General features: G+C 69.4%; 51 protein-coding genes (1 of these 51 only partly in view). 43 read left to right on the top strand and 8 right to left on the bottom strand.

Annotated elements, in window-relative coordinates; genetic code table 11:
* The first annotated feature begins 7 nt into the window (after window positions 1-7).
* The gene (locus RM1_RS08850) at window positions 8-1,966 is read left to right on the top strand and encodes a mycofactocin system FadH/OYE family oxidoreductase 1 (RefSeq protein ID WP_072750954.1); all 1,959 of its coding nucleotides are present in this window, start codon (window positions 8-10) and stop codon (window positions 1,964-1,966) included.
* Entirely contained in the window at window positions 1,963-3,915 is a 1,953-nt protein-coding gene (locus tag RM1_RS08845) for a mycofactocin system FadH/OYE family oxidoreductase 2 (protein ID WP_072750953.1), read from the top strand. Before RM1_RS08850 ends, RM1_RS08845 begins: the two co-directional genes overlap by 4 nt.
* A gap of 6 nt (window positions 3,916-3,921) precedes the next feature.
* On the opposite strand, the gene RM1_RS08840 is transcribed toward RM1_RS08845, so the two are convergent.
* Window positions 3,922-4,491 (bottom strand): histidine phosphatase family protein, encoded by a 570-nt coding sequence (locus RM1_RS08840; protein WP_072750952.1) that lies wholly within the window; start codon window positions 4,489-4,491, stop codon window positions 3,922-3,924.
* Between the two features lie 23 nt (window positions 4,492-4,514).
* A complete protein-coding gene (locus RM1_RS08835) occupies window positions 4,515-5,120 on the bottom strand; it encodes a hypothetical protein (protein ID WP_143069396.1) in 606 nt (201 codons plus the stop codon).
* Window positions 5,121-5,198: 78 nt separating this feature from the next.
* On the opposite strand from RM1_RS08835, the gene RM1_RS08830 reads away from it, so the two are divergent.
* The 12 genes from RM1_RS08830 (at window position 5,199) to RM1_RS08775 (ending at window position 18,758) form a co-directional block, all read left to right on the top strand.
* A complete protein-coding gene (locus RM1_RS08830; protein ID WP_072750950.1) occupies window positions 5,199-5,801 on the top strand; it encodes a CGNR zinc finger domain-containing protein in 603 nt (200 codons plus the stop codon).
* The gene (locus tag RM1_RS08825; RefSeq protein WP_072750949.1) at window positions 5,798-6,217 is read left to right on the top strand and encodes an SRPBCC family protein; all 420 of its coding nucleotides are present in this window, start codon (window positions 5,798-5,800) and stop codon (window positions 6,215-6,217) included. The genes RM1_RS08830 and RM1_RS08825 overlap by 4 nt, the downstream gene beginning before the upstream one ends.
* Window positions 6,218-6,300: 83 nt before the next feature.
* Window positions 6,301-6,987 (top strand): mycofactocin biosynthesis peptidyl-dipeptidase MftE, encoded by a 687-nt coding sequence (gene mftE / locus RM1_RS08820; RefSeq protein ID WP_072750948.1) that lies wholly within the window; start codon window positions 6,301-6,303, stop codon window positions 6,985-6,987.
* 25 nt (window positions 6,988-7,012) lie between these two features.
* Complete coding sequence (gene mftF, locus RM1_RS08815) at window positions 7,013-8,410, top strand: mycofactocin biosynthesis glycosyltransferase MftF (RefSeq protein WP_072750947.1); 1,398 nt, start codon at window positions 7,013-7,015, stop codon at window positions 8,408-8,410.
* 3 nt (window positions 8,411-8,413) lie between these two features.
* Window positions 8,414-9,907 carry a mycofactocin dehydrogenase MftG gene (gene mftG, locus RM1_RS08810; RefSeq protein ID WP_072750946.1) on the top strand — a complete coding sequence of 498 codons (1,494 nt, stop codon included), beginning with the start codon at window positions 8,414-8,416 and terminating at the stop codon, window positions 9,905-9,907.
* A 114-nt stretch (window positions 9,908-10,021) separates the two neighbouring features.
* Window positions 10,022-11,260 (top strand): sigma-54-dependent transcriptional regulator family protein, encoded by a 1,239-nt coding sequence (locus tag RM1_RS08805; RefSeq protein WP_231496424.1) that lies wholly within the window; start codon window positions 10,022-10,024, stop codon window positions 11,258-11,260.
* Window positions 11,261-11,377: 117 nt separating this feature from the next.
* Complete coding sequence (gene adh / locus RM1_RS08800; RefSeq protein ID WP_072750945.1) at window positions 11,378-12,901, top strand: aldehyde dehydrogenase; 1,524 nt, start codon at window positions 11,378-11,380, stop codon at window positions 12,899-12,901.
* 166 nt (window positions 12,902-13,067) lie between these two features.
* Window positions 13,068-13,598, top strand: a complete 531-nt coding sequence (locus tag RM1_RS08795) for a DUF779 domain-containing protein (protein ID WP_245816170.1) — start codon at window positions 13,068-13,070, stop codon at window positions 13,596-13,598.
* A 120-nt stretch (window positions 13,599-13,718) separates the two neighbouring features.
* Window positions 13,719-15,152 carry an ethanolamine permease gene (gene eat / locus RM1_RS08790; RefSeq protein WP_072750944.1) on the top strand — a complete coding sequence of 478 codons (1,434 nt, stop codon included), beginning with the start codon at window positions 13,719-13,721 and terminating at the stop codon, window positions 15,150-15,152.
* Window positions 15,149-16,561 (top strand): ethanolamine ammonia-lyase subunit EutB, encoded by a 1,413-nt coding sequence (locus RM1_RS08785; protein ID WP_072750943.1) that lies wholly within the window; start codon window positions 15,149-15,151, stop codon window positions 16,559-16,561. Before eat ends, RM1_RS08785 begins: the two co-directional genes overlap by 4 nt.
* Entirely contained in the window at window positions 16,558-17,355 is a 798-nt protein-coding gene (eutC, locus tag RM1_RS08780; protein ID WP_072750942.1) for an ethanolamine ammonia-lyase subunit EutC, read from the top strand. The genes RM1_RS08785 and eutC overlap by 4 nt, the downstream gene beginning before the upstream one ends.
* Before the next feature lie 107 nt (window positions 17,356-17,462).
* Entirely contained in the window at window positions 17,463-18,758 is a 1,296-nt protein-coding gene (locus RM1_RS08775; RefSeq protein WP_092667752.1) for a haloacid dehalogenase-like hydrolase, read from the top strand.
* 54 nt (window positions 18,759-18,812) lie between these two features.
* On the opposite strand, the gene RM1_RS08770 is transcribed toward RM1_RS08775, so the two are convergent.
* From RM1_RS08770 to RM1_RS08760, 3 genes are all read right to left on the bottom strand, one after another.
* Window positions 18,813-20,150, bottom strand: a complete 1,338-nt coding sequence (locus RM1_RS08770) for an MFS transporter (protein ID WP_072750940.1) — start codon at window positions 20,148-20,150, stop codon at window positions 18,813-18,815.
* A gap of 47 nt (window positions 20,151-20,197) precedes the next feature.
* Window positions 20,198-20,584, bottom strand: a complete 387-nt coding sequence (locus tag RM1_RS08765; RefSeq protein ID WP_072750939.1) for a carboxymuconolactone decarboxylase family protein — start codon at window positions 20,582-20,584, stop codon at window positions 20,198-20,200.
* 172 nt (window positions 20,585-20,756) lie between these two features.
* Window positions 20,757-21,761 (bottom strand): AraC family transcriptional regulator, encoded by a 1,005-nt coding sequence (locus RM1_RS08760; RefSeq protein WP_072750996.1) that lies wholly within the window; start codon window positions 21,759-21,761, stop codon window positions 20,757-20,759.
* Window positions 21,762-21,995: 234 nt separating this feature from the next.
* Between RM1_RS08760 and RM1_RS08755 the strand changes: the two genes are divergently transcribed.
* From RM1_RS08755 to RM1_RS08680, 16 genes are all read left to right on the top strand, one after another.
* Window positions 21,996-22,970 (top strand): quinone oxidoreductase family protein, encoded by a 975-nt coding sequence (locus RM1_RS08755; RefSeq protein ID WP_072750938.1) that lies wholly within the window; start codon window positions 21,996-21,998, stop codon window positions 22,968-22,970.
* An 89-nt stretch (window positions 22,971-23,059) separates the two neighbouring features.
* Window positions 23,060-23,908 carry a TauD/TfdA dioxygenase family protein gene (locus tag RM1_RS08750; RefSeq protein ID WP_092667753.1) on the top strand — a complete coding sequence of 283 codons (849 nt, stop codon included), beginning with the start codon at window positions 23,060-23,062 and terminating at the stop codon, window positions 23,906-23,908.
* Window positions 23,909-23,965: 57 nt separating this feature from the next.
* Complete coding sequence (locus tag RM1_RS08745; RefSeq protein ID WP_072750936.1) at window positions 23,966-25,021, top strand: beta-keto acid cleavage family enzyme; 1,056 nt, start codon at window positions 23,966-23,968, stop codon at window positions 25,019-25,021.
* A gap of 157 nt (window positions 25,022-25,178) precedes the next feature.
* Window positions 25,179-25,760, top strand: a complete 582-nt coding sequence (locus tag RM1_RS08740; protein WP_072750935.1) for an RBBP9/YdeN family alpha/beta hydrolase — start codon at window positions 25,179-25,181, stop codon at window positions 25,758-25,760.
* On the top strand, window positions 25,757-26,521 hold the full coding sequence (locus RM1_RS08735) for a CoA transferase subunit A (protein WP_072750934.1): 765 nt from the start codon (window positions 25,757-25,759) through the stop codon (window positions 26,519-26,521). The genes RM1_RS08740 and RM1_RS08735 overlap by 4 nt, the downstream gene beginning before the upstream one ends.
* Window positions 26,518-27,165: a 3-oxoacid CoA-transferase subunit B gene (locus tag RM1_RS08730; RefSeq protein ID WP_072750933.1), complete on the top strand. Its 648-nt coding sequence runs from the start codon at window positions 26,518-26,520 to the stop codon at window positions 27,163-27,165. Before RM1_RS08735 ends, RM1_RS08730 begins: the two co-directional genes overlap by 4 nt.
* Window positions 27,166-27,214: 49 nt before the next feature.
* Window positions 27,215-28,810 (top strand): long-chain-fatty-acid--CoA ligase, encoded by a 1,596-nt coding sequence (locus RM1_RS08725; protein ID WP_072750932.1) that lies wholly within the window; start codon window positions 27,215-27,217, stop codon window positions 28,808-28,810.
* Between the two features lie 62 nt (window positions 28,811-28,872).
* Entirely contained in the window at window positions 28,873-29,727 is an 855-nt protein-coding gene (locus RM1_RS08720; protein WP_245816159.1) for an alpha/beta fold hydrolase, read from the top strand.
* A gap of 98 nt (window positions 29,728-29,825) precedes the next feature.
* On the top strand, window positions 29,826-30,344 hold the full coding sequence (locus tag RM1_RS08715; RefSeq protein ID WP_072750930.1) for a winged helix DNA-binding protein: 519 nt from the start codon (window positions 29,826-29,828) through the stop codon (window positions 30,342-30,344).
* Between the two features lie 127 nt (window positions 30,345-30,471).
* A complete protein-coding gene (locus RM1_RS08710) occupies window positions 30,472-31,806 on the top strand; it encodes an MFS transporter (RefSeq protein WP_072750929.1) in 1,335 nt (444 codons plus the stop codon).
* Between the two features lie 158 nt (window positions 31,807-31,964).
* On the top strand, window positions 31,965-33,602 hold the full coding sequence (locus RM1_RS08705; protein WP_072750928.1) for an AMP-binding protein: 1,638 nt from the start codon (window positions 31,965-31,967) through the stop codon (window positions 33,600-33,602).
* Between the two features lie 9 nt (window positions 33,603-33,611).
* A complete protein-coding gene (locus tag RM1_RS08700) occupies window positions 33,612-35,279 on the top strand; it encodes a sigma-54-dependent Fis family transcriptional regulator (protein WP_072750927.1) in 1,668 nt (555 codons plus the stop codon).
* 87 nt (window positions 35,280-35,366) lie between these two features.
* The gene (locus RM1_RS08695) at window positions 35,367-36,869 is read left to right on the top strand and encodes an aldehyde dehydrogenase family protein (RefSeq protein WP_072750926.1); all 1,503 of its coding nucleotides are present in this window, start codon (window positions 35,367-35,369) and stop codon (window positions 36,867-36,869) included.
* 29 nt (window positions 36,870-36,898) lie between these two features.
* Window positions 36,899-38,008, top strand: coding sequence for an NDMA-dependent alcohol dehydrogenase (locus RM1_RS08690; protein ID WP_072750925.1), 1,110 nt, complete (start codon window positions 36,899-36,901; stop codon window positions 38,006-38,008).
* Window positions 38,009-38,198: 190 nt separating this feature from the next.
* Window positions 38,199-38,462, top strand: a complete 264-nt coding sequence (locus tag RM1_RS08685) for a GlsB/YeaQ/YmgE family stress response membrane protein (RefSeq protein ID WP_174562934.1) — start codon at window positions 38,199-38,201, stop codon at window positions 38,460-38,462.
* A gap of 52 nt (window positions 38,463-38,514) precedes the next feature.
* The gene (locus RM1_RS08680; protein ID WP_072750924.1) at window positions 38,515-39,168 is read left to right on the top strand and encodes a YoaK family protein; all 654 of its coding nucleotides are present in this window, start codon (window positions 38,515-38,517) and stop codon (window positions 39,166-39,168) included.
* Here RM1_RS08680 and RM1_RS08675 read toward each other — a convergent pair.
* Together RM1_RS08675 and RM1_RS08670 are read right to left on the bottom strand one after the other, a co-directional pair.
* A complete protein-coding gene (locus RM1_RS08675) occupies window positions 39,149-39,478 on the bottom strand; it encodes a YnfA family protein (RefSeq protein WP_027500562.1) in 330 nt (109 codons plus the stop codon). The genes RM1_RS08680 and RM1_RS08675 overlap by 20 nt on opposite strands.
* Before the next feature lie 14 nt (window positions 39,479-39,492).
* A complete protein-coding gene (locus RM1_RS08670) occupies window positions 39,493-40,092 on the bottom strand; it encodes an SACE_7040 family transcriptional regulator (protein WP_092667761.1) in 600 nt (199 codons plus the stop codon).
* A gap of 116 nt (window positions 40,093-40,208) precedes the next feature.
* On the opposite strand from RM1_RS08670, the gene RM1_RS08665 reads away from it, so the two are divergent.
* From RM1_RS08665 to RM1_RS08605, 13 genes are all read left to right on the top strand, one after another.
* The gene (locus RM1_RS08665; protein WP_072750922.1) at window positions 40,209-41,786 is read left to right on the top strand and encodes a carboxyl transferase domain-containing protein; all 1,578 of its coding nucleotides are present in this window, start codon (window positions 40,209-40,211) and stop codon (window positions 41,784-41,786) included.
* Window positions 41,787-41,791: 5 nt separating this feature from the next.
* Window positions 41,792-43,837 (top strand): acetyl/propionyl/methylcrotonyl-CoA carboxylase subunit alpha, encoded by a 2,046-nt coding sequence (locus RM1_RS08660; RefSeq protein WP_072750921.1) that lies wholly within the window; start codon window positions 41,792-41,794, stop codon window positions 43,835-43,837.
* A complete protein-coding gene (locus tag RM1_RS08655; RefSeq protein ID WP_072750920.1) occupies window positions 43,834-44,997 on the top strand; it encodes an acyl-CoA dehydrogenase family protein in 1,164 nt (387 codons plus the stop codon). Before RM1_RS08660 ends, RM1_RS08655 begins: the two co-directional genes overlap by 4 nt.
* Entirely contained in the window at window positions 44,994-45,479 is a 486-nt protein-coding gene (locus RM1_RS08650) for a MaoC family dehydratase (RefSeq protein WP_072750919.1), read from the top strand. Before RM1_RS08655 ends, RM1_RS08650 begins: the two co-directional genes overlap by 4 nt.
* Complete coding sequence (locus RM1_RS08645) at window positions 45,476-46,321, top strand: HpcH/HpaI aldolase/citrate lyase family protein (protein ID WP_072750918.1); 846 nt, start codon at window positions 45,476-45,478, stop codon at window positions 46,319-46,321. The genes RM1_RS08650 and RM1_RS08645 overlap by 4 nt, the downstream gene beginning before the upstream one ends.
* 59 nt (window positions 46,322-46,380) lie before the next feature.
* A complete protein-coding gene (locus tag RM1_RS08640) occupies window positions 46,381-47,577 on the top strand; it encodes an acetyl-CoA C-acetyltransferase (protein WP_072750917.1) in 1,197 nt (398 codons plus the stop codon).
* A 71-nt stretch (window positions 47,578-47,648) separates the two neighbouring features.
* Window positions 47,649-47,993, top strand: a complete 345-nt coding sequence (locus RM1_RS08635) for a carboxymuconolactone decarboxylase family protein (protein ID WP_072750995.1) — start codon at window positions 47,649-47,651, stop codon at window positions 47,991-47,993.
* Between the two features lie 17 nt (window positions 47,994-48,010).
* A complete protein-coding gene (locus tag RM1_RS08630; protein ID WP_072750916.1) occupies window positions 48,011-49,954 on the top strand; it encodes an acetoacetate--CoA ligase in 1,944 nt (647 codons plus the stop codon).
* Between the two features lie 46 nt (window positions 49,955-50,000).
* Entirely contained in the window at window positions 50,001-50,837 is an 837-nt protein-coding gene (locus RM1_RS08625) for an alpha/beta hydrolase (RefSeq protein ID WP_072750915.1), read from the top strand.
* 145 nt (window positions 50,838-50,982) lie between these two features.
* A complete protein-coding gene (locus tag RM1_RS08620; protein WP_072750914.1) occupies window positions 50,983-52,203 on the top strand; it encodes an ABC transporter substrate-binding protein in 1,221 nt (406 codons plus the stop codon).
* Between the two features lie 62 nt (window positions 52,204-52,265).
* Window positions 52,266-55,007, top strand: a complete 2,742-nt coding sequence (locus tag RM1_RS08615; protein ID WP_072750913.1) for a branched-chain amino acid ABC transporter permease/ATP-binding protein — start codon at window positions 52,266-52,268, stop codon at window positions 55,005-55,007.
* Window positions 55,004-55,741, top strand: coding sequence for an ABC transporter ATP-binding protein (locus RM1_RS08610; RefSeq protein WP_245816156.1), 738 nt, complete (start codon window positions 55,004-55,006; stop codon window positions 55,739-55,741). The genes RM1_RS08615 and RM1_RS08610 overlap by 4 nt, the downstream gene beginning before the upstream one ends.
* Before the next feature lie 87 nt (window positions 55,742-55,828).
* The gene (locus RM1_RS08605) at window positions 55,829-56,584 is read left to right on the top strand and encodes a FadR/GntR family transcriptional regulator (protein ID WP_092667760.1); all 756 of its coding nucleotides are present in this window, start codon (window positions 55,829-55,831) and stop codon (window positions 56,582-56,584) included.
* A gap of 45 nt (window positions 56,585-56,629) precedes the next feature.
* Here RM1_RS08605 and RM1_RS26365 read toward each other — a convergent pair whose 3' ends face one another.
* Window positions 56,630-57,671 carry the 3' portion of a DUF6777 domain-containing protein gene (locus tag RM1_RS26365; protein ID WP_072750912.1) on the bottom strand. It continues 26 nt past the right edge of the window, so the window shows 1,042 of its 1,068 coding nt (coding positions 27-1,068); its start codon lies beyond the right edge, outside the window; its stop codon occupies window positions 56,630-56,632.

Here is a 57,671-nt window from a genome sequence, read left to right as displayed (position 1 = left end):
GCAGGTCGTGACGCTGCGGCTGACCGAAGGACTCACCCTGGCCGGGCGTACCGCCCGGTCCAGGGTGCTGTTCGGACCCCACGAGACGAACCTGGGCAGCGACCGTTCCCTGTCCGGGCGCCACGTCGCGTACTACGAGCGACGCGCCCGCGGTGGCGCGGGCATCATCGTCACCGAGGTCGCCTCCGTACACGCCGACGACTGGCCGTACGAGCGGGCGCCGCTGGCCGCGGACTGCGGTCCTGGCTGGCGGGACGTCGCCGCCGCGTGCAGGCCGCACGGAACGCTGGTGCTGGCCGGACTCGGCCACACCGGGCTTCAGGGCTCGAGCGCGAACTCGCAGTCGGCACTGTGGGGGCCCTCGCGCGTCGCGGACGTCGTCACCCGTGAGCTGCCCATGGAGATGGAACGGGTCGAGATCGACTCGCTGATAGCGGGATTCCGGTCTGCCGCGGCCTCGGCCAGGGATGCCGGGATGGACGGGGTCGAACTCGACGCGGGCCCGCGGGCGCTGCTGCGGCAGTTCCACTCGGGGTTGACCAACCTGCGCGGCGACGGGTACGGCGTCGACCGGCTCCGGCTCACCCGCGAGGTGATCGAGGCCGTCCGCGGCGAGCTCGGTCCCGACCGGGTGCTGTCGCTGCGACTGAGTTGCGACGAGCTCGCGCCGTGGGCGGGGATCACCCCCGAGATCGCCGCGCGGCACGCCCGCGAGTTGGCGGATTCGATCGACCTGCTGGTCGTCGTCCGCGGCGGTCCGATGTCGGTGGAGGCGTACCGGCCGGACGCACACACGGCGCCGGTGTTCAACGTGAAACTGTGTGCGTCGATCCGCGCGGCGGTGGCGGGTGCGGTGCCGGTCGTGCTGCAGGGCAGCGTGATCGAGGCCGATCAGGCGGAGCGCGCGCTCGCGGACGGTGCCGCCGATGCGGTGGAGATGACCCGCGCGCAGATCGCCGAGCCGGACCTGGTGGTCAAGGCGCGGCGCGGCGGCGGGTCCCTGCGGCCGGCCGATGCCGCACCGCGGCCGTGCCTGCTCTGCAACCAGACCTGTCAGGTTCGCGACCCGCGCAATCCGATCATCACCTGCGTCGGGAATCCGTCGGCGGGACACGAGAGCATCGACCCCGACGAGGGGTTGCCTGCCGAGGACCCGGGTCACGTCCTGGTCGTCGGCGGCGGGCCCGCAGGATTGGAAGCCGCGCGGGTGCTGGCGATGCGCGGTCACCGGGTCACCCTCGCCGAGCGCGGTCCCCGGCTCGGCGGCATGCTGCGGGTGGCCGCGGTCGGCGGCGGCCGCGCCTCGCTCGCGACGCTGGTGGACTGGCTGGAGTCCGAATGTCGCCGGCTCGGCGTCCATGTCGAGGCCGGTCGGGCGATCACGGCCGAGGAGATCGATGCGGCGAGGTCCGCAGGCCGCGCGGTGATCCTGGCGACAGGAAGCGTGCCGAACCCGTGGCGAGGTGACCGCAACGCGAGCGTCGAGATCGTGAGCCCGCAGGAGGTGCTGGCAGGAAAGCCGTTGCGGGAGGGCCCGATCCTGGTGTTCGACCCGGTGGGGGATCAGGTCGCCGTCGCGGTCGCCGAATGGCTCGCCGCCGGTGGCCGCGAGGTGTCCATCGCGACACCGGACCAGGTCGTCGGCGTTCAGCTGGGCCGAACCGGCGACCTCTCCGCCGCCAATGCCCGGCTGCAGCGGGCAGGCGTCTCGCGCCACCTGAGCGTGACCGTTCGCTCGATCGACGCGTACGGCGTCCTGTTGGAGAACGTCTACACCGGCGAGCGGCGGGTGCACGCCGCGGCCACGCTGATCGACTGCACGCACCGGGTTCCGGACGAGATGCTGTTCCGGCAGCGGCCCGCGTCGGTCCGCGTCGGGGACTGCCTGGCGCCGCGAACCGCAGCCGAAGCGATCCGGGAGGGCCGGGCGGCGGCGGTGGCGGCCGTCCGGGACGTGCGGCCATGACCTACCGCCACCTGCTGACCCCGTTGGCACTGGGTCGGCTGACGCTGCGGAACCGGGTGGTGTTCTCGGCGCACCTGACCAACAGTGCCCGCGGCGGCCTGCCAACCGAACAGCACGTCGCGTACTACGAGGCGCGCGCCAGGGGCGGCGCGGGCCTGATCATCACCGAGGAACACAGCACGCACCCGTCGGACTGGCCGTACGAGAAGCTGATCCAGGGGTACCGCCCCGAGGTGGTCCCGCACTATCGGAAGATCACCGACGCCGTGCACGCCCACGGGGCGGTGATCTTGGCCCAGCTCAATCACAACGGCGGACAGGGCTCCGGGATGTACTCGCGGCGGCCGGTTCTCGCGCCGAGTCCGGTGGCCGATCCGCTGTTCCGCGAGGTGCCGAAGGCGGTCGACGCGGCCGAGATCGAGGAGCTCGTAGCGGGTTTCGCGGCCACCGCCGAGCACTGCAGGCGCGGCGGGTTCGACGGTGTCGAGATCCAGTGCTCACAGGCATCGATCGTGCGGGCGTTCCTCTCACCCGACGCCAACCGGCGCACGGATCGGTACGGGGGCGCGCTGGCGAATCGCGCCCGGTTCCTGCTCGAGATCGTGGCGTCGGTGCGCGCGGCGCTCGGGCCAGAGCCGGTGCTTGGCGTGCGGTTGACCGGCGAGGAGCTGATCGAGAACGGTATCCACCTCGACGAGGCGGTCGAGGTCGCCGCGATGGTGGAGGCCGGCGGACACGTCGACTACATCAACACCTCGATCGGCATGGCGACGCAGACCCTGCACCTGATCGAGGGTTCCATGGCGGTTCCGCGCGGGTATGCCCTGTTCATCCCGAACGCGATCCGCGGGCGGGTGACGCTGCCGGTGATCGGCGTCGGCCGGTTCACGGACCCGGAGCATGCGGATCTCGCGATCGAGGAGGGCCATTGCGACCTGATCGGGGTCGTGCGCGGACAGATCGCGGACCCCGATTTCGCCGCCAAGGCCGCGGCGGGCAGGCCCGGCGACATCAGGACCTGTCTGTCCTGCAATCAGGAGTGCATCGGCCGGGTCGGCCTGGGCCGCTGGCTCGGATGCGTCGAGAATCCCATGGCCGGACGGGAATCGGTTCTGTTGCCGATGCCGCGACGGCTCGGTCTGCGGGTCTGCGTCGTCGGCGGCGGACCGGCCGGGCTGCAGGCCGCGGCCACGGCGGCGCAGCGTGGTCACCGGGTGACGCTGTTCGAGAGGGACGCGCGCATCGGCGGCCAGGTCCGAGCCGCGGCGGCTGCGGCAGGCCGGGCCGAGTTCGGCGACCTGGTGCGGAATCTCGAGGCGGAATGCGCTCGGTACGGCGTCGAGGTCAGGACCGGCGTCGACGTGGACGCGGACCTGCTGCGGTCACTGGCGCCCGACGCGGTGATCGTCGCGACCGGGGCCCGGCCGCAGCGGCCGCGATGGGCAGGGGAGTCGGCGCGGGTGGTGGACGTGCGGGACGTGCTCGAGGGCCGGGCCGATCCCGGTGGCCGCGTGCTCGTGATCGACGAGCTGGGCTTCCACCAGGCGACGTCGGTCGCCGAATCGCTCGCCGAACGTGGCTGTGCGGTGACCGTCGCGACCAACGGCATGATCGTCGGCCAGGACCTGGGCCTCACGCTGGACATGGAGGGCTGGCAGAGCAGGGCGCACCTCAGGGGCATCGCGCAGCTCACGGACCTGGTGCCGATGGGGGTCGTCGCGGCGGCTGGGTCGGCGGTTCGGGTCGCGCTGCTGCACCATCCGACCGGGGTGACCTCAGAGCCGGAGTTCGACTGGGTGGTGTGTGCGGTGCACCAGCAGCCCGAGGACCGCCTCTGGAAGCAACTGTCCGACAGCGAGTTCGAGGTCCATCGGATCGGCGACGCGCTGACACCTCGGCGCGCGGACGCGGCGGTGCGGGAGGGGCATCGGGTGGCCGTGGCGCTCTGAGGCGCGTCAGATGCCGGTGGCGCGATCGCCCGGCAGCAGGCGTTGCGGCAGCTGGCTGAACACCCAGCCGTGCGCGCCGTCCGGGGTGAGCAGCCAGATCACATCGAAGCGATCCTCGGGCCACGGGTCGGGCGGCGTCGAATCGACCTCGCCGAGCGCATCGACGATCTCGGGGAGGTACTCGCGCTGCCAGGAGATCAGGATCGGGCCAGGCGTGCGCAACACCCGTTTCGCGAGAGCCTTGACCTCCGATCGCCCGATCTCGGTGTCCACCTCGACGCCGAGCTTGTCGGCCAGCGGCGAGATCGTCTGCAGCGAGCGCTTGCTGCCGTCCTTCTTGCTCGGTGTTGATGCGAACAGGGCCTCGGGGCGGACCAGCCCGGCGGGCGGCTCGCCCGCGTCGGGCGCGAAGAGCGCTGCGAGCGCGGTTGCGCGTAGCCAGCCGGTGGGGGTGAGCGATTCGTCGCACCGGGTGCCGTCCCGGTCAACCCCGAAGGGCGGTTCGCCGCCCTCGGGTCGTTCCGCATGCCGGATCAGCATGATCGTCGTCGCGCGCGTCACCTCGTCCTTGGCCATGGGGCCATCCTGCCCTTCGAAGGTCAGTCCGCCTGTTGGTTTCCGGCATCCACGGCCATGGCGGTTTGGAGCAGGCCCCAGGAGAACTGCGCCTCGCACGTTGCGCCGTCCGGAGTGGCGAACACGGCGGCCGCATGGCTGGCGACGGTCCCGGCGGACATGCGGTAGCGGACGGGGGAGCAGGTCGACTCCAGGTCGTCGATGACCAACAGCCACGGCCGCAGATCCGCCACCGAGGCGATGGCGGGCGTGGCCCCGTCGGGCATCCTGGCGAGTCGCTCGTCGACGACGTCCCCTCCGGGCCCGAAGGTGACCTGGAACTGCAGTCCGGGCCACAGCGGCATCGGCCAGGCCTCGATGGCCAGCTCGCCGACCGCGGGCAGCAGGCGTGAGCTCACCACGGCGGGCCTGCCGAGGGCGAGCCGGTACCGCGAGGCGCCACCGGGGAAACCGCCCCGCAGGCCGCGCTGCCACTGGGCGTGCGCGGCGCGCAGGTCGGTGGCGCTCTTGCCGAGGTTCTTGAGGGCGGCCCGGACCAGCGCCGGCTGGTGGTCGTGCATCCGGCGGAGCAGCATCAGCTCGAAGTTCACGGTGCCGAAGCCTCGCAGCGGCATTCGGTCCTGTCCCACGTGCCGATCGTAGGCCGCCGATTCAGTTGGCCCGCGGATTCTCGACCACGAGTCGGGGTAACCAGTTAAAGTGGTGCAATGAGTCGGACCGATGCCGTCACCCTCGTCGCCGCGGATGGCGCAAGGTTTTCCGTGGTCGGCGGCGCCACCTGCATCGACTTCCTCTACACCGGTGGTCTCGGCGAGCGGGCACGGTGGGAGACCCTGCACAGCCCCCATGACCTCGCGGCTTGGGCGAGTGCCTCCCAGCTGATCCGTGCGAGTATCCCGCCGGAGGGGGTCGAGGTGGGGCCCGCCGACCTGGCCGAGGCCATCGCGCTGCGGGAGGTGCTGTGGCGCAGCATCAATCGGCTCGCCGACGGCCAACCGGTCGCGGAAGCGGATGTCGACGCGCTCAACGTGGTCGCGGCACGCCCGGACCTCGCACCCCGGCTGTCGGCGGGGGTGGTGGCGGTCGCCTCGCCGGTCACGGCGGCACGCGTGCTGGCCTCGGTGGCCCGCGACGCGGTCGCGTTGGTAGGGGGACCGCTCGCCGGGCGGGTGCGGCGCTGCGCGGCCGACGATTGTGCCCTGGTGTTCGTGGACACCTCACGGCCGGGGGCGCGCCGCTGGTGCGCGATGTCGCGCTGCGGCAACCGGGACAAGGCAAGGACAAGACGACGGAGGGAGAGCCGGACATGACCGAGGCGAGTAGTGCGCGCCAGGTGGGGCTGACCAGGGACGCGGGGTGGGAGATCGGGGTGTCGAAGACGCTGCCGTATCCCGTGGAGGCGGTGTGGCGCCTGCTGTCGGGGTACCCCGCCGTGTGGTTGGGCACCGGGGCGGTGCTCCCAGAGGCCGCCGGCGGCGCCTGGCGGGCGGACGACGGTACCCGTGGGGAACTGCGCAGTAGGCGCGAGCACGACCGGATCCGACTGACGTGGCGGCCGCGGAACTGGACTCACGACAGCACGGTCCAGGTGGCGATGCGCGAGACCGCGACCGGGACCACGGTGCGGTTCCATCAGGAGCGCCTGGCGGACCAGGGCGAGCGCGAGCGGCAGCGCGAGTACTGGCGTGCCGTGCTCGGGCGCCTGGAGGTGGAACTGTCCCAGTAGGTTTCGGGCTGAGGGAATGGTCCGTTCGACCTGTCCGGGCGAACGTCTCCGTTCACCAGGGTGGGCGCGCATAGCATCGGGGGGTGACCGAGGATCTCGCCGCCGCCACCTGGCCCGACATCGACGCCGACGCGCCCGCCATCGCGGTGCCGATCGGTTCGCTCGAGCAGCACGGGCCGCACCTGCCACTGGACACCGACACCCGGATCGCGGTCGCGGTGGCGCGGTCGCTGCCCGGCCTGACGGTCGCTCCCGCCATCGCCTACGGGGCCAGCGGTGAGCACGAGGGCTTCGCGGGAACCGTCTCGCTCGGCGCGTCCGCGCTCGAGACCGTGGTCGTCGAGTACGGGCGTTCGGCGTGTCGATGGTCGCCGCGCGTGTTGCTGGTGAACGGGCACGGCGGCAACGCACCCACCCTCGCCAAAGCGGTCGCGTTGCTTCGCTACGAGGGTCGGGACGTCGCCTGGTTGCCCTGTGCGGTGCCGGGGGCAGATGCGCACGCCGGGCGCACTGAAACCTCCCTGCTGCTGCATCTTTCGCCAGGTGAGGTACGGATGGACCGCGCGCAGCCGGGCGTCACCCAGCCGATCGGTGAGCTGATGGACCGGTTGCGGGCCGGTGGGATCGCGTCCGTCAGCGTGAACGGGGTGCTCGGCGATCCGACCGGGGCGAGTGCGGCCGAAGGTGAACGGGTGTTCGAGCAGATGGTGGCGCGCTGTGTTGCGGCCGTGTTGCGATGGCAACCAGATGGCAAAGGCATGTTGCGGTGAGAGCAGATCCGAATACGATCACCTGATGCGCCAAGCTCGACTGCCCGACGGATTCGGGGTGCGAATCGATCCAAAGGTGCGCACCTTCTCGGGTGGACGGGTTTTGATCGGGGGTTCCCCGACCCGGATGCTCAAGCTCGCCCCGACCGCGGCGGCGATGATCGGCGACGGATACCTGAAGGTGGTCGACACCCAATCCGCGCAGGTTGCCAGGCACCTCCTCGATTCCGGGGTGGCGAACCCCCGGCCGATGAGCTCGCCGTCGAACCAGGACGTCACGGTCGTCATCCCGCTCCACAACAACATCGCAGGCCTCAATCGACTGCTGCCCGCGCTGCGCGGACTCTCGGTGATCGTCGTCGACGACGGTTCCGACGATCCGGTGACGACCCCGCCGTGCTGTGACGGGCGGGCCGAGGTGCGGGTGCTCCGCCATCCGACCGCACTCGGACCTGCTGCCGCCCGCAACACCGGGATGGCTGCCGCGACAACGGAGTACGTGGCCTTCCTGGATTCCGACGTGGTGCCCCGACTGGGCTGGCTCGAGGCGATGCTGGGTCATTTCAGCGACCCGGCGGTCGCGATGGCCGCACCGCGGATCGTCGCTCTCCAACCCGATGCGGGCGCGATCGCCCGGTACGAGCACGCTCGATCCTCGCTCGATCTGGGGCGCAAGGAGGGGGCGGTGCGGGCGGGGAGCCCGGTGTCCTACGTGCCCAGTGCGGCGATGCTGGTCCGCAGGCGTGCGCTCGAGGAGTGCGGCGGGTTCGACGCGGAGATGCACGTGGCCGAGGATGTCGACCTCTGCTGGCGGCTGCACGCGGCGGGCTGGCGGCTGCGCTACGAGCCGATCGCCAATGTCGCCCACGATCACCGCGTCTCGTTCCGTAAGTGGTTCGGCCGCAAGCTCTTCTATGGCACTGGTGCGGCCCCGCTCGCGCTCCGGCACGAGGGGCTGGTGCCGCCCGTCGCCATGTCGCCCTTGACGTTGCTGGCCGTGCTGCTGGCCGCGACCTGCACCAGGCTCGGCCTGGCCGGGTCCCTTGTCGCGCAGCTCGTCACCGTCATCCGCCTGCGCCGGACCTTCCGGGAGCTCGACCAGCCGACCCGGATCTCGGTCATCCTCGCCGCGCAGGGCTTTGCTGGCGGGGTCTGGCAGCTCGCCTCCGCGATGTGCAGGCACTATTGGCCGGTGACGCTGCTGGCCGCGTTGGTCTCGTCCCGGGTCCGTCGTGCCTTGCTTGCGGTGGCCGTGGCCGAGGGCCTCGCCGACTGGTACACGCACCGCGAGCCCGGCGGACTGGGGCCGGTGCGGCACACCGTGTTCAAGCGGATGGACGACATCGCCTACGGCACAGGACTCTGGCGCGGGGCGCTCGCCGAGCGCAGCATTGCCGCGCTCAAGCCCCGGCTGCGGGGCTGACCGGTGCCGGCCCCCGATCCGGTGGCCGATGTGATCGTGGTGGGCGGTGGATCCAGCGGCTGTGTGGTTGCCGCGCGCCTGAGCGCGAACCCCGATCGCGCGGTGCTGCTGATCGAAGCCGGGCCCGGTTCGGGCGATCCAGGGCCGCTTGGCCTGCTGCCGGTCGGACCGCGCAGCGACGTCGCCGCGACCTATCCTGTCGAGTTGCTGCCAGGGCACAGCACGACCATCGCCCGCGGCCGGGTGCTCGGCGGATCCGGGGCGGTCAACGGCGGCTACTTCATCCGCGGCACCGCGTCCGACTTCCGGAGCTGGCCGGCGACGTGGTCGTACTCCGAAGTGCTGCCGTACTTTCGGAAGCTCGAGACCGACCGGGCGGGTAACTCCCGGTGGCACGGTGACGACGGTCCGATGCCGGTTACCCGGATCGGTCGCGAGAGCATGCATCCCGTCAGTTCCGCCTTTCTCGACGCCTGCGCGACGGAGGGATTCGGGTACGCGGCGGATCTCAATGCGCCGAACGCGGACGGCGCAGGCCCGGTACCGCTCAACGCGGTCGCGGGGCGCCGGATCAGCACCGCGGCCGCCTACCTCGAACCGATTCTCGGCAGGCCGAATCTGCGGGTACGGACCGGCGTCGTCGCCCGCCGAGTGGTGTTCGACGGTGTGCGGGCGGTGGGAGTCGAGGCGGAGATAGCGGGTGAGCTGCGCCTGCTCCCGGCCCGTCAGGTGGTGTTGTGCGCGGGTGCGATCGGAACCGCTCATCTGTTGATGCACTCCGGAATAGGTTCAGCACAACATCTTTCGGGCCTGGGGCTGCCGGTCGTCGCGGACAGACCCGGCGTCGGCCGCGACTTCGGCGACCATCCCGAGGTGACGCTCGCGTACCGGCCTCGCCTGCGCGTCCCGAGGAACGAGCACACCGCCGTCCTGGAAGCGGTGCTGGAGGTGGATGGCATCGAGATCCGTCCGTACACCGCACCGTTCGCGGAGATCATTCCCGGCGTGGCGGATCCGGACCCGCGGCTCGGGGTGGCGCTGATGCGCCCGGACAGCAGGGGCGAGCTCACCCTGCGGTCGTCCGACCCGGCGGACCCGCCGGTCGTCCGGTATCGGTACCTGGCGTCCGCAGCCGACCGGGCCGCGATGCGGTCCGGCCTCGATCTGGCGCGGGGGTTGCTGGCCTCGGCGGCGTTCGGGCGGGTGGCCGCGGGCGCGGGACCCTCACCGAGCGAGACATTCGAGAACCTCGGCACCTCCATGCACCTGTCCGGAACCTGCCGGATGGGGTCGGAGGCCGACCGCGACGCCGTCGTGGACGACCGCTGCCGGGTGATCGGCGTGGACGAGGTCCTGGTGGCCGACACCTCGGTGATGCCCGTGGTCACCTCGCGCGGTCCGCACGCGACCGCGGTGATGATCGCAGAACGGGTGTCCGCCCTGATCGAGGGCGACGCGAGTCCCGCGCACGACGCCCAGGGGAGTGGCAGAGTGTGACCGGCGTTACAGTTGGTGGGACGTCACGGAGGAACTCGATTGACCAGAGCAACGCACGGCAACCCCTGGATTGCCGTACGGCCGGGCGATGATGTCGCGCAACTCGCGCGATTGATGTCGTCTGCCCACAGGTCGTTCGTCGACGGTGGCCAGGGACAACCAGTCGATCCCGCGGCCGCAGGGCACGACCCGGTCCGGTCGGTCGTCCTCGATTCGTGGCTGCGCAGCCGGAACAAGGGCGTGAACCCCGATGCCGTCGGCGACGGCGTCGACCTCGACGGCGTCGAACTGGAGCGATACCGCTCCGCGCACCCGATGGCACTGATCCGTCCCGTGGTCCGCAAGCTGCTGGTCGACGACGCCGCCGACACCGGCCTGCTCGTCGCGATCAGCGACGCCGAGGGGCGCCTGCTCTGGGTGGAGGGTGACTCGCAGGCAAAGGACAGGGCGCTCGCGATGAACTTCGTGGAGGGGGCCGACTGGAGCGAGGACCGCGTCGGCACCAACGCCCCGGGGACCGCGCTCGCGCTCGACCACTGCGTGCAGATCTTCGAGGCCGAGCACTTCAGCCGCACGGTCCACGATTGGAGCTGCTCCGCGGCTCCGGTCCACGACCCGATGAGCGGCCAGATCCTCGGCGCCATCGACATCACCGGCGGGCCGCGGGTCGCGGTGCCCGAGGTGCTCTCGTTGATCCGGGCCACCGTCGCCGCTGCCGAGTCCGAGCTACGCCTGCACCTGCTGAACTCGCCCCGGCTGCTCGGCGACACCTCACCGCGCCTCCAGGTTCTCGGATCCGAGCGGCCGACCCTGGTGCGGGACGGCGACCGGACGAGCCTCTCGCAGCGGCACGCCGAGATCCTGCTGCTGCTGTCCGAACACCCCGAGGGGCTCAGCTCCGACCACCTCGCGGTGCTGCTCGACGAGTCGGAACTGGACTCGGTGACGATCCGGGCGGAGATGTCGCGGTTGCGCAAGGTGTTCGGCGCCGCAGGACTCGGGTCCCGTCCGTATCGGTTGCTGACGGAACTCGGCTCGGACGTGGACGAGGTCCGCCGCGCGCTCGACCGCGGTGACGCGGCCGCAGCTCTCCGGGTCTATCGCGGCCCGGTGTTGCCGGGCTCGGTCGCGCCCGGGGTCGAGGACATCAGGAACGACCTGCGCGGCCGCATGCGTGCGGCGCTGCTGCGGGCGGGCGACCAGGGCCTGCTCGCCAAGTGGACGAGCACGGTCGAGGGCAGGGAGGACACCGGCGCATGGGCCGCATACCTGTCCTCGATGGACCGCCGATCGCCGATGTATGACCAGGTCAAGTCTCGGATCGAGACGCTCGACCGGCGGCTGGGGGTCTGAGCTCCACCGGACGCAACGTTGTTGCAACCCTCGCGATCCTAGTGTTCTGAATCACACCCCCGGGGCGACACCCGCGTCGTCGGCAGGGGAGAGACAGCACACCACGAGGAGCCTTCGATGACCGTGTACGCCCGTCCGGGTTCACCCGATTCCGTCATGTCCTTCCAGTCCCGCTACGACAACTGGATCGGTGGACAGTGGGTGCCGCCCGTCAAGGGGCAGTACTTCGAGAACCCGACCCCGGTCACCGGTCAGCCGTTCTGCGAGATCGCCCGCGGCACCGCCGAGGACATCGAGCTCGCCCTCGACGCCGCGCACGCCGCCGCCCCGGCCTGGGGCAAGACCGCGGTCGCCGAGCGCGCCGTGATCCTCAACAAGATCGCGGACCGGATGGAGCAGAACCTCGAGGCCATCGCCCTCGCCGAGTCCTGGGACAACGGCAAGCCGATCCGCGAGACCCTGAACGCCGACATCCCGCTCGCCATCGACCACTTCCGCTACTTCGCGGGTGCCATCCGGGCCCAGGAGGGATCGCTCTCGGAGATCAACTCCGACACCGTCGCGTACCACTTCCACGAGCCGCTCGGGGTGGTCGGCCAGATCATCCCCTGGAACTTCCCGATCCTGATGGCGGTGTGGAAGCTGGCGCCCGCGCTGGCCGCAGGCAACGCGGTCGTGCTCAAGCCCGCCGAGCAGACGCCCGCGTCGATCCTGCACCTGATCGGCATCATCGGCGACCTGCTGCCCGCAGGCGTGCTCAACATCGTCAACGGCTTCGGCACCGAGGCGGGCAAGCCGCTCGCCTCGAGCCCGCGGATCAAGAAGATCGCCTTCACCGGGGAGACCACCACCGGCCGGCTGATCATGCAGTACGCGTCGCAGAACCTGATCCCGGTCACCCTGGAGCTCGGCGGCAAGAGCCCGAACATCTTCTTCTCCGATGTGCTCGCCGCCAACGACGACTACCAGGACAAGGCGCTCGAGGGCTTCACCATGTTCGCGCTCAACCAGGGCGAGGTGTGCACCTGCCCGTCCCGCGCGCTCATCCAGGGCGAGATCTTCGACGAGTTCCTCGCGATGGCGGCCGTCCGCACCAAGGCCGTGCGCCAGGGTGACCCGCTCGACACCGAGACCATGATCGGTGCGCAGGCCAGCAACGACCAGCTGGAGAAGATCCTGTCCTACATCGAGATCGGCAAGGCCGAGGGTGCCCAGCTGGTGACCGGTGGCGAGCGTGCTGAGCTCGGTGGCGACCTGTCGGGCGGCTTCTACGTGCAGCCGACGGTGTTCACCGGCAACAACAAGATGCGGATCTTCCAGGAGGAGATCTTCGGGCCGGTGGTGTCGGTGACGTCCTTCAAGGACTACGACGAGGCCATCGAGATCGCCAACGACACCCTGTACGGCCTCGGTGCCGGGGTCTGGTCCCGCGACGGCGGGGTGGCCTACCGCGCGGGCCGCGATATCCAGGCGGGCCGGGTGTGGACGAACACGTACCACCAGTACCCCGCGCACGCCGCGTTCGGCGGCTACAAGCAGTCCGGCATCGGCCGCGAGAACCACCACATGATGCTCGATCACTACCAGCAGACCAAGAACTTGCTGGTCAGCTACGCCCCGAAGGCACAAGGCTTCTTCTGATCCGCCAGGCCCAGGCCTCTCCAGGCCCGAGCCCACGATCGCACGGCGCTCGCCAATGCCCCCCTGCGGCGGGCGCCGTGACCACGACACGGCGCCCGCTCATCCCCCCGAGGCGGGCGCCGTGTCTCCACTTCTCGCCGAGACGGAGGTTCCGATGGCGGACCCGATGACGGTGCCCGGCCGGATCGTCGCGACCGCGGCGGCGATGGACCTGCTCCGTCGCCTCGGCGGGATGCACGGACCGCTGATGATGCACCAGTCCGGCGGATGCTGCGACGGCTCGGCTCCGATGTGTTATCCCGCAGGCGAATTCATCGTCGGGGACCGTGACGTCCTGGTCGGCCTGCTCGACCTGCGGCTCGGGGCCGGCGAGGTGCCGAGCTCGACTCCCGACGGTGATGACGCTGTCCCCGTGTGGATCTCGGGCACGCAGTTCGAGGCCTGGCAACACACCCAGCTGGTGCTGGACGTGGTCCCCGGGCGCGGTTCGGGTTTCAGCCTCGAGGCGCCGGAGGGCGTGCGCTTCCTGAGCCGGGCCCGCGCGTTCACGGCAGAGGAGACCGTCGCGCTCACCGAGACCGAACCGATCACCGGGCAGAGCTGGGAGGAAGGGCGGCGTCCCGAGCCGCCCGCCGAACCCCAGGTGGTCGCCGAGGCGGTCGATGCCTGTCCCGTCCCCGGTGGCCCGAGGAACTGAACAGCCGTTACCCCGTGGACATCAATTCATGACATAGATCTTCGAGACTGTGCGCAGCCGCGTCGCCCCTGGTGGCGCCGCCGGTGTCGTGTGATCATTCACTAGGAGAAGGAGGTCGCCATGGCGATCACCACCAAGAAGGCCTCGCACGAGGACTTCCACAACGAGGACAGTGAGTATCTCGCGAAGCGGACGCTCAAGTCGGGCTCCGCCGGCTGGTTGCTGCTGGCCGGGCTCGGCGTGAGCTACGTGATCTCCGGTGACTACGCCGGGTGGAACAACGGGCTGGCCGAGGGCGGCTTCGGCGGTCTGCTCATCGCGGGCGTCGTCATCGCCGGCATGTACCTGGCGATGGTGCTCGGCATGGCCGAGATGTCCTCCGCGTTGCCCGCCGCGGGCGGCGGCTACACGTTCGCTAGGCGAGCGCTCGGACCATGGGGCGGATTCGCAACCGGCACAGCAATTCTCATCGAGTATGCGATCGCACCGGCCGCGATCGCCACCTTCATCGGCGGCTACGTCGAGTCATTGGACCTGTTCGGGATCACCGACGGCTGGTGGGTCTATCTCGCCGTCTACGCCATCTTCATCGGAATCCACCTGACCGGCGCCGGTGAGGCGCTGAAGGCGATGTTCGTGATCACCGCGATCGCGCTGGTCGGCCTCGTCGTGTTCGCGGTGTCCGCGTGGGGCCTGTTCGACCCGAGCAACCTGACCGACATCGCGGCCGACCCCGGCGCCGCGGGTAGCTCCAGCTTCCTGCCCTTCGGTTGGTTCGGGATCTGGGCCGCCGTGCCGTTCGCGATCTGGTTCTTCCTTGCGGTGGAGGGTGTTCCGCTCGCAGCGGAGGAAGCTCGCGAGCCCGAGAAGAACGTGCCGAAGGGCATCATCATCAGCATGCTGCTCCTGATCATCACCGGGGCATCCGTGCTCTTCCTCGCCACCGGCGCGCTCGGAGCCGAGGCCCTGTCGACCTCGGGCAACCCGCTGGTGCAGGCGCTCGGTGACGGCGGAGCGGCCAAGGCCGTCAACTACATCGGCCTGGCGGGCCTGGTCGCGAGCTTCTTCTCGATCATGTACGCGTACTCCCGCCAGACCTTCGCGCTCTCGCGCGCCGGGTACCTGCCGACCCGGCTCTCGGTGACGAACTCCCGCAAGGCCCCGACACTCGCGTTGATCGTCCCCGGCGTCATCGGCTTCATCCTCTCGCTCACCGGCGAGGGCGCGATGCTGCTCAACATGGCGGTGCTGGGCGCGGCGGTCAGCTACGTGCTGATGATGATCAGCCACATCGTGCTCCGCAAGCGTGAGCCGGGCATGCCGCGTCCGTACCGCACCCCGGGCGGCATCGTCACGACGTCCTTCGCTCTGGTGATCGCCATCGCGGCGGTGATCGCGACCTTCCTGGTCGACCCGACCGCGGCGATGTGGACCGTGGTCGCGTTCGGCGCCTTCATGGCCTACTTCGGCTTCTACAGCCGGCACCACCTGGTGGCCAACTCGCCCGATGAGGAGTTCGCGATTCTCGCGAAGGCGGAAGAAGAACTCGAATGACGCACTACAGCCAGACGATCGGCGGCACCACCCACAGCTTCGACGGGCTCGTCGAGCTGATGGCCAAGGCGACCCCGCTGCGCAGCGGTGACGAGCTGGCCGGGTGCGCGGCCGCCTCCGATGCCGAGCGCGCGGCGGCGCAGTGGGCACTCGCCGACGTCCCGCTCGAGACGTTCCTGCACGAGTTGCTGGTGCCGTACGAGACCGACGAGGTCACCAGGCTGATCATCGACTCGCACGATCGCGCTGCGTTCCAGCCGATCTCGCACCTGACGGTCGGGGGTCTGCGCGACTGGCTGCTCGAGGTGGCCGCGGGTGACGACGCGGCCACCACGCTGCGGGCGGTCGCGCCGGGGCTGACGCCGGAGATGGTGGCGGCGGTCAGCAAGATCATGCGGAACCAGGACCTCATCGCGGTCGCGCGGGCGGCCGTGGTCACCGCGGGTTTCCGGACCACGGTCGGGCTGCCCGGCAGGTTGAGCACCCGGCTGCAGCCCAACCATCCGACCGACGACCCGCGCGGCATCGCGGCCGCCACGCTGGACGGGCTGCTGCTCGGCTGCGGCGACGCGGTGATCGGGATCAACCCGGCAACCGACTCGCCGCACGCCACCTCGGACCTGCTCCACCTGCTCGACGAGATCCGGCAGCGATTCGAGATCCCCACCCAGTCCTGCGTGCTCTCCCACGTCACCACCACGATGGAACTGATCGAGGCGGGCGTGCCGGTGGACCTGGTGTTCCAGTCCATCGCGGGCACCGAGGGCGCGAACGCGAGCTTCGGTGTCACGGTGCCGCTGCTGCGGGAGGCCAACGCCGCGGGGCGCTCGCTCGGGAGGGGCACCGTCGGCAACAACGTCATGTACCTGGAGACCGGCCAGGGCTCCGCGCTGAGCGCGGGTGCCCACCTCGGCACCGGTGGGCGTCCCGTGGACCAGCAGACGCTGGAGACGCGCGCCTACGCGGTGGCCCGCGACCTGGAACCGCTCCTGGTCAACACGGTGGTGGGTTTCATCGGTCCGGAGTACCTGTACGACGGCAAGCAGATCATCAGGGCCGGGCTGGAGGACCACTTCTGCGGGAAGCTGCTCGGGCTGCCGATGGGCGTCGACGTCTGCTACACCAACCACGCCGAGGCCGACCAGGACGACATGGACACCCTGCTCACCCTCCTCGGCGCGGCGGGGGCGGCGTTCGTCATCGCGGTGCCGGGAGCGGACGACGTGATGCTCGGCTATCAGAGCCTGAGCTTCCATGACGCGCTGTACGTCCGGCAGGTGCTCGGCCTGCGGCCCGCCCCGGAGTTCGAGGCCTGGCTGCATCGGCTCGGCATGACCGACGCGGCGGGCCGGGTCCTCCCGGTGGACGCGGCGGCCTCACCGCTGCGCGCTCTGACGGGGGCGCTGTGAACCTCGAGAAGCGTACGGGTACGGCACGGGCCGACGCGGAGCCACGGGACTTCTGGGAGGAGCTGCGGCTCAGCACGCAGTCCCGGATCGGGCTCGGCCGGGCCGGGGACTCGCTGCCGACCGACCGGGTGCTCGAGTTCCGCGCCGCACACGCCGCGGCCCGCGATGCGGTGCACCTACCGTTGGACACCGATGTGCTGTCGCAGCAGGTCGAGGCGCTCGGGCTCGGCAGTCCCGTGCGGGTGACGAGCCGGGCAGGCAGCCGCGCCGAGTACCTGCGCAGGCCAGACCTCGGTCGACTGCCCGCCGATCTGGCGGGTGTGCCGCGCAGCGGCGCCGACCTGGGTTTCGTTCTCGGGGACGGTCTCTCGCCCCGAGCCCTGATGGATCACGGTGCCGCGCTGCTGGGAGCGCTGGCCGAGGAACTCTCGGACAGGTACTCGCTCGCGCCGCCGGTGATCGCGACGGAGGCGCGGGTGGCGCTCGGTGACCACATCGCCGAGGCGATGGGGGTCCGGACGCTGATCGTGTTGATCGGGGAGCGGCCGGGACTGTCGGTGGCGGACAGCCTCGGCATCTACCTGACGCATCTACCCCGGCCCGGTCGCACCGATGCCGATCGAAACTGCGTCTCCAACATCCACCCGCCGGAGGGACTCGGCTACGCCCAGGCCGCAAAGGTGGTGGCGGGCTTGGTGTCCGGCGCCCGAAAGCTGGGACGCTCCGGAGTCGACCTCAAGGACACCTCGCGGTCCGACACGTTGTCCTCAGGAGAGGTTCTGACCCTCGACTGACCTGCTCGGCCCAGCCGAGAGGTCCTCCCTTCGTCGCCACTGTGTTTCCACGTGATTCATGTGCCGGCGTGCTCCCGCGCGCCCGCACCACTCGAGAAAGAGGATTCCTGGTGAAGTCGTTCCGTACGCGCGCCGCCTGGGCGTGTGCCCTGTCCGGCGTGATCGCGCTGACCGCATCCTGCTCGTCCGGCGGTGACGGCGCCGCCGCTGCCGCGCCCGACACCAGCAGCTGCGCCGTTCTCGACCCGGGGCTCGAATGGTTCGGCGAGAACCGGCAACTGCTGGACCGCATGATCGCGGAGAAGGGCACCTGTGGCGTCGACGGTGATGTCGCGAACGGTGCCCCGCTCGCGTTGTTCGACTGGGACAACACCGTGGTCAAGAACGACATCGGCAGCGCGACCGCGTACTGGATGATCAAAAATGACAAGATCCTTCAGCCCGAGGGCGCGGATTGGGCGACGACGAGCCGATTCCTGACCCCGGACGCGGTCGCGGCGCTGGGGGCGGCCTGCGGCACCGAGGTGGCGCCCGGCGGCCCGCTGCCCACCCGTTCCGATCTCGACTGCGCCGACGAGATGGTCGCCGTGCTGGACGACGAGACCACGTCGGGGAAGCCGGCCTTCGCCGGGTACGACCATCGGCGGACGAAACCCGCGTACGCCTGGGCGGTTGCGCTGATGGGTGGGCATTCGCCCGACGAGGTGGCCGACTACGCCAGGGCGGCAAGAACCGAGAACCTCGCCGCGCAGGAGGGGGCCGAGCAGACCGTGGGAACCACCCAGGTCGACGGGTACGTGAGGTACTACCCGCAGATCGCCGACCTCGTGAAAGTGCTGCGTACCAACGGCTTCGATGTTCGCATCATCTCCGCATCGGCGGAGCCCGTGGTGCGGGTGTGGGCGGAGGAGCTGGGCCTTGCGCCCGAACGGGCGATGGGCGTACGCCCGGTCGTCGAGAACGGTGTCCTGACGAGGCACCTCGTCGGCTGTGGCGGTGTGGGCGACGGCGAGGACTCGGTGATCCCGTACATCGACGGCAAGCGGTGCCAGGTCAACGAGGTCGTGTTCGGGGTGAGCGGGCCCGCGGCGTTCGATCAGTTGCCCGCCGACCGGCGCCAGGTGTTCGCGGCGGGCGACTCCGTCACCGACGTGACGTTCCTCGGGGACGCGACCGGGGCGCGCCTGGTGATCAACCGCAACAACGCCGAGCTCATGTGCAACGCCTACGACAACAGTGACGAGCGGTGGCTGGTCAATCCGATGTTCCTCGATCCGAAGGAACGCGCGGCGGAGCCCTACCCCTGCTCGACCAAGGCCTTCACCGCCGCGGACGGCGGCAAGGGGGCGGTCCACAGGGCTGACGGATCGGTGATCGAGGACCAGGCCGACACCGTCTACTGACGTGTGAACGCCACGAGTGGGGTTGGTTCGGTGAACCAACCCCACTCGCGACGGTCAGGCCGCCGCGGCGCTCTGTGCCGCGAGCTTCTTGAGTCCCGCGGGGTAGAGCCGCTTGCCCGCGACGAGGGCGACCATCGCGAGGAGGTACACCAGTGGCGACAGCTGCAGGGCCTCGAGCAGGCCGAGGCGATCGGCGAGGACACCGATGACGAAGGGGCCCAACGCCAGGCCGAGCACGTTGTTGGCGACGGTGAGGGTGCCGAGTGCGGACGATCGCACCGACGGGTGGGTCAGGCTGGCCACCATGGCCGCGGAGGGGCCCGACGATCCCGCGGCGAAGAAGGCTCCGATTCCCAGCAGGACGAGTTGCGGTGCTCCGGTGTCCAGGCGGAGTCCAAGGCCGAGCGCGAGGAACGAGATCAGGCAGAAGGCGATCGCGCTCGACCACTTTCCGGCCGGGTTGTTCCTGCTCACCCGGTCGGTGATGATGCCGCACACGATCATGCCCGTCCCGATGAGCAACACGAACACCGATGCGATCGCGCCCGCCTTGTCGGGCGCCATGCCGTAGTACCGGTTGAAGAAGCTGGGCGTCCAGGCGAGCAGGACCGCGGCGGTGAACATCTGTAGGCCGCCTCCCAGATAGGCGCACCACACCGCGGGATTGGTGAACAGGCTCGACACCGGGACCCGGATGGCGCTCCCGGTGGTCCCGACCGTCACGACGTTCTGGTCGGCGGCGTGCTCTGCCAACCGGCGTTCGGTGACGAGGGCACGGAACAGGGCGACGAGCAGGAGGCCGAGTACCGCCATCGCGGCGAAGGACCAACGCCAGCTCAGATGCACGGCGATGACGCCGCCGAGGGAGACACCGACAACGGAGCCGAAGGAACCCCCGGCCATGAAGGCGCCGCTCAGTGTCGAATGAACCCGGGGCGCGAAGACACCGAGCACAACGGCGATCCCGACGCTCCCGTAGGCGGCCTCGCCGACGCCGACGAGGAAGCGGGCGGCCAGCATCTGCTCGTAGTTGGATGCGATCGCGCACAGGAGCGTCGCGATGCTCCACAGCGTGGCCATCAGCACCAGGCTCTTCACCCGGCCCCATCGGTCGGCCAGGAGTGAGAGCGGGAGCGTCAGCAGGCCGACCATCAGCGCGACGATGCTGGTGAGCGAGGCGAGCTGGGAATCCGACAGGGCCCAGTCGGCCTTCAGGAACGGAAAGACCGCACTGAGCACCTGACGGGACATGTAGTCGGACAACAGCAACGCGAAGGTGAGGGCGAAGACGAGCCAGGGGTAGTACGAGGTGCGGCGGCCGGCGGCCGTCGGGGAACTCAGCGGTTCAACGCCTGCGATCTCGAGTTCGGTGGTGGTGGATGTCAGTCCCATGAGTGCTCCTGGGGGTGCGGCTGGAGGGGAAGGGGTGGGACCGGCGCTCAGCGTGCCGCGCGTCGGGACTCGTACGCGTCGAGTTCCTCCGCGAGGATCGGCACGCCGAGATTGCAGGCGTGGATTCCGAGGACGCTGACCATCTGGAGGACAGTGAGGATTTCCTCCCTGGACACGCCGAGCTCGAGCGCGGCCCGGATGTGCCGGCGAACTCCAGGCGCGTACATGTGGGTGGCGGCGGCATCGATGGCGATGCTCAGCAGTTCGACGAACTCGGGTGTGAACACCCCACGCCGCACGGGCGTGGCGTTCATCGCCATGAACTGCTCGGTCCACTCCGGATCCCACTCGGACAAGGTGTCCCACAGTGGATTCCAGCTTCCCGCCTGCTTCATGCGGTCGAGCGTGGGGGTGGGTATCGGCTCAGCGGTCATGGCGGCTCGTTTCACGGAGAACGAATCGGGTGTGATGTGGGCTATGGCCCGGCCCGATAGTGGCCTGCATCACGTTACGTCGCCCATGAGCCGAATAATTGCCTGTGCGGGACGGGATTCTTTGCATTTCGGGACATGTGCCCCGGGGTGGGTGCGGTGTACCGAAACCGACCTAACCCTCGGTTTGCTTGCGCCACTCTCGGGGGCTCATGCCGAACTGCTGATGGAACCAGCGGGAGAAGCTGCTCGGTGTCGAGAAGGCGAGCAGTTCGGAGATCTCCGTGAACGAGTAGCGCCTGCCCGCGACCATGCGTGTCGCGAGTTCGGCACGGGTGGAGTCGACGACCGAGGTGAAGGTCTGGCCCGACTTCGCGAGGTGCCGATGCACCGTTCGGCGGTCCACGCCGAGGCTGCGGGCAACCTGCTCGATCGAGCAGCGTCCGCTCGGCAGCAGGAGTTCGACGAGTTCGCGAACGCGATTGGTGAGCGTGGGTTCCTCCGGTGTGGTGAGCGTGTCGAGGAGTTGCTGCGCATAGGACCGCAGCAGCGGGTCGGAGAGCCTGTTGGGTTCGTCCAGATCGCCTGTGTAGGTGATGATTCCGGAGTACTCGCTGTTGAAGTGCAGTGGTGCGTCGAAGACCTGGCGGTGCGTCGCATCGTCGGTAGGGCGGTCGTGTTCGAAGCTGACGGATACCGGATGCCACCGTTCGCCCAGTAGGTGTCGCAGCAGCTGGTGGGTCACCGCGACCGCCAGTTCGACGGACTGCCGGACCGGGACCGGGTCGCCGGGATCGATGCTGATGCGGATCGTGGCCAGGCCGTCGCGCTCGGACAGCCGGATGTGCAGCGACTCGTTGTAGGTGTGCTGGTAGCGGATCAGCATCAGGAGTGCGCTGCGGGCGTCCGGCTCGTCCCGGATGCTCACGCTCAGCGGGCCGAGGGTGGACAGGCGCCGCCGCTCGGCCAGCTTCAGTGCGAAGTCCTGGCGCCCCGATGTCGCCGCGGACAGTTCCAGGAGGCGTGCGACCGAGGATGCGGGCACCCAGCGGTCCTGCAGGTCCAGCCCGGCGGGGTCGAGTCCGACACTCCTGAGCAGCTGCACCGGATCGAGCGAAAGGGTGCGGCTCAGTTCGACGTAGCCGGTCAGCGCGGCATATCGAGCGAGGGGCTTGGTCATCCGCATCACCTTCCTTCACATGTGTCCCGCTCGGTACCCGCGGCTGGGTGTCCCGAACAGGAAATAAATATGTCCCCTGAGGATAAGTGTGAATGCGATCTCGTGGCTACCGTTGTGTCATCTGAGTCACACCGAATGCGTCGATCGCTTTCGGTGGCGGACCCCGCGAAGGGCACATCCGACAGCGCAGCGAGATGTCCGCCCAGGGGCGGAACCACGATCAAGGAGAAGGCAATGGCAAAGGCGATCCGCTTCTACGAAACCGGCGGCCCGGAGGTCCTGCGATGGGAATCCGTCGAGGTCGGCGACCCGGGTCCGGGTGAGGTGCGGGTCCGCCACGGAGCGGTCGGCCTGAACTTCGCCGACACCTACTTCCGCACGGGCATGTACCCCGCGCCCCTGCCTGCGGGTATGGGTGTTGAGGGTGCGGGCGTCGTGGAGGCGGTCGGTGCCGGTGTCACCGACTTCCGGGAGGGTGACCGCGTCACCTACACCGGGAGCCCGCTCGGTGCGTACAGCACCGAGCGCGTGATGCCCGCCGAACACCTCATCGCACTTCCGGACGCGATCGAGTTCGAGACCGCGGCCGCGATGACCATGCGCGGCCTCACCACCTCGTACCTGCTCCGCCGGATCCATCCCCTCAAGGCAGGCGACACGGTGTTGCTGCACGCGGCCGCGGGCGGCGTCGGGCTGATCTTCTGCCAGTGGGCGAAGCTGCTGGGCGTCAACGTGATCGGCACTGTGTCGACCGACGAGAAGGCGGCGGTTGCGCGCGCTCACGGGTGCGGAGAGGTCATCGTCTACACGAGGGAGAACGTCGCCGAGCGGGTACGAGAGCTCACCGGCGGGGCGGGCGTGCCGGTGGTCTACGACAGCATCGGGGCGTCCACGTTCCAGACCTCGATCGACTCGCTCGCCCGGCGGGGCCTGCTGGTGGCCTTCGGTACCGCATCCGGCCCGATCCCGCCGATCGATGCCATGCAGCTCGCGGTCAAGGGGTCGCTGTTCGTGACCAGGCCCGCGCTCGCCGACTACATCGCCGATCCGGCCGAGCGGGCTGAGCTCGCGGGCGAACTGTTCGGTCATGTCGCGGCCGGCCGCATCTCCATCGAGATCAACCAGCGCTACGGGCTCGAGGACGCCGAGAAGGCCCATCGCGACCTGGAGTCCGGCATCAGCATCGGCTCCTCGGTCTTCTCAGTCTGAATCCGAACCACCCGTTCGCAAGGGAGAGCGTCATGACCACAACCATCGACCGCGTGGCCGATCGAACCGCAGGCACCGCCATGCCTGCGATGGATGCACGACCGCTGACCTGCAGCATCGGCGCGGAGGTCCTCGGCGTCGATCTCGCCGATGTCGCGCGCGACGACCAGCGCTTCGCGGAACTGAAGTCGCTGCTGCTCCAGTACAAGGTGCTGTTCTTCCGGGACCAGGACATGAGCAGGGGCGAGCACGTGGCACTCGCCGAGCGGTTCGGTTCGCTCGAGGACCACCCCGTGCTCGGCAGCGACCCGGAGCACCCCGGCCTCGTTCGGATCTACAAGGACCTCGACAGCCCGCCCGAGCAGTTCGAGAACTCCTTTCACTGCGATGCGACGTGGCGGGAGAACCCGCCGATGGGATCCGTGCTGCGATGCGTCGAGGGGCCAGAGGTGGGCGGCGACACCATGTGGGTGAACATGGCGCTGGCCTACGAGAAGTTGCCCGAGCGGGTCAAGGAGCAGATCGAGGGCCTGCGGGCGCGGCACAGCATCGAGGCGTCGTTCGGGGCGCGGATGCCGATCGAGCAGCGGCTCGAGCTCAAGGAGCGTTTCCCGGACGCCGAGCATCCGGTGGTGCGCACCCACCCGGAGACGGGGGAGAAGATCCTGTTCGTCAACTCGTTCACCACCCACCTGACGAACTTCCACACCGCCGAGAACGTGCGCTGCGGCATCGACTATGCGCCCGGCGCCGGGGAACTGCTGCGCTACCTGCAGAGCCAGGCCACCATCCCCGAGTACCAGGTGCGGTGGCGGTGGACGCGCAACAGCGTGGCGATCTGGGACAACAGGTCGACGCAGCATTACGCGGTCCAGGACTACTGGCCCGCGGTCCGAAAGATGGAACGCGCGGGCATCGTCGGCGACCGTCCCTTCTGATCCAGACGAATTCTCTTCCACCCCAGACTTTTCCAGCCCAATCGACAGGAGATCGACATGCACTTTCACGACGACGCGCTGTTCCCGGAGAACCAGGACAAGCTGGTCATCACCGTTGCGCCGTACGGCCCGGAGTGGGCGGTCGAGGATTTCCCCGAGGACCTGCCGCTGACGATGGACGAGCACGTCCAGCAGGCCGTCGACTGCTTCGAGGCAGGCGCCACCGTGCTCCACATCCACGTCCGCGAGGAGGACGGCAAGGGCTCCAAGCGCCTGTCGAAGTTCAACGAGCTCCTCGGCCGCCTCCGCGAGGCCGTGCCGGAGATGATCCTGCAGGTCGGCGGCTCGATCTCCTTCGCCCCCGAGGGCGACGGCGCGGATGCGAAGTGGCTCTCCGACGACGTGCGCCACATGCTCGCCGAGCTGGATCCGAAGCCGGACCAGGTCACCATCGCGATCAACACCAGCCAGATGAACATCATGGAGCTGATGACGCCTGGCGACATCAAGGGCACCTCCCTGGAGAACGCCGAGCTGTCCGCGACGTACCGCGAGATGACCGTTCCCGCGGGCCCGGAGTGGGTCGAGGAGCACCTGCGTCGCCTGCAGGCCGCAGGCATCCAGCCGCACTTCCAGCTCTCGTCCATCCCGCAGCTCGAGACCGTGGAGCGGTTGATCCGTCGCGGCGTCTACACCGGCCCCCTGAACCTGACCTGGGTCGCGATCGGCGGCGGCTTCGACGGCCCCAACCCGTACAACATGATGCAGTTCATCAACCGGGTCCCGGACGGCGCCTGCCTGACGCTGGAGACGCTGATGCGCAGCGTGCTGCCGGTGAACGCGATGGCCATCGCGATGGGCCTGCACCCGCGCTGCGGCAACGAGGACAACCTGTGGGCGCCGAGCGGCGAGGTCAAGATCACCTCCGCCGAGCAGGTCCGCCAGCTGGTGCGCGTCGCAGGCGAGCTCGGCCGCGAGGTCGCCACCGCCAAGGAGGCACGCGACATCTACCGGATCGGCGAGACCTACGCCGACGCCGACGAGACCCTCGCCCGGCTCGGCTACGCGCCGAACCGCAAGCCCGGCCAGGTCGGCTTCACCCAGCACGCCTGAGCCGGCCACCCACCGATCGTCGAGCCGACGCAGCAGCGGCGGCTCGACGATCGCCCGACGGGTCGGGGCGCGGCACCTGCTTGTGCCGCGTCCCGACCCGACAGGGATCCGATCCGGATCCCGATCTCATTGTGAAACAGCAGCTTCGGGAGTCCACTTGAACAGCATCGCCGATCCGACCGTGGTGATCGTGCCCGGTCTGCGCGACCACGTCGCCGACCACTGGCAGACCCTCCTCGCAGACAAGCTCGACCGGGTGCGCACGGTGCCGCCGCTCGAACACGACAAGCTCAGCCTGACGGCGCGCGTCGCGGCGCTCGACGCCGTGCTCGGCGAGATCGACGGACCGGTGGTGCTGGTCGCCCACAGCGCGGGCTGCATGATCACGGTGCACTGGGCGCAGCGGCCGACCCGTCCGATCCAGGGCGCCCTGCTGGCCACCCCCGCCGACCTGGAGCAGCCGCTGCCCGAGGGCTACCCGGTGATCGAGGACCTCGAGCGAAATGGCTGGAACCCCATCCCTCGGGGCCGGCTTCCGTTCCCCAGCATCGTCGCGGCCAGCAGCAATGACCCGCTCGGGAGCCACCGGCGGATCGCGGGCATGGCAGAGACCTGGGGGAGTCGACTGGTCGACCTCGGCGACGTCGGACATCTCAACCCCGCTGCCGGCTACGGGTATTGGCCGCAGGCGGAGGAACTCCTGCTCGAGCTGACGCGGGCGAAGCAGGTCGCGTCGTGACCCGGGTGTTCGTCTCGGCTGAGGAGGCGGTTGCCGACATCGGCAGTGGTGCCTCCTTGGCCGTGGGTGGATTCGGTCTGTGCGGGATCCCCGATGCGTTGATCGCGGCGATCGCGCACGGGTCGGCGACCGATCTGGAGGTTGCCTCGAACAACTGCGGAACCGACGGTCACGGGCTCGGTCTGCTCTTGGAACAGAAGAGAATTCGCCGGGTCATCGCGTCGTACGTCGGGGAGAACAAGGAGTTCGCCCGGCAGTACCTGGCCGGTGAGTTGGAGGTCGAGTTGTCGCCGCAGGGCACGCTGGCCGAGCGACTCCGCGCCGGTGGTGCCGGTATCCCGGCGTTCTTCACACCCGCTGGGGTCGGCACCCCGGTGTCGGAGGGTGGGCTGCCGTGGCGCTACGACGGTGACGGATCGGTTGCCCTGGCATCCCCTCCCAAAGAGGTCCGCGAGTATGCGGGCAAGCGGTACGTGCTCGAGGAATCGATCACCACCGACTTCGCTTTGGTGCACGCGGCGGTCGGGGACACCGAGGGGAACCTGGTGTTCAACATGGCGGCACGCAACTTCAACCCGCTCGCCGCGATGGCGGGCCGGGTGTGCATCGCACAGGTGGAGACCCTGGTGCGCCCCGGTGTGCTGGATCCGGCGCAGGTGCATCTGCCGGGGATCTTCGTCGACCGCATCGTCGCAACGGGCGTGCAGGACAAGCAGATCGAGAAGCGTACGGTGACCGCGCGGAAGGACCTACCCCTATGACCTCGACATTGACAGTGGTCGGCTGGACCCGCGAGCAGATGGCGGCCAGGGCCGCCGCCGAACTCTCGGCCGGCGAGTACGTCAACCTCGGTATCGGGCTGCCGACGCTGATCCCGAACCACCTCCCGGCGGGGCTCGAGGTGGTCCTGCACAGCGAGAACGGGATTCTCGGTACCGGCGCGTACCCGGACGAGGACGGTGTGGACGCGGATCTGATCAACGCGGGCAAGGAAACAGTGACCGTGACGCCAGGTGCCTCGTTCTTCGATTCCGCGCTCTCGTTCGGGATGATCCGGGGTGGGCACATCGACACCGCGGTACTCGGCGGGATGCAGGTGTCCGAGACCGGTGACCTGGCGAACTGGATGGTGCCCGGCGCGATGGTCAAGGGCATGGGTGGGGCTATGGACCTCGTCCACGGCGCCCGCAGGGTCCTCGTGCTGATGGAACACACAGACCGGTCAGGGGCATCGAAGATCGTGCGCGAGTGCACCCTGCCACTCACGGGTCAGGGTGTGGTGCACCGGATCATCACCAACCTCGCCGTCCTCGACGTCACCGAGGCGGGTCTGGTGTTGCGCGAGTGCGCACCCGGCGTGAGCGAGGAGTCCGTGCGCGCGGCCACCGACGCGCCGCTCGCATAGGCCGTAGGAACCGACCACCGTCACGACGACAATCGAAAGTGAGTTCAGCGTGCTGAACCTGTCCATGCTCCTGGAAGACTCCGCCCGCCGGTACCCCGACCGGGCGGCCCTGGCCCTCGGCGGGGAGCGGCTGACCTATGGGCAGCTCGACGCCCGTGCGAACCAGGTGGCGAACCTGTTGACGTCGCGGGGCATTCAGCCGGGAGATCGGGTGGCGCTCTCCTGCCCGAACCTGCCGCAGTTCCCGATCGTCTACTACGGGATCCTCAAGGCCGGTGCGGTGGTCGTGCCGCTGAACGTGATGCTCAAGGGCCGCGAAATCGCCTACCATCTGGCGGATTCGGGAGCCAAGGCGTACTTCTGCTTCGAGGGCGGCGCCGAGCTCCCGATGGGCGAGTTCGGTCGCGCGGGCTTCGATGCGACGGACGCGTGCCGGGAGATGTTCCTGATCACCTCGGACCCGGGCGACGTGGCGCCGGTCGACGGCGTCACCACCCTGACCGCCGCGCTGGAGGGCATGTCGACGGAGGCGGAGTCGGTGGTCCGCGAGGCGGGTGACGCCGCGGTGATCCTGTACACCAGCGGGACCACCGGTAAGCCCAAGGGCGCCGAACTCACCCACTCCAACATGGTGATGAACGCGGCGACGGCGAACCGCCTGTTCGACAGCAACCCGATCCGGCACGACAACTATCTGGTCACCCTGCCGCTGTTCCACTCCTTCGGGCAGACCGTCGTCATGAACGCGGGTCTCTCGGTCGGCGCCACCCTGGTCCTGCTGCCCCGATTCGAGGCCAAGGCCGCGCTGCGGCTGATGCTCGACGAGGCCATCACCGTGTTCGCAGGAGTTCCGACCATGTACTGGGCCCTGCTCGGTGCCCTGGACGCAGCGAACATGGCCGGCACCGCCGGCGCCATCGACGTCGGCCGGATCGCAGGCACCATGCGGCGGGCCATCTCCGGGGGCGCGGCGCTGCCGGTGGAGATCCTGACCCGCTTCGCCGAGCGGTTCGGGGTGCAGATCCTCGAGGGGTACGGGCTGTCCGAGTCCTCCCCGCTGGCCCTCTTCAGCGACCCCGAGCGGGACCCGCGCCCCGGTTCGATCGGCGTGCCGGTCTGGGGCGTCGAGGCGCGGTTGGTCGACGAGAACTGGAACACCGTGCCGGGCGCGGACGAGGTGGGGGAGCTCGCGCTGCGGGGGCACAACATCATGGCGGGCTACCTCGATCGCCCCGAGGCCACCGCCGAGGTGATGCACGACGGATGGTTCCGGACGGGCGACCTCGCTCGCCGCGACACCGACGGCTTCTACTACATCGTCGACCGGGCGAAGGACCTCATCGTGCGTGGCGGGTTCAACGTCTACCCGCGCGAGATCGAGGAGGTCCTGCTCACCCATGAGGCCGTCTCGCTCGTCGCCGTCATCGGCGTGCCGCACGAGAGCCACGGCGAGGAGATCAAGGCGTTCGTCATCCTAGAGCCGAACGCGCAGATCACCGAGGACGAACTGATCGCCTGGTGCAAGGAGCAGATGGCGAGCTACAAGTACCCCCGCTCGATCGAGTTCGCCACCGTCCTGCCGATGACCGCCACCGGCAAGATCCTCAAGCGCGAGCTCGCCGGGTTGTCTGAACCCGTGCGCTGAAATCGGCACGTCCACCGGCACCGCCCACATGGCGGTGGCGAGCGCTTCCTATGGTGTGGGGCGTGAATGAAACGATTGAGTTCCGCGGGGGAGCGGGGGCCATCGCCGCCGACCGCTGGACATCGGACGACGGGCTGGCCGGCCGCGGTGCGGTCCTGATGCTGCACGGCGGCGGCCAGACCCGGCACTCCTGGAATCGGGCCGCGGCGACCCTGTCGCGCGACGGCTGGACCGTCTACACCCTGGACGCGCGCGGTCACGGGGACAGCGACTGGGCGCCGGACGGCGACTACCAGGTCGACGGCCTGGTCGATGACCTGCGCGGGGTCATCGACCAGCTCGGTGAGATTCCGGTGCTGTTCGGGGCCTCCCTCGGCGGGATGACCGGGCTGATCGCGGAGGGTGAGAACCCCGGGCTGATGCGCGGCCTCGTCCTGGTCGACATCACGCCGAAGGTGGAGCCCGAGGGCGTCAAACGGATCGCCGATTTCATGCAGGGCAACCCGGACGGATTCGCCAGTCTCGACGAGGTCGCCGACGCGGTGGCCGCATACCAGCAGCACCGCAGCAGGCCGTCGAACATCGAGGGGCTGCGCCGGAACGTCCGGGAACGGTCGAACGGTCGCCTGTACTGGCACTGGGATCCGGCATTCGCCCAGCCGGGGGGAATGGGCGACATCATCACCTCCGACCACCACGGCCGGATGGTCGCGGCGGCGCGGGGCGTCGAGGTGCCGACCCTGCTGGTGCACGGCGGCAAGTCGGACATCGTCAGCACGGACGGGGTCGAGGAGCTGCTCGGGCTGATCCCGCACGCCACCGCCGTCAACGTCTCGGCCGCGGGGCACATGGTCGCGGGGGACGACAATGCCGTGTTCACCATGGAGGTCGGCGGTTTTCTCGACGGCTTGACCTAGCTGTTGACGCAGGTGACGGTCATCCAAAAGGATGTAGCTCGCCCCTGACCTTCGGGGCGGTGACGACGCCCGGTTTCGGGCACCAAGGAGAAACACAAATGGCCTTTGCAGGCAATGTCGATGAGCTGGCTCTGTTGCAGTCGGTGCGGCTGAAGGGTTCGGTGTCGGCGCCGGTGCTGGCCGTGCAGCTCGGGGTCACCGAGTCCTCGGCGCAGGCCGCGCTCGACGCGCTGATCGCGGCGGGCCGCGCCTCCGATTCCGGTGACGCCGGGGTCTCGCTCACCGACGCGGGGGTGGCCGAGCTCGAGGATCAGCTCGACGCCGAGCGCGTCTCCATCGACGAGGACCTGTTCGCGGAGGTCGTCGAGCGCTTCGAGCCGCTCGACGAGGAGTTCGCGGAGCTCACCGAGGACGATGTCGATGCGATCGTGGACCTCGACCGTCGCGCGTCGGACGTGTTCGACGACGTCTCCGCGTACGTCCCCCGCCTGGCGCGGTACCAGGAGCTGCTCGCGGATTCCCTCGACCGGGTGAAGTCGGGGGATTCGTTCTCCGACTCCTATGCCGTGGTCTGGTCCGAGCTGCGCCGCGAGATCCGGAGCGCATCCGAGCAGTAGCCCCGCGGTGACGTGGCTCACGCCACCCCCCTTTCGGGGGTAGTCGTCACGTGAGCCACGTCACTACCTTTCCTCGCAGTCAGTGACGCCCGACCGGGCGTCGCTCTTGGCTCGAGAAGAGGACCACATGACGACAGTGTCGCCAGTAGAAGGAACGGTGATCGCCGCGCCCCCGCGCACCAGCGTGCGCCGGGTTGCCGTCGCGAGTTGCATCGGCACCACCATCGAGTTCTACGACTTCTTCATCTACGGGACGGCCGCTGCGCTGGTGTTCCCGAAGGTGTTCTTCCCGGCGCTGGGATCGACGGCAGGGACGGTCGCCTCGTTCGCGACCTTTGCCGTCGCGTTCATCGCCCGGCCCGTCGGCGCGATGCTGTTCGGCCACTACGGTGACCGGATCGGCCGCAAGAAGACCCTGATCTCGACGCTGCTCCTGATGGGCATCTCGACCCTGCTCATCGGTCTGCTGCCCAGCGCCTCCACGATCGGTGTCGCGGCCCCGCTGATCCTCGTGCTGCTCCGCTTCGGGCAGGGCTTCGCGGTCGGCGGCGAATGGGCGGGCGCGACGCTGTTGACCGCCGAGTACGCACCGCCGGGCAAACGCGGCCTGTACGCGATGTTCCCGCAGCTCGGCCCCGCCATCGCCTTCATCCTCTCCAGCAGCACCTTCCTCATCACCGGGGCCGTACTCGGCGACTCGAACGAGACCTTCCTCAACTGGGGTTGGCGGGTGCCGTTCCTGTTCTCCATCGTCCTGGTCGGCATCGGCCTGTACATGCGCCTCGCCATCGAGGAGACCCCGGTGTTCCGCGCCAACCAGGCGCAGCGCGCACTCGACGGGCCGGACGCGGCGCCCCGAACCCTGCCGTTCCTCGACGCCTGGCGCTACCAGCGCAAGGAGATCCTGCTCTCGGCGGGCGCACTGGCCACCCTGTTCGCCTTCTTCTACCTCGGCACGGCCTTCCTCACCAGCTACGGAACCAAGACGCTCGGCTTCTCCAGGCCGTTCGTACTGATGGTCGGCATCGCCTCCGCGGTCGTCTTCGGTATCGCGATCATCGTCTCCGCGCTCTACTCGGACCGGATCGGTCGCCGCAAGGTGATCATGGCGTCCTGCGTCGCCGCGCTGGTCTGGGCGCTGGCCCTGTTCCCGATCCTCGACACCGGGTCGCCCGTCGCGTTCGTGCTCGGCATGTTCGGCACGCTCGCCATCTTCGGAATCGCCTACGGCCCCTGCGGTGCGCTGCTGCCCGAGATGTTCCAGACGCAGTACCGCTACACCGGCGCCGGACTGGGCTACAACCTGGCAGGCGTGCTCGGTGGCGCGATCCCGCCGCTGATCGCCGCGCCGCTCGCCTCCACCTATGGCAGCTTCGCGATCGGGCTCATGCTGGCCGGACTGTCGGTGCTGAGCTTCTTCTGCACCAAGGCCCTGGTCGAGACCAAGGACCACGCGCTCTAGCCACCCGCGGTCGGGGTGTCCGGAGCTTGGACAGTTACGGCCACCCCGCACCACCGACTATGTCGTAGGTCACATCAACACGAGTAGGTTCGACCACGGGAGGGCTCGCCACGGCGAGCCCTCCCCGAGGCGCTGCCGGCGCCCAGGAGAGGAAACACATGAGCACCGCACTGCCCAGCTACGCCTCGGGAGTCTGGGATGCCCCCATGCTGGGCGACACCATCGGGGACAACTTCGATCGGACGGTCGCGGCCCACGGCGGCCGTGACGCGCTCGTGGACCGGCCATCGGGCAGGCGATGGACCTACGCCGAACTCGCCGTCGACGTGAACGGCGTCGCGGCGGGTCTGCTGCAGCGCGGGATCGGCCTTGGCGACCGGGTGGGCATCTGGGCGCCGAACTGTCCGGAGTGGACGCTGATCCAGTTCGCCACCGCGAAGATCGGCGCGATCCTGGTGAACATCAACCCCGCCTACCGCTCGCACGAATTGCAGTACGTGCTCGACCAGGCCGGCATCAAGATGTTGGTCGCCGCGCCGAGCTTCAAGACCTCCGACTACGCCGGGATGATCGAGACGGTCCGGCCGCAGTGCACCGACCTGGAAGCGGTGATCCTGCTCGGCAGCACGGACTGGCAGGCGCTGGTCGAGGACGGGACCGCTGCCCAGGCCGCCGACCCCTCGATGCTGGCGACCGCGCAGGCCAAGCTCTCCGCCGATGATCCGATCAACATCCAGTACACCTCGGGGACAACGGGATTTCCGAAGGGTGCGACGCTCAGTCATCACAACATCCTCAACAACGGGTACTTCGTCGGGGAGTTGTGTCACTACACGGAGGCGGACCGGGTGTGTATTCCGGTGCCGTTCTATCACTGCTTCGGGATGGTGATGGGCAATCTGGCGTGCACCACCCACGGGGCGACGATGGTGATCCCGGGTCCGGCGTTCGATCCGAAGGCCACCCTGGAGGCGGTGCAGGCGGAGCGGTGCACGTCGTTGTACGGGGTGCCGACGATGTTCATCGCCGAGCTGGCGGATCCGGATTTCGACAGTTTCGATCTGTCGAGTCTGCGGACGGGGATCATGGCCGGTTCGCCGTGCCCGGTGGAGGTGATGAAGCAGGTCATCGAGCGGATGGGGATGGCGGAGGTGTCGATCTGTTACGGGATGACCGAGACGTCGCCGGTGTCGTTGCAGACCCGCTCGGACGACAGCATCGAGCAGCGGGTGTCCACGGTGGGGCGGGTGGGGCCGCATCTGGAGGTGAAGATCGTCGATCCGGCGACGGGGCTGACGCTGCCGCGCGGGGAGGCGGGTGAGCTGTGCACGCGTGGGTATTCGGTGATGCTCGGCTACTGGGAGAACCCGGAGAAGACGTCGGAGGCGATCGATGCGGCGCGGTGGATGCACACCGGTGACATCGGGGTGATGGACACCGACGGGTATGTGGCGATCACGGGCCGGATCAAGGACATGGTGATCCGGGGCGGCGAGAACATCTACCCGCGGGAGATCGAGGAGTTCCTGTTCACCCACCCCGACATCCTCGACGCCCAGGTGATCGGCGTGCCGGACGAGAAGTACGGGGAGGAGCTGATGGTGTGGATCCGGATGCGGGAGGGCGCGCTCGAGCTGGACGCGGACTCGGTGCGGGCCTTCTGCACGGGCAAGCTGGCGCACTACAAGATCCCGAAGTACGTCCACGTGGTGGACGAATTCCCGATGACGGTGACCGGCAAGATCCGCAAGATCGAGATGCGTGAGCAGTCTCTCGACCTGATCGGCCAGGGCTAGGGCCGGCCGATGAACCCCGGCGAGACGGACGGGCGGGCGGCGGTCCGGCCCGAGATCGCGCTGTCCTGGAAGCGATCCGCGCTGAGCGGCGTCGGCCCCGGGGACGGGTTCGACGCCGACCCGGCCACCGACCTGGACCTCTCCAGTCGGCTGTTGCGGGCCGCCCGCCCGATCCTCGACGAGGTCGCCATCCAGATCGCGGGCACGGGGCTGTGCCTCCTGCTCGCCGATCGCGATTGCCGGATCGTGGCCCGGGTGTTCGACAACCATCAGGTCGAGCGGCACCTGGAGAAACTCGGTGCGGTGATCGGCTCGCGGTTCGGTGAGGACACCGCGGGCACCAACGCGATCGGTACCCCGGTCGAGGTGCGGCGCGGGATCGTCATCAACGGGGAGGAGCACTATCTGGAGCGCTTGAAGGGTCTGAGCTGCTACGGGCACCCGATCCTGCATCCGGTGACGCACCGGGTCGAGGGGATCCTGGACATGACCTGTATTGCCCCGCGGGCGAACTCGCTGTTCGCGCCCTTTCTGCAACGCGCCGCTGCGGACATCGAGCGTCGGCTGCTCGAGGGGTCGCGGGCGTCGGAGCAGCGGTTGGTGGACGCCTTCCAGCGGGTCTCGCCCCAGCGCCATGTCGCCGTCGCCGCTATCGGCGAGGACATCCTGCTCAGCAACCGGACCGTGCTCGATCTGCTCGACGTGGCCGACCACGCCGCGCTGCGCGGGCTCGCGGCCGATCTCCTGCCGGACCAGTCGCGGACGGTGGACCTCGAGTTGGCGTCCGGGCAACTGGCGACGGTGCAGGCCGACCGGATCGCCGGAACAAACGGCGGCACACTGTTTCTGGTCGAGCACGTACACCGACCGCATGTGCCGATCCGGCGCCGCCCCGACGGTGCGGGTGTCGCGGACCGGGCGCGCGAGGAGTTGCGCCGGGTGCGCGGGAGTGCCGAGGCCGTTGCGATCGTCGGCGAGTCCGGTTCGGGCCGCACCACTGCCGTGCGCGACCTCGCGGGCGCCGACCCCGTGCACTGGACGGATGCCTCCCGGATACCGATCGTCGGGATCGACCGATGGTTGTCGGCGCTGCTCGAGCAGGCGGCCGCGACCGGCGGTGTGCTGGCCGTCGAACACGCGGACCTGCTGCCCGCGGCGACACTGCCCGTGGTCACCGACCTCCTGCCGGCCCAGGGCGGACCCCGGATGGTGCTGACGAGCGGCCCGATCGAGGATCTACCCCCTGCGACAGCGGCCATGATCGCGCGGTGCCCCGAACGCATCGTGGTGCCTCCGTTGCGTCAGCGGATCGGCGAACTGCCGGAGATCGCCCAGGCGATGCTCGACGAGATCGAGCCAGGGCTGAGCCTGACCTCGACCGCGCTCGAGGCGTTGGTGGCGGGGGAGTGGCCGGGCAACCTGACCGAGTTGCGGGTGGTGCTGGCCAGGACGGCGCGGGACCGGGCGAGCACCAGACTCGGGCTCGCGGACCTGCCCGACGCGTACCGGACCAGCTCGCGGGTCACCCGCCTCGCGGGCCGCGAGCGTGCGGAACGCCAGGCGATCATCGATGCGTTGCAGGAATGTGGCGGGAACAAGGTGCATGCCGCCGCGAAACTCGGAATCAGCCGCAGCACACTGTATTCGAGAATCCGCGCGCTCGACGTGACCCCCTGAGGCTGTCCGGAAGTCGCACAGTTATCCGCATCGGAACCGGCGAAGTATGGCGTGCATCACACACCTACTTTCTCGCAGGAGGAACCGATGACGGCGATCGCCGATTTCCCGCTCAAGTCCGAGGTTCATGCGTTCTTGACCGGCGGACCGAAGAAGCTGCTGATCGGCGGCGAATGGACCCCGGCCGCCTCGGGGCGCACCTTCCCGACCTACGACCCCGCGACCGGGAACGCGCTGACCGAGGTCGCGCACGGCCAGGCCGAGGATGTCGACCGGGCGGTGCGTGCGGCGCGGGCCGCGTTCGACGACGGCCCGTGGCCGGGCATGAAGCCGAACGAGCGCGAGCGCCTGCTCTGGCGTGTCGGTGACATCCTCAGCGAGCGGGCCGAGGAGTTCGGCCAGCTCGAGGCGCTGGACAACGGCAAGTCGGCGGGCATCGCCAGCGCGGTCGACGTGGCATGGGCCGCAGATGTTTTCCGCTACTACGCGGGCTGGGCAACCAAGATCGAGGGCAGCACGGTCAACGTGTCGATGCCCTTCGCGCCCGGCGCCCAGTTCCACGCCTACACGCTGCGCGAGCCGGTGGGGGTGTGCGGGCTGATCGTGCCGTGGAACTTCCCGCTGCTGATGGCCTCGTGGAAGCTGGCGCCCGCCCTCGCCGCAGGCAATACCGTCATCCTCAAGCCGGCCGAGCAGACGCCGCTGACGGCGCTGCTGCTCGGTGAGGTGTTCCAGGAAGCCGGGTTCCCGCCCGGCGTCGTGAACATCATCAGCGGATTCGGCGACGCGGGCGCCGCATTGTCCGCGCACGACGACGTCGACAAGATCGCCTTCACCGGCTCCACCGAGGTCGGGAAGAAGATCGTCGATGCCGCCAAGGGCAATCTGAAGAAGGTCTCGCTCGAGCTCGGCGGCAAGAGCCCGAACATCGTCTTCGCGGACGCCGATTTCGATGCCGCCGTGGAGGGTTCGCTCAACGCCTGGCTGTTCAACCACGGCCAGTGCTGTGTCGCGGGTACGCGACTGTTCGTCGAGGACAAGATCTTCGACGAGTTCACCCAGGCGGTCGCTGACGCGGCGAGCCAGGTGAAGATCGGGCCCGGCCTCGACCCGGCCACCCAGCTCGGCCCGCTCGTCTCGAAGGAACAGTTCGACAAGGTGACCGGCTACCTGCGCGAGGGTCTGGCGGACGGCGCAAGGGCGCTGACCGGAGGCAAGCGTTGGGGCGAGACCGGCTACTTCGTCGAGCCGACCGTCTTCGTCGACGTCAAGCCGGAGTTCAGCATCGTCCGCGAGGAGATCTTCGGCCCGGTGGTCGCGACCCTGCCGTTCAACGCGGAGGCAGGCGTCGCCGCGGCCGCGAACGACTCCATCTACGGTCTCGCCGCGGGAATCTGGACCCGCGACATCTCCAAGGCGCACCGCACCGCGCGGCAGATCAAGGCCGGCTCCGTGTGGATCAACCAGTACAACGGCTTCGACACCGCCATGCCCTTCGGTGGTTACAAGCAGTCCGGCTGGGGTCGCGAGCTGGGCGCGGCCGGACTCGATGCCTACACCATCACCAAATCCGTCAACGTCGCACTCTGACCCGCCCGTCCTCAGAAGGAGAATCACACATGAAGACCACCGCCGCAGTCCTGCTCGAGGCCGGAAAGCCGTTCGAACTGATGGAGCTCGAGCTCGACGGCCCCGGGCCGGGGGAGGTGCTGATCAAGTACACGGCCGCGGGGCTGTGTCACTCGGACCTGCACCTGACCGACGGAGACCTTCCGCCGCGCTATCCGATCGTCGGTGGGCACGAGGGATCGGGAATCATCGAGGAGGTCGGGCCCGGCGTCACCAAGGTCAAGCCGGGCGACCACGTGGTGTGCAGCTTCATCCCGAACTGCGGAATCTGCCGGTACTGCTCGACGGGCAGGCAGAACCTCTGCGACATGGGCGCCACCATCCTGGAGGGTTCGATGCCGGACGGCACCTTCCGGTTCCATTCCAAGGGAACCGATTTCGGTGCGATGTGCATGCTCGGCACGTTCGCCGAGCGGGCCACCATCTCGCAGCATTCGGTGGTCAAGGTCGATGACTGGCTGCCCTTGGAGACCGCCGTGCTCGTCGGCTGCGGGGTCCCCTCGGGATGGGGAACCGCGGTCAACGCCGGCAACCTGCACGCGGGAGACACCGCCGTCATCTACGGCGTCGGCGGCCTCGGCATCAATGCCGTGCAGGGCGCGGTCAGCGCGGGCTGCAAGTACGTGGTCGTCGTCGACCCCGTTGCGCTCAAGCGCGAGACCGCGCTGAAGTTCGGTGCCACCCATGCCTTCGCCGACGCGGCGAGCGCCGCGGAGAAGGTGAACGAACTGACCTGGGGCCAGGGCGCCGACGCCGCCCTGATCCTGGTCGGCACGGTGGAGGAGGAGGTCGTGTCCGCGGCGACCGCGGTGATCGGCAAGGGCGGCACCGTCGTCATCACGGGGTTGGCCGATCCGGCGAAGCTCACGGTGCAGGTGTCCGGCTGCGACCTGACGCTGAACCAGAAGACCATCAAGGGCTCGCTCTTCGGGTCGATGAATCCGCAGTACGACATCGTCAAGCTGCTGCGGCTCTATGACGCGGGTCAGCTCAAGCTCGACGAACTGGTCACCACGCAGTACCGCCTCGAGGACGTCAACCAGGGCTACGAGGACCTGCGCAACGGCAAGAACATCCGCGGGGTGATCGTGCACGCCTGACCGTCCGGCCGGGTCGCCCGGCCGACGGTCCCCCTCGGTGCCCCGCCCTCCGGTTCCCTCGGCCGGACGGCGGGGCACCGCCGGGTCGGGGCCACGCGAGGGTTCCTCTGGAGGACCTCGCCGTGTCACTATCAAGATCGACAACCCAGCACGCAGTCGCGCGACTGAGGTGGCACGAGAGGAGCCAACAATGATCGGCGACATCATCGGCACCATCATCTTCGGCGCGGTCATCGGCGTGCTCGCACGCCTGGTGATCCCGGGCAAGCAGGCAATGGGATGGGTCATCACCGTCGTGCTCGGCATCGCCGGCGCGCTCATCGGGTACTGGATCTGGGGCATGATCAGCGACACCGGCGACACGAAGGGCATCGATTGGTGGCGCTGGATCATCAGCATCGCGGCGGCGGCCGCACTGACCCTCGGCTACACCGCCCTGACCAGGAAGGAGTAGCCGAGGCCTGCGTGCTGTCGCGGCGTCGGCGACCGGTCCGGGTGGGGACCCAGTGGTAGTCGACGTCGGTCGCCGGACGTTCGTCCTCGCGGTGCTGCTCGCGGCCCTTGCGGGCTACGTCGACGCCATGGGGTACATCACCCTCGGCGGGTTCTTCGTCTCGTTCATGAGCGGGAACTCCACCCGCATGGCGGTCGGTGCGGTCGACGGCCACTGGCACGTCGCTGCTGTCGGCGCCGCGGTCATCGGGCTGTTCGTGCTCGGTGTGGTGCTGGGTTCGGTGCTGGGGCGGATTGCTCGCGCGCGCCGCAGAGCGGTCGTGATGTGCCTCGTCGCGGGCCTGTTGGTGACGGCGGTGGCAGCCTCGGCCATCGGCCCGCGGCAGGTGGTGATCGCCGCGCTGGCGCTGGCGATGGGGGCCGAGAACACGGTGTTCGAGCGGACCGGCGAGGCGTCGATCAGCCTCACCTACATGACCGGCACGCTGGTCAAGCTGGGGCAACGCATCGCCGCGGCGCTGACCGGCGGGCCGCGATGGGAGTGGGTGCGGTTCGCCGGGTTGTGGCTCGGCCTGGTGCTCGGGGTGGTCGCAGGCGCGGCGGTGCACCGCGGGGTCGGGCTGGCCGGCCTGTGGGTCGCGGTGGCGTTGGCGCTGCTGCTCGCCGTGCTGTTCGCGCGGGATCGGCTCAGCGCGGCGCGTACATGATGACGGCGACGCCTGCGAGGCAGATCAGCGCTCCCGTGACATCCCATCGGTCGGGTCGGAAGCCGTCCATGGCCATGCCCCAGAGCAATGAGCCCGCGACGAAGACACCGCCGTACGCGGCCAGGATCCGGCCGAAGTTCGCGTCGGGCTGCATGGTGGCGACGAACCCGTAGGCGCCGAGCGCGATCACGCCGAGGCCGACCCAGATCCAGCCGCGGTGTTCCCGCACGCCCTGCCAGACCAGCCAGGCGCCGCCGATCTCCAGCAGGGCGGCCACGACGAACAGGGCGACGGATTTCGCGACGGTCATGCGCAGGACCCTAGCTACACCCCGGGCGCGAGCGCCGCGGCCGTCATCGCGCGCAGTACCGCGCGGGTGTGGGCGGGGGCGGAGGGATTCACGCTGTGCGGGGTGGAGTTGATCAGGCCGAACGTCGCGTGCGCCTTGATCCGCGCATCCGACTCCGCCAGCTCCGCGTCGACCTTCCGGAGGACCTCGACCCATACCTCGACGTAGCGGCGCTGGAACTGCCGGACCTGCCTGCGTTCGGCCACGGGAAGTGACTCCAGGTCTCGGTCCTGCACGCGAATGAGGTCGGGCTCGCCGAGCGCGAAGTCGAGGTGGAACTCGATCAGTCCCGCGAGCGCCTCGTCCGGGCTCGAGGCCGCGTCGGCGACCGCGATAGCGCCCTCGAGCAGGCGGCGGCTGATGTCGACCAGCAGCTCCACCAGCAGCGCCTCCTTGTTGGGGAAGTGCCGGTAGACGGCGGGGCCGCTGATCCCGACCGCGGATCCGAGGTCCTCGAGACGAACCCCGGCGAACCCCCGCTCGGCGATCAGGCGGGCGGCAGCCTGCAGGAGCTGCCGGCGGCGATCGGCCTTCGCGCGGCCGCGCTTGGTCAGCGCCGAATCGTCGGGTGCCACGTCGACACCTCCCTTCAACCTGTGGGTCTGGACAACTCAGTTAATCATAGTTATCTTAGATTCGGTTATTGGCAATTAACTGACCGCGAGCCGATCCGAGCAGACAGGGCGACGACATGACCATCGACGGGGAGCGCAACCGGGGCGAGCACGTACGCCTGGTGACCGAGCTGCGCGAGCGGCTCGCGACCGCGGCGCTCGGCGGCAGTGAGCAATCGCGACAACGTCACGTGAGCAGGGGCAAGTTGCTGCCGCGCGAGCGGGTGGACGCCCTCCTGGACCCGGGCAGCCCGTTCCTCGAGTTCTCCCCGCTCGCCGCGAACGGCATGTACGACGACGAGTGCCCCGGCGCGGGCGTGATCGCAGGCATCGGCCGGGTCTCCGGCCGCGAGTGCGTCATCGTGGCCAACGATGCCACCGTCAAGGGCGGCACCTACTACCCGATGAGCGTGAAGAAGCACCTGCGCGCGCAGGAGATCGCGCTGCAGAACAACCTGCCGTGCCTCTACCTCGTCGACTCCGGCGGAGCCTTCCTGCCCCGCCAGGACGACGTCTTCCCCGATCGTGAGCACTTCGGGCGGATCTTCTTCAACCAGGCCAACCTCAGTGCCAAGGGCATCCCGCAGATCGCGGCGGTGATGGGTTCCTGCACCGCGGGCGGCGCCTACGTCCCCGCGATGAGCGACGAGGCCGTCATCGTGCGCAACCAGGGCACCATCTTCCTCGGCGGCCCGCCGCTGGTGAAGGCTGCGACCGGCGAGGTCGTCACGGCCGAGGACCTCGGCGGCGGTGACCTGCACTCGAAGGTCTCCGGCGTCACCGACCACCTCGCGGAGGACGATCAGGACGCGCTGCGCATCGTGCGCCGGATCGTCGCCACCTTCGGTCCGCGCACGGACCGGCCGTGGGACGTGATCCCGGCGGTGGAGCCCATCGCTCCGCAGGCGGAGCTCTACGACGTCGTCCCGACGGACCCGCGCACCCCCTACGACGTGCACGAGGTGATCACCCGGATCGTGGACGCGGGAGAGTTCCAGGAGTTCAAGGCCGAGTACGGCAAGACCCTGGTCACCGGGTTCGCCCACATCCACGGGCACCCGGTCGGCATCGTCGCCAACAACGGCGTGCTCTTCGCCGAGTCCGCGATGAAGGGCGCCCACTTCATCGAGCTGTGTGACAAGCGCAGCGTGCCGCTGCTGTTCCTGCAGAACATCGCCGGGTTCATGGTCGGCCGCGATTACGAGGCGGGCGGCATCGCCAAGCACGGCGCCAAGATGGTGACCGCGGTGGCCTGCGCGCGGGTCCCCAAGCTCACCGTGGTGATCGGCGGCTCGTACGGCGCGGGCAACTACTCGATGTGCGGACGCGCCTACTCGCCGCGGTTCCTGTGGATGTGGCCGAACGCGCGGATCTCGGTGATGGGCGGCGAGCAGGCGGCCTCGGTGCTGGCCACCGTCCGCAGCGATCAGCTCGACGCCTCGGGCAAGCCGTGGTCGGCGGAGGACGAGGAGTCCTTCAAGGCGCCGATCCGCGCGCAGTACGAGGCGCAGGGCAACCCCTACTATTCGACCGCCCGACTGTGGGACGATGGAATCATCGACCCCGCGGACACCAGAACTGTTCTAGGACTGGCACTTTCGGCGTGCGCTCAGGCGCCGCTCGAGCCGGTCTCCTACGGCGTCTTCAGGATGTGAGTGAAGTGACTGAATTTTCCACTGTTCTCGTCGCCAACCGCGGCGAGATCGCGGTCCGCGTCATCCGCACCCTGCGTGCCATGGGCATCCGCTCGGTTGCGGTGTACAGCGAGGCGGACGCGGGCGCGCGACACGTGCGCGAGGCCGACACCGCGGTTCTGCTCGGCCCCGCGGCGGCGCGCGAGAGCTACCTCGACATCGCGAAGGTCGTCGATGCGGCGAAGCGGACCGGCGCTCAGGCGGTGCACCCCGGATACGGATTCCTCTCCGAGAACGCAGCCTTCGCGGCCGCCCTCGAGGACGCCGGCATCGCCTTCCTCGGGCCCTCCGCCCGGGCCATCGAGGTGATGGGCGACAAGATCACCGCCAAGAACGCGGTGGCCGAGTTCGACGTCCCGGTGGTGCCCGGCATCGCCAGGCCAGGACTGACGGACGCCGAGCTGATCGCCGCGGCCGAGGACATCGGCTACCCGGTGCTCGTGAAGCCGTCCGCGGGCGGCGGCGGCAAGGGCATGCGCCTGGTCGAGGAGCCGGACAAGCTCGCCGACGCGCTGGCCAGCGCGCGCCGCGAGGCCGCATCCGCCTTCGGCGACGACACCCTGTTCCTCGAGCGGTTCGTGCTGCGTCCTCGGCACATCGAGGTGCAGATCCTCGCCGACACCCACGGCAACGTCGTGCACCTCGGAGAGCGCGAGTGCAGTCTGCAGCGTCGTCACCAGAAGGTCATCGAGGAGGCGCCCTCGCCGCTGCTCGACGAGGTCACCCGCGCCCGGATCGGCGAGGCGGCCTGCAACACCGCGCGCAGCGTCGACTACACCGGCGCGGGAACGGTGGAGTTCATCGTGTCGGCGGACCGGCCCGACGAGTTCTTCTTCATGGAGATGAACACGCGACTTCAGGTGGAGCACCCGGTCACCGAGATGGTCACCGGGCTCGACCTGGTCGAGTGGCAGGTCCGGGTGGCCGCGGGTGAGAAGCTCGGCATCTCCCAGGACGAGATCACCATGACCGGCCACGCGATCGAGGCCCGCGTCTACGCCGAGGACCCCGCCCGCGGCTTCCTGCCAACGGGCGGCCTTGTCCTCGACGTCGTGGAGCCGTCCGGCCAAGGGATCCGGATCGATTCGGGCCTGCGGGCGGGCACCGAGGTCGGCAGCGACTACGACCCGATGCTGTCGAAGGTGATCGCGCACGCCGCCGACCGCGCCGGGGCGCTGCGCAAGCTCGACCGGGCGCTCGCCGACACCGCGGTGCTCGGCGTGGTCACCAACATCGATTTCGCGCGGTTCCTGCTCGCGGACGCCGACGTCGTCGCGGGCCGCCTCGACACCGGCCTGCTCGACCGCAGGCTCGAGGACTACGTCGCGGCCGACGCCTCGGACGCGCAGTTCATCGCGGCAGGCGCCTACCGGTGGCTGACGCGCTGGCCGCAGGGCGCCGAGGCCGACCTGTGGGCGCGGCCGACCGGCTGGCGCGTCGGCGCCGCTGCGCCGACCAGCGTCCGGCTGGCCTCGCCCGCCCGCACCGACCACGTGCGGATCGTCGGCACGCCCGGCGACGCGACGGTGTCGATGGAGGACGGTGAAACACGCACGCTGACAGCATCGTTGGACGGTTCGACGCTGTCGGTCGCGGTGGACGGAATGCGGGCGAGCTACCTGGTGGCCGCCCATGACGGACACATCTGGCTCTCGGGCAGCGACGGGACCGCGGTCCTGCGCGAGGTTCGGGAGGTCAGCGTCCGCACGGGCGACGCGCACGCGGGGGAGGCCGAGATCACCAGCCCGATGCCGGGCGCCGTCATCGCGGTCGGCGTGGAGCACGGCGCGACCGTCACCGCGGGCACCGCGGTGGTCGTGGTCGAGGCGATGAAGATGGAGCACTCGCTGACCTCGCCCATCGACGGCACGGTCGAGCTGCTCGTCGCGGCGGGCGACCAGGTGAAGGTCGACCAGATCCTCGCTCGCGTGATCCCGCACGCACCCGAAACACCCGATAACTCAGGACAACCCGAACTCGCAGAGACGACCACGAAGGGCGCCGCGTCATGACCGATTACCTCTCCTCCGGATCGCTGCCCGACGAGTACCAGCAGCTCGCGAAGGCGGTCCGCGACTTCGCGCAGACCGTCGTCGCGCCGGTCGCCGCCGAGCACGACGCCAACCACACCTTCCCGTACGAGGTCGTCGCCGGGATGGCCGAGCTGGGCCTGTTCGGGCTGCCATTCCCCGAGGAGTACGGCGGACAGGGTGGCGACTACTTCGCGCTGTGCCTCGCCCTCGAGGAGCTCGGCAAGGTGGACCAGTCCGTGGCCATCACCCTGGAGGCAGGCGTCTCGCTCGGCGCGATGCCGATCTACCGCTTCGGAAACGAGGCGCAGAAGCAGGAGTGGCTGCCGCAGCTCACGAGTGGCAAGGCGTTGGCCGCGTTCGGCCTCACCGAGCCGGGAGCCGGCAGCGACGCGGGCGGCACCAGGACCACCGCGAAGCAGGACGGCGGCGACTGGATCATCAACGGCAACAAGCAGTTCATCACCAACTCGGGTACGGACATCACCCGGCTGGTCACCGTCACCGCGGTCACCGGTGAGAAGGAGAACGGCACGAAGGAGATCTCCACCATCCTGGTGCCGACCTCCACACCGGGGTTCACCGCGGAGCCGGCGTACAACAAGGTCGGCTGGAACGCCTCCGACACCCACCCGCTGACCTTCCAGGATGTCCGGGTGCCGCAGGAGAACCTGCTGGGCGAGCGCGGACGCGGCTACGCGAACTTCCTGCGCATCCTCGACGAGGGCCGGATCGCGATCGCGGCGCTGAGCGTCGGTGCGGCGCAGGGCTGCGTGGACGAGTCGGTCAAGTACGCCAAGGAGCGCGAGGCGTTCGGCAAGCCGATCGGCGCCAACCAGGCCATCGCCTTCAAGATCGCGCGGATGGAGGTGCGCGCGCACGTCGCCCGCACCGCTTACTACGACGCGGCCGCACTCATGCTGGCGGGCAAGCCCTTCAAGAAGCAGGCCTCCATCGCCAAGCTGATCGCCAGCGAGGCCGCGATGGACAACGCTCGTGACGCCACCCAGATCTTCGGCGGCTACGGCTTCATGAACGAGTACCCGGTCGCCCGCCACTACCGGGACAGCAAGATCCTCGAGATCGGCGAGGGGACCACCGAGGTGCAGCTGATGCTGATCGCGCGCGAGGCCGGGCTGTGAGCGAGCCGGACCGCAAGAGGGTCGTCCAGCGCGGGCTCTGGTTCGAGGAGTTCGAGACCGACGTCGTCTACGAGCACCGCCCCGGTCGCACCGTCACCGAGGCGGACAACGTCCTGTTCACCACCCTGACGATGAACACCCAGGCGTTGCACCTGGACGCCGCCTTCAGCGAGCAGTTGCCGCCGTTCAACGAGCGGCTGGTGAACTCGATGTTCACGCTGTCCACCCTGGTCGGTCTGTCGGTTGCCCAGCTCACCCAGGGGACGATCGTCGCCAACCTCGGGTTCTCCGAGATCTCGTTCCCCAAGCCGCTCTTCCACGGTGACACCATGTACGCCGAGACGGTGATCACCGACAAGCGGGAGTCGAAGAGCAGGCCGGGCGAGGGCATCATCACCCTGGCGCACACCGCACGGAACCAGCACGGCGACGTGGTGGCGACGGCGGTGCGCAAGACGCTGGTGCGAAAGAGGCCGTCATGACCACGAATTCCGGTCACACCTCGGGCCCCGACTCGTGGGCACCGCCCGGCCCGGCCTGGCTGTTCTGCCCTGCGGACCGGCCGGAGCGCTACGCGAAGGCCGCGGCCGCAGCGGATGTCGTCATCCTCGACCTCGAGGACGGCGTCGCCCCCGCGGACAAGGCAGCGGCCCGTCGCGCGCTGATCGACACCCCGCTCGACCCCGAGCGCACCGTGGTGCGGATCAACGCGGCAGGCACCGAGGATCAGGCGCTCGACCTGGAGGCGCTGCTGCAGACCCGCTACCCCAGGGTGATGCTGCCCAAGTGTGAGTCGGCGGAACAGGTGCGCTCGCTGGCCCCGCGCGAGGTGATCGCCCTGATCGAGTCTCCGCTCGGCGCCCTGACGGTTGCCGAGTCCGCACAGGTCGCGAACGCGATCGGGGTGATGTGGGGCGCGGAGGACCTGGTGGCAGCGCTCGGCGGGAACGCCAGCCGCCACACCGACGGCTCCTATCGCGACGTGGCCCGGCACGTGCGCTCCGGATCGCTGCTCGCGGCCAAGGCGCACGGTCGGTTCGCGCTGGACTCGGTCTACCTCGACATCAAGGATCAGGGCGGCCTCCGCGCCGAATCCCTCGACGCGGTCGCGGTCGGGTTCGACGCCAAGGTGGCGATCCATCCGAGTCAGGTCGCCGTGATCCGGGCCGCCTACGAACCCAGCGCGGAGGACCTCGCCTGGGCGCGCAGGGTGCTCGCCGCGGTGTCCGAGGAGCGCGGGGTATTCGCCTTCGAGGGGAAGATGGTGGACGCGCCGGTGCTTCGGCACGCGGAGGCGATCGTCCGCAGGAGTGAATCGTTGTGAACAGTTCGGTGGCCGTGAAATCCAAAGGCACTGAGAAATCTGAAGGGAACAGCAAGCTGATGTCCGAGTCCACTGTCATCGTCGCCGGAGCCCGCACCCCGATGGGGCGGCTCCTCGGTTCGCTGAAGGGCTTCTCCGGGTCCGATCTCGGCGGCATCGCCATCAAGGGCGCGCTGGAGAAGGCGGGCGTCGCGCCCGAGAGCGTCGAATACGTGATCATGGGTCAGGTGCTCACGGCGGGCGCCGGTCAGATGCCCGCGCGCCAGGCGGCCGTGGCCGCCGGCATCCCGATGGACGTGCCGGCCCTGTCGATCAACAAGGTGTGCCTCTCGGGCGTCGACGCGATCGCGCTGGCCGACCAGCTGATCCGCGCGGGGGAGTTCGACATCGTGGTCGCTGGTGGCCAGGAGTCGATGAGCCGCGCACCGCACATGCTCGAGAAGAGCCGTGAGGGCTTCAAGTACGGCGACGTGACCATGCGCGACCACATGGCGTACGACGGTCTGCACGACATCTTCACCGACCAGGCGATGGGGCTGCTGACCGAACAGGTCAACCAGCAGGAGGCCACCCACATCACCCGCGAGGAGCAGGACGCGTTCGCTGCGGCCTCGCACCAGAACGCCGCGCGCGCATGGAAGAACGGCCTGTTCGACAACGAGGTCGTGCCGGTGGAGATCCCGCAGCGCAAGGGCGATCCGATCGTCTTCGCCGAGGACGAGGGCATCCGCGCCGACACCACCGTCGAGTCCCTGAGCACGCTGCGCCCGGCCTTCAGCAAGGACGGCACCATCACCGCAGGCTCGGCCTCGCCGATCTCCGACGGCGCCGCAGCAGTGGTCGTGATGAGCAAGACCAAGGCGCAGGAGCTGGGCCTGAGCTGGATCGCCGAGATCGGCGCGCACGGCGTGGTCGCCGGCCCCGACTCGACGCTGCAGTCGCAGCCGGCGCGCGCGATCGCCAAGGCCTGCGCGAAGGAGGGCATCGCCCCGACCGATCTCGACCTCGTCGAGATCAACGAGGCCTTCGCGGCCGTCGGCATCGCGTCGACCCGCGAGCTCGGACTCGACCCGGCCAAGGTCAACGTGAACGGCGGCGCGATCGCCGTCGGACATCCGCTCGGCATGTCCGGCGCGCGGATCGCCCTGCACCTGGCGCTGGAACTGCAGCGTCGCGGTGGCGGCGTCGGAGCGGCGGCGCTGTGCGGTGGCGGCGGTCAGGGTGACGCCCTGATCATCCGGGTCCCCGCGCAGTGACCGGACGGGTCGAGGGCCTGCCGGAGGGCGACGGCCGGTTCGACGCCGGCCTCGCCGTCCGGCGTGAGGTGATGGGCGACGACTTCGTCGATCGCGCGCTGACCCGTGACCTCGGCACCGACAGCGAGGCCATCCAGCGGCACATCACCGAGACGGTGTGGGGTTCGGTCTGGACCCGCGACGGTCTGAGCCGACGGGACCGCAGCCTGCTGAACCTGGGCATGCTGACGGCGCTGCGCGCGGACTCGGAGCTGCGCGGGCACGTCCGTGGGGCGCTCCGGAACGGTCTGAGCCGCGAGGAGATCACCGAGGCGATCATCCACACCAGCGGGTACTGCGGCGCGCCAGCCGCGCTCGCCGCCATGCGAGTGGTGCAGGAGGTCCTCACTGAGGACCTCGGGCCGAAAACAGACTGACTGAGAGGACGAACCGCATGGAATCGCCACAGCCGCAGTGGGAACCGACACGCGACGACGTGCGGAACGCCCGGATCACCGATTACGCCTCGTGGGTGGAGCGGGAGTACTCGGTGTCGGTGCCCGAGTACCACTCGCTGTGGCGATGGTCGGTCGAACACCTCGACGATTTCTGGCGGTCGGTCTGGGACTACTTCGAGGTCCGGTCCGCGACGCCGGTCGGCGAGGTGCTCGCGCAGGACCGGATGCCGGGGGCGGTGTGGTTCCCGGGGGTCCGGCTCAACTACGTGGACCAGGTGCTGCGCAACGAGCGTGCGGACCGGCCCGCCATCGTCTATTCCGGCGAGACGGCCGACGAGGACGTCACGATGTCGTGGGCGGAGCTGCGCAGGCAGGTGGGCGCACTTGCCGCGACCCTGCGGGCGAGCGGGGTCGGTCCTGGCGACAGGGTGGTCGGCTACCTGCCGAACATCCCGGAGACCGTCGTGGCCTTCCTCGCGACGGCGAGCCTCGGCGCGATCTGGGCGGCCTGCGGACAGGACTACTCGGCCCCGGCCGCGCTTGACCGACTTGGCCAGCTCGAACCGTCGGTCCTGATCACTGCGGACGGCTACCGCTTCGGCGGGAAGGGGCACGATCGCCGTGACTCCATCGCGGAACTGCGGGCCGGGATGCCGAGCCTGACGACGACCGTGCTCGTGCCGCGGCTCGGTGTGGACGCCGACCCCGAGGGCGTCGTGTCCTGGGCGGAGGCGACAGCGGGAGAGGCGCCGCTCGAACCGGTGGACGTCGACTTCGACCATCCGCTGTGGGTGGTGTTCTCCTCGGGTACCACCGGTCTGCCGAAGGGGATCGTGCACGGGCACGGCGGCGTGATCCTCGAGCACCTGAAATCGGTTGCCCTGCAGATGGACATCGGGCCCGAGGACACCTTCTTCTGGTACACCAGCCCGAGCTGGATGATGTGGAACTTCCAGGTCGCCGGGCTGCTGGTCGGCGCCACCATCGTCTGCTACGACGGCAACCCTGGCTACCCGGACGTCGATTCGCTGTGGGCGCTCACCGCGCGGCACCGGGCCACCGTGCTCGGCACCAGCCCGGGTTATGTGCTCGCCTGCGCGAAGGCGGGCGTGGTCCCGCGCCGTGACCACGATCTGAGCGCGCTGCGCGCGGTCGGGATCACCGGGTCCACCCTGCCTGCGTCGTCCTCGCTGTGGATTGCCGAGAACGTCGGTGTGCCAGTGGCTTCCATCACGGGCGGCACGGACGTCGTCTCCGCGTTCATCGGTGGCGCGCCCACCGTCCCGGTCTGGCCGGGTGAACTGTCCACGCCCTTCCTCGGGGTCGCGCTCGAGGCCTATGACGAGGGTGGCGTGCCCATCCGTGGTGACGTGGGGGAACTGGTCATCACCAAGCCGATGCCGTCGATGCCGATCCGGTTCTGGAACGACCCCGACGGAAAGCGGTACCACGACGCATATTTCGATGATTTCCCCGGAGTGTGGCGGCACGGCGACTGGATCACCATCACCGAGCGGGGGAGCGTGCTGATGCACGGCCGCTCGGACTCGACGCTCAACCGCAACGGGATCCGGATGGGTAGCGCCGACATCTACCAGGCCGTCGAACGCCTGCCCGAGATCACCGAGGCGCTCGTCATCGGGGCCGAGCAGCCGGACGGCGGGTATTGGATGCCGCTGTTCGTGGTGCTCGCGGACGGCGCCGTGCTCGACGGCGCGCTCGAGGACCGGATCAAGTCGACGATCCGCGAGCAGGCGTCGCCGCGGCACGTCCCCGACGAGATCATCGCGGCGCCCGGTGTCCCGCACACTCGCACCGGCAAGAAGCTGGAGGTGCCGATCAAGCGAATGTTCCAGGGCGCCGACGCGGACCGGATCCTCGACCGGAGCGCGATCGACGCGCCCGAGCTCATCGACTGGTACCTCCAGCAGAAGCGCTGACCCCGCGGCGGGTGTGCGGCCCGACCCGAGCGGGGAGACTGGGGGCATGGCCCCCGGTGGGTTGGTCGTGCGGACCGCGCTGGTGGCGGTGGCCGTGGTCGCCGTCCTGCTCGTTGCCCTGTGGCTGGGTCAGCGTCGGCTGATCTACCTCCCCGACGGCGCCGCGCCTGGTCCGGCGGAGCAGGTGACGGACCGCGCCGAGGACGTCTGGTTGACCACCTCCGACGGTCTCCGGCTCGGCGCGTGGTACGTGCCGCCCACCGCCGCCGATCGCGGCGTGACCGTTCTCGTCGCCAACGGCAATGCGGGGAACAGGGCAGATCGTGCGCAGCTGGCCCGCGCGTTGGCCGTGGCCGGGTTCGCAACGCTGCTCTTCGACTACCGCGGGTACGGGGGCAACCCCGGGCGCCCCAGCGAAGAGGGCCTTGCCCTCGATGCCAGGGCCGCCCGCAGCTACCTCGTCGATGAGAGGGCGGTGTCGCCGGGGCGGCTCCTGTATTTCGGCGAGAGCCTGGGGACGGGCGTCGTCACGGAGCTCGCGACGGAGTACCGCCCGGCCGGCCTGCTGTTGCGCTCGCCATTCGTCGACCTGGCCACCCTCGGTCAGCGGCACTATCCGTTTCTGCCGGTCCGGCTCCTGCTGTGGGACAGCTTCCCGGTGGCGGAGTCCGTCGCGCGGATCGATGCGCCGACGACCGTCGTCTACGGCACCGCCGACACCATCGTCCCGCCCGACCACAGTGAGCGGGTCGCCGAATGCGCAGGGGGGCCTGTCGTGCGGGTCGCCGTGCCGGGGGCCGGGCACAACGACGCGGAACTGATCGGCGGCGCGGAGGTGGTCGGGGCCCTCGTGGAACTGGCCCGGCGGGCCGTTGAGCCGTGACGCGCCCGATCTGGTGACCGCGGAGCGGGAACCGGGCTGGACGGAATTCGTCGCATGGTGCAACGAAAATCCCCGTTCCGCCGAAATTACGTCGCGCATTCCCATACGCTCCTGCCAACTCGCTGCCTACCTCGAAGGACGCACTGTGAAACTGAAGAGACTCGCCCCCGTTCTCGCCTCGCTCGCCGCAGTGAGCCTCGTCGCGGCCGGTTGTAGTGGCGACAGCGAAGCGGAATCGACGGAAGGCGCCGCGACCGGTCAGCCGATCAAGGTGGGGCAGATCATTCCCATCGAATCCGCCGGTCTGTCCGTCGCCACCCAGGCCGCGGGCCTGACCGCCTCCATCGACGCGCTGAATTCCCGTGGCGGCGTCGGCGGCCGCCCGCTCGAACTGATCCAGTGCGACTCGACGGGTGATCCCAACAAGGAAGTCGACTGCGCCAACAAGATGGTCTCGGAGGGGGTTGTCGCCACTCTCGCGGACTTCACGCCCACCTCCGCGGAATCGGTTTCGCAGATCCTCCAGACCGCGGGTATCCCGCGAATCGGCCTGAACCCGATGAACATCGCCGACTTCACCGCACCCAACGTGTTCACCCCGTTCTCCGGCTCGCTGCTCACGCTGTACGGGCTCGTGGACACCCTGGTCGCCGAGGGCAAGACGAAGCTCTCGCTGATGCGACCCGACGTCCCGGTCGCGGCGATGCTCATCCAGCTGCTCGGTCCTGCGGTGCAGGCCAAGGGCGCCGAGATCGTGAACGAGGTCGCGGTCGGCGCCGGTGCCACCGACTACACCCAGTTCGTCGTCGCGGCCGAACGCAACGACGCCCAGGGCGTGATCATGGCCCTGACCGCCAACGAGTCCAACCAGATCGCCGAGTCCTTCGACCAGCTCGGGTCCAAGCTGAGCTACGGCAACGCCGCCACCTCGTTCACGCAGGCGGATCTGCAGAACCTGGGAGCCTTCGCGACCAGCGCGGTGTACACCAGCCCGGTCCCGGCGCCGTCGTCGAGCACCGAGGACTTCCCCGGACTCGAGCCGTTCCTCGCGGACATGGAGGCCTCCGGCGAGCAGGGGCTCGAGAGGGAGAACCTCACCGGCACGGAGCTGTTCTCGTGGCTCTCGGTGCGTGCGTTCAGTCAGGTGGCCCAGGGGCTCGGTTCCGTCAACACGAACACCGTGATGCAGGGTTTCGAGACCGCCAAGGACCTGGACATGCTCGGCCTGGTGCCGGCATGGACCCCGGGCGCGGTCGAGCCGTTCGGGATCTTCCAGCGGGTGTCGAACTCGATGATGTACCGGATGAAGTTCGACGGTGACACGGTGGTCACCGATCCCAAGCAGTACGACCTGCGCGGTCAGTAGCACGACCGGCGCGGTCCCTGCGGTGACGCGGGGACCGCGCCCGAGTCCACGGAGAGAGTCCAATGACTGAATTCCTGCAGTTCGCCATCCTCGGCCTCGGCGCGGGCTCGGCGTACGCATTGTTGGCGCACGGCGTGGTGTTGGTCTACCGCGGATCCGGGGTCGTCAACTTCGCCCAGGGCGCCATCGCGATGGTCGCCGCGTATGTGTGCCTGGAAACGCTCAAGGGCGAGTACGACTGGTCGCTTCCGGTGGCCTTCGCGGTCGCCGTGCTGGTGGCCGGACTCATCGGGCTGCTGTTCCAAGTGCTGGTCCTGCGGTGGCTGACGAACGCCGCACCGATCGTCCGGCTGGCCGCCACGCTTGGCCTGCTCGTCATTCTGCAGGCGGGCGTGCAGCAGTACTACGGAACGAAATCCATTCGCGTGCGGGCATATCTGCCGAACGACGCCTACCACTGGGGTGACGTCGTGGTGCAGCAGGATCGGCTCATCCTGCTGGGTATCGCGGTCGGTATGACCGCGGTGCTCTGGGGGCTGACGCGATACACCCGGGTCGGCCTGGCGATCACCGCGGCGGCCGAGAACGAACGGGCCACGGCCGCGCTCGGGTGGTCACCCCAGCGATTGGCCGCACTGACCTGGACCGTCGGCGGCGCACTGGCCGGTACGGCCGGAATCCTGGTGGCTCCGCTCACCGGACTCACCCCCACCGCCTTCATCATCATCGTCACGGTGTCCGCGTTGGCCGCCGCCCTTCTCGGCGGGTTCAAGTCGTTCCCGCTGACCCTGCTGGGTGGGCTGCTCCTCGGCGTGGGCGAGAGCCTGGTCGTGCTGTACCAGGATCGCATCCGCGACCTGCTGGGGCTGGAGACGCTGACGGGCATCAACCGCGCGGTGCCGTTCCTGGTCATCCTCGTGGTGCTCGTCGTACGCGGGAAGGGGCTGCCGCTGCGCAGTCACATCTCGGAACGGATGCCACGGCTGGGTTCGGGTCAGATCCATTGGCGCACACTGGCCGTGGTCGCCGGAACGCTCGCGGTCGTGGTCATCGCCTTCAGCGGCGACTGGCTGCGCTCGCTGACGCTGACCCTCGCGGCGGCGGTGTTCCTGCTGTCGGTGGTCGTGCTGACCGGCTTCGCAGGCCAACTCTCACTCGCCCAGTACACCGTCGGCGGACTCGGCGCCCTGTTCACCGCGCGACTGGTCGGGCAGGCCGGCTGGCCGCTCATCCCGGCCGCGGTCGTCGGTGTCGGGTCTGTGATCGCGATCGGCGTCGTCTTCGCGCTACCCGCGCTGCGCACCCGCGGGGTGAACTTGGCGGTTGTCACCCTCGGGCTCGGGTTCACGATCCAGGAGATGGTCTTCAACAATCCGACCTTCACCGGCGACAAGATCGACGGGGCGGTGCGGATCCGGGAGCTGAGCCTGTTCGGATTCGAGGTGACGGCGACCGAGTACCCGGAGCGGTGGGCCCTGCTGTGCCTGGTGGTGCTCGTGCTGTGCGGGCTGATGGTGGCGAACCTGCGACGGTCTCGGACCGGCAGGCGGCTGATCGCGGTCCGCACCAACGAACGCGCGGCCGCGTCCCTCGGCATCAGCGTGTTCGCGGTGAAGATCTACGCGTTCGCGGTCGCGGCGGGGCTGGCCGGCGTCGGTGGCATCCTGCTCGGCCTGCGCAACACGGCGGTCACCTACCTGGAGTTCAACGTGTTCGCGTCGATCAACGCCGTGGTGCAGGCGGTGACCGGCGGACTCGGATTCGTCATCGGCGGCGTCATCGGGGCCTTGATGGCCCCCGGCGCCCTCTTCAGCCGATTGGTGGAGAGCAGCTCCGCCACCGGCGCCATCTCGACGTTGATCGGCGGGATCGTGCTCATCGTGATCCTGCTGACCAATCAGAACGGCATCGCCGACATGGCCGCCCGGGTCGGTGCGGCGATCAAGAGGCAGCCCTGGATGCGGGCGCTGCCGACGCGCAAACCTGTTCGGGCACCAGAGCTCTCGGCCGAAACGACCCTCGGGACCGCTACGCCGACGCCGCTCGCCGTGCGGGGCCTGACCGTGCGGTTCGGCGGGGTCACGGCCGTCGACGGGGTCGACCTCGCGGTCGAACCGGGTCAGGTGGTCGGCCTGATCGGACCGAACGGCGCGGGCAAGACGACGGTGATCGACGCGATCACCGGATTCGTCAGCCCCGCGGCCGGGCAGGTGACGCTGGGTGAGCAGGACATCACCGGATGGTCGACCGCGAAACGGTCGAAGGGTGGACTGCGGCGCTCCTTCCAGTCCCTCGAACTGTTCGAGGACATCACCGTCGCCGAGAACATCCACGCGGGCGCCGACGAATCGACGTGGCGCACCTGGCTGACGGATCTGATCCGACCGGGGCACCATCCGCTCTCGCCGAGCGCGTCCACCGCGGTGCGCGACTTCGAGCTGGAGGGGGATCTGGGCTCGCTTCCCGGTGAACTGTCGTACGGCAGGCGGCGGTTGGTCGGTATCGCCAGGGCGGTCGCGTCCGGGCCGTCGGTTGTGCTGCTCGACGAGCCGGCCGCGGGGCTGGACGACGCGGAGAGCCGCGAGCTCGCCTTGTGCATCAGGCAGTTGGCGGTCGAGCGCAACGCCGCCGTACTGCTGGTCGAACACGACATGGGTCTGGTGATGTCCACCTGCGATCGGATCGTGGTGCTCGAGGCGGGCCGGGTGATCGCGGCGGGGACGCCGGACGAGATCGCCGCCAGCCCGGCGGTCCGCGACGCCTACCTGGGTACCGAGGACGAGACGACGGAGGCAGCGCGATGACGATCACTCAGGAAAAGGCGATGCCGTCCACCGCGGTGCTCGAGTGCCAGGGCCTGAGCGCCGGGTACGGAGGGACCGTCGTGTGCCGCGGCCTCGACATCACCGTGCGTTCGGGGGAGGTGGTGGCGCTCATCGGGGCCAACGGCGCAGGCAAGTCCACCACCATGCTGACGGTGGCGGGCGAGCTGGCGCCGATCTCGGGCCGGGTGTCCGTGCTCGGCTCCGACAAGCGGGCGTCGCTCGCCACCCTGGCGAAGCGCGGCCTGAGCTACGTCACCGAGGAGCGGTCGGTGATCATGGGGCTGACGACCGCGGACAACCTGCGATTGGCAGGCGTCAGCGCGGAGGCCGCGTGCGCGGTGTTCCCGGAGCTGCGCGCGCTGCTCGGGCGTCCGGCCGGGCTGTTGTCCGGCGGTGAGCAGCAGATGCTCACCCTGGCAAGGGCACTGGTCAGAAACCCGAAGCTGCTCCTGGCGGACGAGCTGTCCCTCGGGCTGGCGCCGCAGATCGTGGCGCGACTCCTCGATGTGGTGCGGGCGGCCGCGGACACCGAGAACCTCGGCGTGCTCCTGGTTGAGCAGCACGTTCGCCAGGTCCTGCGGGTCGCGGATCGCGTGTACGTGATGCGCCGCGGTCAGGTGATGCTGGAGGGGACCGCAGCCGAGATCGGCGCGGACCTCGACGCCGTTCAGCGTGCCTACCTCTCGTCGGGCGAGCAGGGGGAGAGCGGGTAACAAGCAATTCGGTCAACTCTTGTACCCTTGGTCGGTCATCCGTCCTGGTCAGCGCGGGGCGTGACCCAAAAGGAGCGAGGGGTGCGAGTGACGTCCGGAACGAAGTCGACGGTGGTCCGGGTGCCGAAGGCCGGTGAGTTGGTGGCTGCCAACCTGCGGCGACGGATCATCACCGGCGAACTGAACGTGGGCGACCCGTTGCCAAACGAGGCCGTGCTCATGGAACAGTTCGGGGTGTCGCGGCCGACCCTGCGCGAGGCATTCCGAATCCTCGAATCCGAATCGATCATCACGGTGCTGCGCGGTGCGCACGGCGGCGCGCGGGTCTTGGCGCCGGACGCGTCGGTGGCCGCGCGGTACACCGGCCTGCTGTTGCAGTACCAGGGCACCCCGCTCGTCGACGTGTACCGGGCGCGGGCATCGCTCGAGGTGTCCGCGGTGGGAATGCTGGCCGAGGGTAATCGCGGTGAGGCACTCGCGACCTTCGCGGAACTGATCGAGGCGGGTGCAGATCTCGTGGAGGACTCCGCGGCGTTCGCGCGCCACGACGTCGATGTCCACCAGGCGCTGATCGACCTCGCCGGGAACCAGACGCTCGCCGTGCTCGGCGGGATGTTGGTGCACATCATCGACGCGCACAATGCACTCTTCATCGCCGCGCATGGCGGCGGCAACGAGCGACCGGCGGCCCGCGCGGCGCATCGCGCTTATCTCAAGCTGCTCGGTCTGCTGCGCGAGGGCGATGCGAACGCCGCACAGGAGTTCTGGCGCAAGCACCTCGACGCGATCGAGAAGTACATGATCGGCGACACCGAGACGACCCTCGTCGAGGTGTTGTCGTAGCGGTGTCGTCGTAGCCGTGGTCCCGACGTCAGGGACTCGTGGGCGTCAGGGCACCGGGATCACCAGCGGCGGCAGACCCGGTATCTGGACCTGGATCTGCGGCGGCGGTGGTGGCGGGGCCACGGGAACCGGCGCGGGCGGCGGGGGTGGTTCCGGCGCCGGTGGTGGCGGTTCGGGGGCCGGTGCTGGCGCGGGCGGCGGCGCGGGCGCCTGCCGCTGGACCGGGGGCGGCGCGACCGCGAGCGGTTCGGGTTCCACCACGGGCGGAGGCGGCGGGGGCGGCGGGCCAGGGGGTGGGAGCGGAGGCGGTGGACCGGGTCGGTCCGCGGGCTGCTGTGGTCCCGCCCCGACCGGGACGGCCGCCAGGCCCCCGGACATCAGGTCAACGACCGTCACCTGCGCCATCGGCTGCTGGGCGGGTTGCACGACCAGCAGTCGCTCGGCGTCGTAGCCGGGCCACGCGTCGTCCGTCGCGGCCGGCTCCGAACTCGGCCGCGGATCGATCAGCGGGCTTCCCCGTGCGCACCGGACCCGTGGCGTCCCGTGGTCGTCGATGAGGACGATGGTCCCGGCTTCGAGCACCGACTGATACGACGTGGCACGTTCTCCGCTGTAGCCGTAGTTGGTCACCCTCGTGTCCGCGCGCAGCAGTACGGGCGTGAGGGTGCGTACGTAGCTGCGCACATCGTCGACATCGAGCACGCCAGACCAGGCCTGCATCTTGATGGGATCGCTCTCGAGGTCTGCGACCAGCCGTTCCCGATCGCACAGGACCCGGTCGAGGCTTCCGCCGTACAACCCGACGCGATCACCGGGGACGCTGAGGCCGTCGCCCGCGTTCGGGAGGTCGGCGCCGGGCGGACCGGGCGGGACGACCGTCGGGATCTGCGGGGGTAGCAGGCGGTCGGTCCATGGCAGCTGGCCGTCGGAGATCACGCGATCCAGCGCGAGGGGCCGCGGCTGTGGCTCCGGCCCGTTCGAACACGCCGCGACCGCCACCGCGCATGCGACCACGAGCCATCGACCCGGCGCGTGTCCCACACGCGGACCGGTCCTCGCGACAGTGCTTCGTCGGGCAAGCCGTGCG

The organism is Rhodococcus maanshanensis NBRC 100610, from assembly GCF_001894865.1.
Taxonomy (GTDB): Bacteria; Actinomycetota; Actinomycetes; order Mycobacteriales; family Mycobacteriaceae; genus Rhodococcus_G; species Rhodococcus_G maanshanensis.
The sequence above is the reverse complement of the archived record's forward strand: the minus strand, read 5'-3'. Positions and strand labels throughout refer to the sequence as shown.

Coding starts and splice junctions, on each gene's coding strand:
- RM1_RS08665 (WP_072750922.1), top strand. CDS start 40,209: ATGACCATCGACGGGGAGCGCAACCGGGGCGAGCACGTACGCCTGGTG.
- RM1_RS08785 (WP_072750943.1), top strand. CDS start 15,149: ATGACGCACTACAGCCAGACGATCGGCGGCACCACCCACAGCTTCGAC.
- RM1_RS08630 (WP_072750916.1), top strand. CDS start 48,011: ATGGAATCGCCACAGCCGCAGTGGGAACCGACACGCGACGACGTGCGG.
- RM1_RS08715 (WP_072750930.1), top strand. CDS start 29,826: ATGGCCTTTGCAGGCAATGTCGATGAGCTGGCTCTGTTGCAGTCGGTG.
- adh (WP_072750945.1), top strand. CDS start 11,378: ATGACCGTGTACGCCCGTCCGGGTTCACCCGATTCCGTCATGTCCTTC.
- RM1_RS08610 (WP_245816156.1), top strand. CDS start 55,004: ATGACGATCACTCAGGAAAAGGCGATGCCGTCCACCGCGGTGCTCGAG.
- RM1_RS08795 (WP_245816170.1), top strand. CDS start 13,068: ATGACGGTGCCCGGCCGGATCGTCGCGACCGCGGCGGCGATGGACCTG.
- RM1_RS08745 (WP_072750936.1), top strand. CDS start 23,966: ATGCACTTTCACGACGACGCGCTGTTCCCGGAGAACCAGGACAAGCTG.
- mftF (WP_072750947.1), top strand. CDS start 7,013: ATGCGCCAAGCTCGACTGCCCGACGGATTCGGGGTGCGAATCGATCCA.
- RM1_RS08675 (WP_027500562.1), bottom strand. CDS start 39,478: ATGACCGTCGCGAAATCCGTCGCCCTGTTCGTCGTGGCCGCCCTGCTG.
- RM1_RS08755 (WP_072750938.1), top strand. CDS start 21,996: ATGGCAAAGGCGATCCGCTTCTACGAAACCGGCGGCCCGGAGGTCCTG.
- RM1_RS08615 (WP_072750913.1), top strand. CDS start 52,266: ATGACTGAATTCCTGCAGTTCGCCATCCTCGGCCTCGGCGCGGGCTCG.
- RM1_RS08765 (WP_072750939.1), bottom strand. CDS start 20,584: ATGACCGCTGAGCCGATACCCACCCCCACGCTCGACCGCATGAAGCAG.
- RM1_RS08645 (WP_072750918.1), top strand. CDS start 45,476: ATGACCACGAATTCCGGTCACACCTCGGGCCCCGACTCGTGGGCACCG.
- RM1_RS08690 (WP_072750925.1), top strand. CDS start 36,899: ATGAAGACCACCGCCGCAGTCCTGCTCGAGGCCGGAAAGCCGTTCGAA.
- RM1_RS08700 (WP_072750927.1), top strand. CDS start 33,612: ATGAACCCCGGCGAGACGGACGGGCGGGCGGCGGTCCGGCCCGAGATC.
- RM1_RS08805 (WP_231496424.1), top strand. CDS start 10,022: ATGTCGTCTGCCCACAGGTCGTTCGTCGACGGTGGCCAGGGACAACCA.
- RM1_RS08695 (WP_072750926.1), top strand. CDS start 35,367: ATGACGGCGATCGCCGATTTCCCGCTCAAGTCCGAGGTTCATGCGTTC.
- RM1_RS08825 (WP_072750949.1), top strand. CDS start 5,798: ATGACCGAGGCGAGTAGTGCGCGCCAGGTGGGGCTGACCAGGGACGCG.
- RM1_RS08750 (WP_092667753.1), top strand. CDS start 23,060: ATGGATGCACGACCGCTGACCTGCAGCATCGGCGCGGAGGTCCTCGGC.
- RM1_RS08625 (WP_072750915.1), top strand. CDS start 50,001: ATGGCCCCCGGTGGGTTGGTCGTGCGGACCGCGCTGGTGGCGGTGGCC.
- RM1_RS08635 (WP_072750995.1), top strand. CDS start 47,649: ATGGGCGACGACTTCGTCGATCGCGCGCTGACCCGTGACCTCGGCACC.
- RM1_RS08840 (WP_072750952.1), bottom strand. CDS start 4,491: ATGGCCAAGGACGAGGTGACGCGCGCGACGACGATCATGCTGATCCGG.
- RM1_RS08710 (WP_072750929.1), top strand. CDS start 30,472: ATGACGACAGTGTCGCCAGTAGAAGGAACGGTGATCGCCGCGCCCCCG.
- RM1_RS08730 (WP_072750933.1), top strand. CDS start 26,518: ATGACCTCGACATTGACAGTGGTCGGCTGGACCCGCGAGCAGATGGCG.
- RM1_RS08705 (WP_072750928.1), top strand. CDS start 31,965: ATGAGCACCGCACTGCCCAGCTACGCCTCGGGAGTCTGGGATGCCCCC.
- RM1_RS08685 (WP_174562934.1), top strand. CDS start 38,199: ATGATCGGCGACATCATCGGCACCATCATCTTCGGCGCGGTCATCGGC.
- RM1_RS08830 (WP_072750950.1), top strand. CDS start 5,199: ATGAGTCGGACCGATGCCGTCACCCTCGTCGCCGCGGATGGCGCAAGG.
- RM1_RS08845 (WP_072750953.1), top strand. CDS start 1,963: ATGACCTACCGCCACCTGCTGACCCCGTTGGCACTGGGTCGGCTGACG.
- RM1_RS08640 (WP_072750917.1), top strand. CDS start 46,381: ATGTCCGAGTCCACTGTCATCGTCGCCGGAGCCCGCACCCCGATGGGG.
- RM1_RS08655 (WP_072750920.1), top strand. CDS start 43,834: ATGACCGATTACCTCTCCTCCGGATCGCTGCCCGACGAGTACCAGCAG.
- RM1_RS08760 (WP_072750996.1), bottom strand. CDS start 21,761: ATGACCAAGCCCCTCGCTCGATATGCCGCGCTGACCGGCTACGTCGAA.
- eat (WP_072750944.1), top strand. CDS start 13,719: ATGGCGATCACCACCAAGAAGGCCTCGCACGAGGACTTCCACAACGAG.
- RM1_RS08770 (WP_072750940.1), bottom strand. CDS start 20,150: ATGGGACTGACATCCACCACCACCGAACTCGAGATCGCAGGCGTTGAA.